Consider the following 43504-nt stretch of genomic DNA (forward strand, 5'->3'; position numbering starts at 1 on the left):
GTTGTGGAAGGAGAAGTCTTCTCCATTCATGTTTGTACTTTTTTGGCCTTTATACGCCAGAAACCCGGCTTATGCCTGACGCATAGGCCGGGTTTCTCGACAGACTGAGGCTTGGAACTCTGGTTCCAAGCCTTTTTTCTGTTTATTTATGTTCTTTTCCGCCGCATACTGCCCGCAAACAGCGCAATGCCTGCACAGAGCGCCGTCAATGCCAGCAGCGTAATCAGCCCGCCCAGCTGGATGGTGATATCTTCTACCGCGTACGGTTGCAGCGCAAATTCCTCGTAGCCGATATCCAGCCATAGTGCATTGGTCGGCAGCCAAATAACCGCATACACCGCCAGCATGACTGCACTGACGAACGGCACACGGCCGTGCGTCACACGCCACAGCACCAGCACCGCTGCGGCCAGAACCACTATTGCAAGGATGACACCGAGCAAGGTGCTTCGCCCTGCCGCATCGATTGCCCGCCCCATTGCCTCTCCCTCGACGATGGTCGGCTGCGGTTCTCCAAATTGAGGCATTTGTGAGAGTGCAGTCTGTGCGCGATTCCAGCCAATTACGCCCGCACCAATCAGGTAGGGCAGCAGCGGCAGCGCCACCGCAAGCGGACGGAAGCGCGTTTCCGACTTCATACGCCGGTAGGCTAACGAGAATACTCCGACCAATGCGAAGAACAGCGGCACGGATGCCATCGCGTAGAACAGCAGCCAAGGTTGATGGCTGTTGATGTTTACATCCCCTGCACTGAATACAATATAATAGCGACCGATTTTGGCAGCCTCATAGTCAAGTAACAGCCAGCTGAGCCGTTTGACCAGCCACCACACCAGCAATTCAAACACCCACACGATGCCGAACAGCCGGTCAGCCATGCGCACACGACGGCAACTGACGGCTGTATCCATGCCGAGCGCGGCAAAGCGGTCGCACTGTTTGCTGTGCCACACGCGAAACGCCACATAGACGATTAGCACAATCACCAGATTGCGCAGCACTGCCGCCTGCCCGAACAGGCTGCCGCAGTACATCGCCGCGAGGATGCACACCACCGCCGCGAGCAGCATTTTATCATCCGTGCTGCCCTGTCGGTCGGCAAGGTACTGCTGCGGCGTGAGAAAGTCCTCGAGCGGCGGCGCGCCGGGTTTTTCCTGCGGGCTGCCGCCGTCCTCCGGCGTGTCGGCTGCATCTGTTTGTTCTGACTCCTGCTTCTGCTCCCCGTGTACTTCTCCCGCCAGCAGTTCGTCGACCGTCAGCCCCAAAATCTGCACCAGCGGCGGCAGCAGCGTCACCTCCGGATAGCTCGCGCCGTTCTCCCATTTACTGACCGCCTTATCCGAAATCAGCAGCCGTTCCGCCAGCTGCTTCTGGGTCATCCCCAGCGCCTTGCGGCGCGCGGCGATGAGTGCCCCTGTATTCCTTGCATCCATATGCTCCACCTCCCTTTTCCTGCTTTCAGCATAGCAGAATGCGCCCCGCGCGGCAACCGACAGACGGAAGAAGGGCGCTCTACCAGCGGTAGAATGCCCTTCCAAAATGCGTCAATCAATGCAAATCCGCTTGAACATGCAATAATGCAATCCGTTTTCGTCCCGATATTCGCCGCGCTGCTCAAACGCGAATTTATGATAAAAGCCCTGTGCGCGCGCGTTCTCCGACGCAACATGCGCACATAAGTAATCCTTGCCGAGCGCGCGGTACACGCTGATGGCCTGCCCGAGAATCTGCCCGCTCAGGCCGCAGCCGCGATATGCTTTGTCGATGCAGAAGCCGCCGACCAGTCCCACGTCCGGCTCGTCATCATACCACGTTTTGAGGTAGACAAGCGACACGGGCGTGCCGTCCTCCAGACAGCCGAAGCAGCACGAGCGCGGCGACACGCGCTGCGCGCGCGTCACATCTGCAAGCAAGACGGCGGGGTCCAGCCCCGCGTCCGTGCCGTAGGCGTTTTGATGCAGCTCACGCATGAACGCGACGATTTTTGCCGCGTCCCCTTCATCCATCGGGTCGGCACGGCGAAACCAAATTTGCGGCGTGCTCGGCACGCCCTTGTTATCCGTCCAGCCGATGGAGGCAAAGGTGGACAGCTCCTGCGGCAGATGGGAAGCATCATTTTCATACACCACGTCAATATTCCCTTCCCCATCAAACTCGAATTTTGCAACGCAGGTGTTGTCGCCCCAGCCGATTTCTCCCATCTGCTCGGGCGCGAAGCCGTGCGCAATCGTGAGCGCGCCGCGAATCGCCGAGCCATGCGTCACAACCGCAAAGGATTTGCCGTCATTTTCGGCCACCAGTCGACGCACGCCATCCAGCATGCGCCGGCCGGCCTGCATGACGCTCTCGCCGTGCGGCGGCACCGCGTCCCACGGGCGCGCGCGCCAGACTGCATATTCTTCCGGCCAGATGCGCGGCAGCTCGGCCCACGGGATATCCTCCCAGTCGCCCATATCGATTTCGCGCAGCACCGGACGGATTTCCACATTCAAGTGATGCGGCGCGGCGACCGCTTTGGCAGTCGTGCGCGCGCGGAACAGGTCGGACGCATAGACCGCGTCGAGCGGTACTTTCTCAAACCGCTTCGCCAGATACGGCAGCTGCTGATACGCGCGGGGCGTGAGCAGACTGTCGTACTGCCCGTGGCAGCGGCGATAGACGTTGCCCTCAGCCTCGGCGTGACGGATGAGGTAAACCGTGGTCATGCTTTAGACCTCCACCGCGCCGGACAGCTCGGAAACCGACTTCACGCCGTGCGCGTCCATCCATTCTTCCAACTTGCGCAGCGCTTTGACGGGTGCCATTGGGTCGGCGAACATAACCGTACCCATTGCAATTGCATCCGCGCCCGCGAGCAGCATTTCCACGATATCCTTGCCCGTGCGGATGCCGCCCATACCGAGAATCGGCACGGAAACCGCCTTGCGCACCTGATAGACCATGCGCACCGCAACCGGGAACACCGCCGGGCCGGACAGTCCGCCCATGATATTGGACAGAATCGGCTTGCGCGTCTCAATATTGATGCGCATACCCAGCAGCGTGTTGATAAGGCTCAGCGCGTCCGCACCTGCGGCTTCGGCCGCGCGCGCAATCTCGGTGATATCGGTCACGTTGGGGCTGAGCTTGACAATCAGCGGCTTTTTTGCCTTTTTCTTGGCCGCCGACACAACTTCCTCGACCATATCCGGCCGCGTGCCGAACGCCATGCCGCCGCACTTCACGTTCGGGCAGGAGATATTCATTTCGATGAGGTCCACGTCCGCATCCGAAATCTTCTCGACCATGCCCTCGTATTCTTCGACCGTGTTGCCCGACACATTCGCAATAATTGCGGTGTCGTACTGTCGCAAAAACGGGATTTGTTCCTCAATGAAGCGGTCGATGCCCGGATTTTGCAGGCCCACGCAGTTCAAAATGCCCGCCGGAGTTTCCGCGATGCGGGGCGCGGGGTTGCCGAGGCGCTCGGTCGGCGTCAGACCCTTGACGCCCACGCCGCCAAGCAAGGACAAATCAAAAAACTCGCCGTACTCGTGACCGAAGCCGAACGTGCCGGACGCGGTCGTGATGGGGTTTTTCAGCTCTACGCCGCAGAAATTGACTCTCAAATCCGCCATTACCACTCGACCTCCTTTGCGTCAAACACCGGCCCGTCCTTGCAGACGTGACCGTATCGGGTTTCACCGTTCTCCGCCTTGAGCGCACACGCGCACACCAGACACGCGCCGATGCCGCAACCCATGCGCTCCTCCATCGAGACCTGACAGGGCAGGCCCGCCTCGTCCGCGATGGCGGCGATGGCTTTGAGCATCGGCTTGGGGCCGCAGGCGGCCACACCGGTCGCATCCCCCACCAGCTCCTTCAGTACGTCGGTGACAAAGCCATGCCGCGCATACGAGCCGTCATCGGTCGTGACAAACGCTTCGCAGACGGCCTTAAAATCGTCCTCGAGAATCACCGCGTCCTTGTTCCGGAAGCCGAGAACTGCGCGCGGCTGCGCACCTTCTCCCGCCGCTTTTTTCACGCATGCGAGCATAGGCGGCACGCCAATGCCGCCACCGATGAAGATGGGCTTTGCGCCGAGTGCAGCGGTGTCGAACCCATGGCCGAGCGGCCCAAGCACGTCCAGCTCGTCCCCCGCTTTACGGGCGGCGAGCCACTTGGTGCCCTCACCCTTGACCTGAAACACGATGCGCAAATTGCCATCCTGCCAGTCGCAAATCGAAATCGGACGGCGCAGCAGATTGCCCTCGCCGCACGCGATATGCACAAACTGGCCTACCTGCGTCTGTTCACAGATGGCGGACGCGTGCATGGTGATGGAATATAAGCCTTCGCCCAGCCGCGCACATTCCACGACCCGGCAGATTTCCTGAATCGACATACCTCTTTCCCCTTTCAGTCATTACTGCTTCTATTGTACAGGAATTTTGCGCAAAAGGGAACAAAAAAAGGACAGGCAAGCCTGTCCTTTTTCTTACATTACTTTTGCTTGACTGCGCCATCCTTGATGATATCCCAATTCTTGCGCAGGTAGTCCCAGCCGGAGTAAATTGTCACCAACGTAACCACCCAGCCGATAACGGCAATCAGACTAATGGTCTGCATGGATTCGGGTATCTGCTGTGTATACTGCGGCGGCATAAGCCAAATGGGGTTACGCAACCCAATGCTGGGAAGCGCGATGTAATACAGGTAAATTAGAATAACACCGCCGATCTGGACGCAGGTTTTGACCTTGCCCGTCCACGTTGCGGCAAGCACGCGGCCCTTGTTCGCCGCGACCACGCGCAGCGAGGTAATAATCAGTTCGCGTGCAAGGATAACGCACACCATCCAGCCCGCGATTGCGCCCTGCTCGGCGAACAGGATGAGCGCCGAGGATACGAGCAGCTTGTCTGCCAGCGGGTCGACAAACTTGCCGAAGTCGGTCACCTGATTATACTTGCGGGCGACATAGCCGTCCAGAAAATCCGTAAAACTCGCCACGCAGAACAGAACCAGCGCCACCACCGTCGCCGTCGGGAATATAAAGGTCGGCACATAGGTCTGTGAGGTTGTCACTTCATCATAGATAAACATCGGCTGCGACGCGAAATACAGGAAAAACGGAATCATCGCGATGCGCGTGAGCGTAATTTTATTGGCTGTTGTCATTTTTATTCCCCCTTCTGCCGGACACCGAGCAGGTCAGGCCCAAGGCTTTCGGTGATGCGCACCGGAACAAACATGCCCGCTTCGGGCGCGTCGTCGCTTTCAAAATACACATGCCCGTCGACCTCAACCGAGTCGGCATAGGTGCGGCCGTACCAGAGCTGCTGCTCGTCATCCCAGCCCTCGCACAAAACGTCCATCACTTCACCGTGACGCGCGGTGTTGTAGTCGTCGAGCACACCCGACTGCAATTCCTCCACAATCAGGCGGCGGTTGGCCTTGGTCTCTGCGTCAATCTGGTCGGGCAGCTCGGCGGCTTCCGTTCCCTCTTCGGGCGAAAACTCAAACACGCCGACGCGCTCAATCTGCGTCTCCTGCAAAAAGCTGCACAGCTCGGCAAACTCTTCCTCGGTTTCTCCCGGCAGGCCGACAATCAGGCTGGTGCGCAGCACCAGACCCGGAATACGCGCACGCAGCTTTTTAATAAGCGCGGCGAACTCTTCGCCGTCGCCCGGACGGTGCATTGCGCGCAGAATGCGCTTTGCTACATGCTGCAGTGGGATGTCCAGATAGTTGACGATTTTCGGCTCGGACGCAATCACGTCAATCAGCTCGTCGGTAATCTGGTCGGGGTACAGGTAATGCAGACGTATCCAAGTGAAATTCAGCTCACAAAGCTGCCGCAGCAGTTCGGGCAGCAAACGCTTATGCTCGGGCAGGTCCATACCATACTTGGTGATGTCCTGGGCAATAACAATAAGCTCCTTCACCCCGGCATCCGACAATTCCCGTGCTTCTTCCAGCAAAGCCCCCATTTCACGCGAACGATACGGCCCGCGCAGCTTGGGGATGATGCAGTAGCCACAGCGATTGGAGCAGCCTTCCGCAATCTTGAAGTAAGCGGTATAGGATGGGGTCAGACGGCTGCGATCGCCCTCAAGCGCCGCCGACGCCATATCCGCCATGTACGCGGCCTTTTGGCCGCCGAGCGCAGCATTTGCCGCGTCCACAATGTTTTCATAGCTGCCTGTACCACAGATGGCGTCAATTTCCGGCAGCTCCTTCTGCATTTCCTGCGCATAGCGCTGCACCAGACAGCCCGTGACAACCAGACCTTTCATGTTGCCGGTCTGCTTATACTGCGCGGTTTCGAGAATCGTCTCGATGGCCTCGCTCTTGGCCGCTTCGATAAAACCGCAGGTGTTGACCACACCCACGTCGGCCTCAGCCATATCCTCGGTAATTTCCCAGCCCGCTGCGCGCAGCAGGGCCAGCATATGCTCGCTGTCCACCAGATTTTTGGCGCAGCCGAGCGAGACCAATCCGATTTTCGGCATTGAATCTCTCCTCTCTGATAATTCACCTTATTATACAGGATATTTGTATATTTGTCACGCGAGAAGCACTTCCATCTCGCCGATAAGCGTATCAAACAGTTTGGTTGCGTCCTCAATCGGGGCGGGGCTTGCCATATCGACGCCCGCGCCGCGCAGGAGTGTAATCGGGTCGGCCGAGCAGCCGCCCGACAGGAATCCCAGATAGTCGCGCACCGCGCTTTCGCCCTCGCGCAGAATGCGGCGCGACAGCGCAATCGCCGCGGCGTAGCCCGTGGCGTACTGGTAGACATAGTAATCATAGTAAAAGTGCGGAATGCGCGCCCACTCGAGCGCAATCTCGTCATCGACCACCATGTCCGGCCCGAAATACTGCACATTCAAATCCTTGTACAGCGCGCACAACGCCTCGGCCGTCGTTCCTTCACCGCGCTGCGTCATTTCGTTGACGCGCAGCTCAAACTCCGCGAACATGGTCTGACGGTACAGCGTGCCGCGGAACTGCTCGAGGAAATGGTTGATAAGATAGGCGCGCTGCTTTTTATCTTCGGTGACCGACAGCAGATACTCCATCAGCAGCGCTTCGTTGCAGGTCGAGGCGACCTCGGCGACGAAAATCACATAATCCTGATAAGCGGTCGGCTGATGCTTGTTAGACAGATAGGAGTGAATCGCGTGACCCATCTCATGCACCAGTGTGAACACGTCGTCGAGCGTACCCTTGAAGTTCAAAAGCACATAGGGATGCACGCGCGCACCCGCGGAATACGCGCCCGAGCGCTTGCCTTCATTTTCGTATACGTCAATCCAGCCATTACTGAAACCCTCGCGCAGCAGGTTCAGATAGTCCTCGCCGAGCGGCGCAAGCGCTTTGAGCGCAATTTCCTTTGCCTGCTCAAAGGTGAATTTCATCTCCACGCCCTCGACCACCGGCACATACAGGTCGTACATGTGCAGTGCGTCCACGCCGAGCGCACGACGGCGCAGTGCAACATAGCGGTACATCGGCGCAAACGAACGATGCACTGCGTCGATGAGGTTATGGTAAATCTGCGGGTCGACCTCGGTGCCGTCCAGCGCGGCAGCAAGCGTTGAGGGGTATTTGCGGGCGTTCGAGAAGAACAGCAGCTGCTTCATCTGCGCGGACAGAATGGCGGCTGCCGTGTTGCGGAACTGACCATAAACCGAGTAAAGCGAGTCAAACGCCGATTTGCGCAGCATGCGGTCATAGGACTGCATCAGCGGGATATAGGTGCCGTGCGTGACAGGATGCTTCTTTCCGTCCTTATCCACAGCATCCGGAAACTTGAGGTCGGCATCGTTCAGCATGGAGAATACATCGTCAGGCGCGGCGGCCATTTCGCCCGCGGCGGCGAGCAGCGCCTCTTCCTTATCCGACAGCACATGCTCCTTGCGGCGGCGCACGCGGTCAATATTCTTGCGGTACAGCTCCAGCTCCGGAGCGGTTTGGTAGAAGCCCTCGAGCGTCTCGTCCGGAATGGCGAGCAGCTCGGGCGTCTGGAACGCCGCCGCCGACTGCAATTCAACTGCCAGCCGCGTCACCTGGCTGACCATCTCTTGATAGGCCGCAACGCGGGTGTCCTCATCGCTTTTGCGCTGCGCATAATGCACCAGCGCATCGAACGCAAGACTGATTTCATCGTCCAGCCGCAGATAATCCAGCAGCGTCTCGGCGCTCTCACCCAGTCGGCCGCAGAACGCACTGACACGGGGAATAAATTCCTTGGCCGCAGCAAGCGCCGCACGCCAATCATCATCGGTTGCAAACAAATCGTGAATCGCCCATTTGTCCTGCGCGGCCACGTCCGCGCGGGCGGGAATCTGCATGGTTTCCATGGAAATACTTCCTTTCCAATGTGAATTTCAATACTCTATTATGATACCCCAACTGCATGACGTATGCAAGCAAAGCGCGGTAAAATCGGCGGTTTTTCCGAAAAATACAAAAGAAGCGTGCTTTGCACGCTTCTTTTTATTCAAACGTATCCGGAATGCTCTGACCGTATTCCGCGAGGGCGTCGCGGATGTCCTGCCACGAAAAGCCGCGCCGCTGCAAAAAAGCAACTGCTTTGTCAATCTCCTTGCGGTCGGACACGTCGCCGCGCAGGCGCTTATCCAGCAACGCAACCAACTGCGCGCGGTCGGGCGAAAAGCCTGCGAGCGCGTTTTCCGCCGTCTCGCGTTCGACCCCGCGGCGCGTCAGCTCCTGCCGGATGCGCATTTCACCATATCCCTTGCGGGCACAGCTGCGCACGACGCTTTCCGCATAGGCCGTATCATCCAGCAAATGCCGCTCGGTCAGCCACGCGAGCGCATAGTCTGCGGCTTCTTCGTCGTGGCCCTTGTCCAGCAGCTTATCGCGCAAGCCTTTGGCGCTCAGCGCGCGGTAGGACAGCTGCTTGGCAGCGGCATCCAGCGCCGCGCGGTACTTATCCTCACTCATTCTTCGTCGAGGTCGTCAAAATCATCCGCGTCGATCGAAACCGCCTTGGACGAGCTGGCTTTGGATGCTGCGGGCTTGGCTGCCGGTGCGGCGACCGGCGTACCCGGCTTAGCTGTCATTGCCTGATGCGCACTGCGGCGCTCCTCCTCCACTTTTTCCATGATCTGCTTCTGCACATCGTCCGCAATATCCGGATGATCCTTAAAATACTGCTTGGCTGCGTCGCGGCCCTGACCCAGACGGGTTTCGCCCATCGAGAACCATGCGCCCGACTTGTTAACGATGCCATATTTGACACCCAAATCGACCAGTTCACTGGTACGCGAAATACCCTCGCCATACATAATGTCAAACTCGGCCTCCTTGAACGGGGGCGCGACCTTGTTTTTAACCACCTTAACGCGCGTATGGCTGCCAATCATCTCGGTGCCGTTCTTCAGGTGCTCCATGCGGCGCACATCCAGACGCACGGATGCATAGAACTTGAGCGCGCGGCCGCCGGTTGTAACTTCCGGACTGCCGTAAATTACGCCGACCTTTTCACGCAGCTGGTTGATAAAAATAGCAACGCAGTTGGACTTGGAAATCGAACCGGCCAGCTTGCGCATCGCCTGACTCATCATGCGGGCGTGCAGGCCGACAAACGAGTCGCCCATTTCGCCCTCAATTTCGGCGCGCGGGGTGAGCGCGGCAACCGAGTCGATGACCACAATATCAATTGCGCCCGAACGCACGAGCGCTTCCGCAATGTCCAGACCCTGCTCACCGGTATCCGGCTGAGAAACCAGCAGACTGTCAATATCCACGCCCAACGCCTGTGCATAGACCGGGTCGAGCGCATGCTCCGCGTCGATAAACGCGGCGGTACCGCCCATCTTCTGTGCCTCAGCCACGCAATGCAGTGCAACCGTGGTTTTACCGGAGGATTCCGGCCCGTAAATCTCCACAATACGGCCGCGCGGCAGGCCGCCGATACCCAGCGCGAGATCCAGTCCGATTGAGCCGGTCGGGATATGGTCAATATTCATACCGGCGTTTTCACCCAGGCGCATAACCGAGCCTTTGCCGAACTGCTTTTCGATCTGCCCGAGCGCGGCCTCCAGCGCCTTCTTTTTATCGGCCGCTGGCGCGACCGGTTCCAACTGTTTCTTGGTAGCCATGAAAAGCCTCCTGCACGTTTCAAAAATTCCTGCTCTTATTATAGCAGTGCCAAAAAACAAAAGCAAGAAAAATCGAATATTTGTTCGTTTTATTTTTGCAGAAAAAATGCCCACCAATAGGATGGGCATAGCATTCGTTTATTCCAATGGATCATTGATTTCCGTATTGTAGCCATAGACAATGCGCGGCACACCAGCCAAATCCTCCGTGATGCCGATGCCGGCAAAATGGTTTTCCTCCAGAATGGCCGCAACGTCAGTCGCCTGCTGCCAGCCGCACTCAAACAGGATTATGCCGCCGGGGACCAGCAGCGAACCCCATTTGGAACAGATCGATCGATAAAAATCCAGACCGTCCACACCGCCGTATAATGCCTCGTGCGGCTCGTAGTGATATACGCTTCTGTCCAGCTCACGCATTTCCGCACGGGTCACATAGGGCGGGTTGGACACGATAATATCATATTGTCCCATGTTGACCGGTGGACGGAACCGCACATCTGCATTGAGCGCGATAAATCTGTTTTGTACTCCCAGCCGCCGCGCGTTTTCCCGCGTAATGCGCAGCGCGCCTTCGGAATTATCCACAGCCGCAACATGCGCATCCTTTACCGTGTGCGCAGCGGCGATGCCGATGCAGCCCGAACCGCAGCATAGATCGAGAATGCGGGGCGAAACTTTTTTCTTTGCCTGCTCGATCACCATCTCGCACAGCGGCTCTGTATCCGCGCGCGGAATGAGGACGTTTTTATCCACCAGAAAGGTCAGACCGTAAAAATCCCATTCGCCGAGGATATAGGCCAGCGGTTCGCCGTCCAGACACTTATCACACAGTAAATGCGCGTAATCCACTGTCGCATCATCCAGGTAAAGGTGTCCCCATTCGCCCGTTTTATTCTTGTCAGCCTTACAGGCATAAGCGGTCAACTCGCGCGCAGACAGCGACGGCTGCGGGTCATCCGCCTCTTTGAGACGATGAAACAACTCCATATAGACATCGTTTATCGTTTTGGTCAATCAGATTCACCTCTTTTTGTGAAATGACGCGCAGGATAAAATTGCACCCCTCCCCTCTGGGGTGGCAACCGTGCAGGTTGTTCTGATCCTGCGAAATGGGGGGCCAGCCGAAAATAGGAATTCTGCTTTGCGCGCAGCGCGCCCTTGAGAAAAAAGGGGTGATTCACAAGAGGGGAGAAACCTTTGGTGTCTCCCCTCTTGTGTGCCTGCGGCGCACAGCCGCATCGTTTCTATCGTTTGGGTAACGCATCTTTACCAGTTATCCGACCCGTCATCCGGAATCACCGCTTTCATGCCGGTGATGGCAACCTCAATCATGGAGTCATCCGGCTCAAACACGGTCAGATGCTGAATCATCAGGCCGGGCCAGCGCAATGCGCGCGATACCAGACTCTCCGACCGCCCTGCATAGCGGTTAAACTCATAGCTGATGCCAACCACCAACGGCAGCAGAATCAGATGCGCCAGCATACGCAGAAACGGATTGGTGATGTCAATAATGGAAAACACGATAGACGAAACAATGGTCGCAATAATAATCAGCACAAACATAAAGCTCGTGCCGCAGCGGGGATGGTACTTTTTCTGACGGCGCACGTTCTCCACCGTCAGCTCCTCGCCCGCCTCGTAGCAAAAAATCGTTTTATGTTCCGCGCCGTGGTACTCAAAGGTGCGGCGAATATCCTTCATGTGCGATACCGACCACATGAAAATCAAAAAGATAATGACGCGCACAATGCCTTCCAGCACATTGCGGGCAAGTACCCCCCAGCTTTCCGGCACAAAGCCGCCGAGAAAGCTGGGCAGCAGCAGGAAAAGCGCAACCGGCAGCGCGATGCCGATGATGGTTGAGATACCGAGAATAAATTTATCCAACCCTTCCGAGCCGAACTTGCTTTCCACCCACAGTTCAAACTTGGAAGGCGGTACATCAACCTCCTCATCCTCAAAAAAGGATGCGGAATAGTTGATGGCCTGAATGCCGTCCTTCATGGCCATGAACAGGCCGTAAGCGCCGCGAAAGACCGGCTTTTTCCACAGTGCGGACGGCTGATGCGCGTCCTCTTCTTTTGTCACCAGTTCACCGTTGGCGCGGCGCACAACCGTACAGGTCTTTTTCGGGCCTTTCATGACGATGCCCTCAATGATGGCCTGACCGCCGATGGTGGTTTTCTTTTGCGTTGTCATGGGTTATCTCCTTCGGGGGTGTAGGGATTATCCGGAACTTTCGGAATTGCACCCGTAATACCGAGCGCTTCTTCGGCCTCGGCGGCGGGCAGCGTGACGGTCACAGTCGTGCCTGCGCCCAGCGTAGACGCGATATCCAGCGTACCGCCGTGCAGCGATACAATTTCATCCGTCACGGCAAGGCCGATGCCGCTGCCGCGCTGCTTGGACGAACCTTTATAGAATTTCTCCTTGACGAACGGCAGCTCGGCTTCCGGAATGCCCTGACCGTAATCGCGCACGCTTGTGACCACCTTGCCGCCGTCTCGCTGCAGGGTGATATCGATTTTCTTGCCGTCGCCACCGTACTTCGCGGCGTTATCCAGAATGTTGAGAAATACCTGCTTCATACGGTGACGGTCGCCGTTGATATAATAGTTGGCGTCTACGTCCTCATCATAATTGAGTTTGATTCCGCTCTTGTGCAGCAGATTTTCATACATGTAAACCGCTTCGTACAGCTCAATCGACAGGTCAAACAGCTCAACCTCCAGCTTCATACGACCGGACTCGATGCGTGCAAAGTCCAGCAGCTCTTCGACCATGCGTGTCAGACGGTTGGACTCCTTCTGAATGATGGTCAGGCCCTGCATGACCTCTTCCGGGTCCTCACCGCCGCCGGCGAGCAGCGTTTCGCTCCAGCCGCCAATCGCGGTCAGGGGCGTGCGCAGTTCGTGCGACACTGAGGAAATAAAATCGTTTTTCATGCGCTCGGCACGGCTGATTTCGTCCGACATATAGTTAATTGTATCGCATAACTCGCCAATTTCATCATCATAGGTTTTTTGCAATCGCACGCCATATCGGCCGGCTGCAATTTCCTTGGCAATGGTGTTGATTTTGAGCACCGGATCGACAATTGATTTGACAAAATAGGTGTTGGACGCAACCACCAGCATCAGGAAAATAAAGCAGGCCAGCAGCGCAATACCGATGATAATCCAGATCTGTCGCTCGACGATGCGCAGCGAGGTGATAAAGCGCACCCCGCCGATCAGATCGCCTCGCGCAGACAGCAGCGGCGCGGTCACGCTCATCACCCGTTCGTCCGAAAGCGGGTCACGGCCGGTGTAAATTGCAACCTTTTGTGTCGCAAGCGCCTGCGTAGCATCCTCCGTCGAGGCCATGCCGCCGCCCGACAGACCTGAGGTGGAAAGCAGAATGCGGCCGGTCGAGTCCAGAAACTGCTGCTCCAGCTTATCCTGCTCCTGAAAGGTCGTCACGGTCGATTCCGCCTGCGTATAAAACTGGTCGTACGTATCGGTGAAGTATTTGCGGAAGGTATCCGCTGCGGTGGTCGCGCGGGATACCAGATTATCCCGCACAGTCGCATAATAATAGCCCGATATGCCGACGGATATCAGGATCATCACGACCGCGAGGATAACAAGCACGAACGACAGTGAGTTCATCATCCATCGTCCCTTGATGCCGCCCGGAGAGTGCAGCACCTTGGGCACGGCCGGCTGCGGCGGCACTTCAGGCTTTTTCTTTTGTTTGTGATAATTCATAACAGGGGGCCTTTCTGCAAAATGCCGGTTTTCAGGCGGCAAAACGCCGCGGGAAGGCTAAATCAGCCTTCCCACATATAGCCGTAACCGCGCACAGTGACAATGTGCGTCGGTTCGGCCGGATCATCCTCAATTTTGATGCGCAGACGGCGGATATTCACGTCCACAATTTTCAGCTCGCCCACGTAGTGATGGCCCCACACCATCTCAAGCAATTCGTCACGCGAGAGCGCTTTGCCGATGTTCTCCATAAATGCCTTCAAAAGGCCGTACTCAATCTGCGTCAGCTCAATCTTGATGCCGTTCTTGAGTACCTCGCGCGCACGCAGGTTGAGCTTGAACGGACCGGACTTAATCACATCCTCCTCCGAGAAGGGCGAACCCGACACGCGGCGATACAGTGCGTCCACACGCGCGGCCAGCTCAATGACCGAAAACGGTTTGGTGACATAATCATCCGCGCCGTTCATCAGGCCGGTGACCTTGTCGGCCTCCTGTGTGCGGGCGGTCAGCATGATAACACCTGCTGCGTAGCCCGCCGCACGCATCGCGCGGCAGACCTCATAACCGTCAATGCCGGGCAGCATGACGTCCAACACTGCAACTGCGATATCCTGATTGGCATGGTATTTCTCCAGCGCCTGCTCACCGGTTTCCGCCTCTATCACTTCGTAACCGCTGCGCTTGAGGTTGAGCACCAAAAACGAGCGGATATTTTCTTCATCTTCCAATACCAGTATCTTACGCTTCATGGATAATCCTCCTTTTATTACAAACCATCAGTTATTCCAATCCTGTTTGACGAGCGAGAAACGATTTTTTATCTCCTCTGCACTGATTTGCAGTGAACTTTGCTCGTTCTCGTCCGCGATACGCGCGAAATACACCGCCTGCGTTGTCTGTCCAAGCTGCAGCAAATCGGTGCGGCCGGCATAATAATCCCGGTTAGAACCGGTGGCGCAGTAGATGGTAAAGAGCGGAATATGCCCGCCTCTGCCGACATATTCTGAAAATGACACAGCGCTCAAGCCGCTGTCGGTTGTTTTGGCTGCTGTAATACGGTCATGCCAGTCGGGGTCTATCACCAGACTCCATGCATCCGAAATATTCTGATAAGTGGTCATCACCAGAACGGGCGGCTCTTCTACGCTGTAAGCATACCAGTCAAGCATGAACACCGCGTCGGACGCTGCCGCATCCGTATAACCCGCCATAAGCACCGCGCGCGGAAGCTCGGTTACGCCGTCGTTGTTGACATCGGAGGCATAGACCGACACCGGTCGATAAGTGCTGCGGGTGATGGAATCCTCGCCGTCGAGCGCCAGATTGAGCAGCGTCTGGTCGGCAAACACAAAGATATCGGTTGTAAGACCCACACCGCTTGCCATCTTTTCTTCGGCAAACACCGCTGTATTATCGCCCAGCACATGACCGGTTCCCATTCGCTCCACAGAAACTGTTTCCGCACTGGTGGACGCTTCGCCGACCATCCACAGGCTACCGGCGTCGTACTGATACAGCCGTGCCACGCGCTTGCCTTCTGGTGCGGTGGTCAGCAGCAGCAGATCCTTCGCGCCATCGCCGTCCATATCGGTCAGCTCCATGGCAGAGTACTCAGTCTCGAGCAGCACAGCCGGTGCGCAGTCGGTGCCAAAGTTGCACATGGTCAGCGCGCCGGTGCCGTCTGCGGAAAGCCGCCAGGTAATAACCATGCCGCGGCGGCCGTCCGGCGTAATGACCGGATAATCCACCGACTGAATCGATGTGCCCGTCCCCTCAATCGATCCGGTGCAGACATAGCGCTCGTCCTGTTTCCGATAAACATATACCTTAAAATCATTGCTGGTTGCCGAGGAGGAGCCGCGGAAAAAAGAGATAGCCTCCTCTACGCCGTCGTTATCCAAATCAATCAGCTGAATGGAGGAGCGGTTTTCCCCCTCCACCGGCGCGGTGTAGGAGATGCCGGAGGCAATCTGTTTCTCCAGCTCAGCCTGCAATGTTTGATAATTTGTCGACGGTTTGGGCGCTGCCAGAAGGTCATCGCCCGAAGGAAACGTACAGCCGCTGAGCACCAGCAAAGACAGCAGTACGGATAGCATTCGAATCGGTTTCATGGATTTCTCCCATTCATAATACTGCAACAGATATACAAATTCAGTATAGCACAAACCGGCTTGCTTTGGTACTGGAAATTGTATAATTTTTATGCGTATTACTCAGATTTTCTGCATCAAAATGCTGCACCGCTTATTTCTTTTTTACCGTATTTTTAATTGACAAAACCGGGTGAAATGAGTATACTGTTGTTACGTCTTTTGACTAACCTATGCGGGTATGGCGGAATTGGCAGACGTGCAGGATTTAGGTTCCTGTGCCGCAAGGCGTGTGGGTTCGACCCCCACTACCCGTACCAATATGAAAAATCCGGATATCTCTCATATTGAGATATCCGGATTTACTTTTATTCTATTTATGCGCTGCCGTTTTGGAACATCAGCTGTCGTATTTTTCTGCTGCAATTTCCCACAGGTATAGGCCTGCTACGGTTGCATAAGGGGAGTACCTCGCGTGGTACTCCTCGAATTGCGCACGGCTCAATTCTTGTAATCCGTACAGGCGGCACATCCCCTTTCGGATGCCGAAATCGTCATACGCCAGTACATTCGGGCGCTCAAGCGAAAAGATGAGCAGCATTTCCGCAGTCCAGCGGCCTACGCCCGGCAACGCGGTCAGCGTTTTTATCACTTCTTCATCCGATTTATCCACAAGGCTGTGGATGGGCAGCGTTCCATCTTGTACAGCGCGCGCCGCCGCAAGCATATAGTTCGCTTTACGACCGGACATTCCACACGCGCGCAGCCCGCTCTCCCCTGCGGTCAGCACTGTTTCCGGTGTAATTTCTCCCAAACTGTCGCATAGTCTGCCCCATACCGTTGCCAGTGCTTTACCCGAAATTTGCTGTCCCGCTATCGAGTTGACCAAAGCTGTAAACAGGTTGGGGATAACTGCGCGCTCGATATGGCCGATACGAGCAATCGCTGCTCCTAAAATCGGGTCTTGCTCGGATAAATATGCGATTTCAGTTTTCCCATATTGAAAGATTCTCTGTTCCATATGTTACTCCCTATCAAAAAAGGGCGAGGTTTTCCCCGCCCTTTTTCTTATGCGTTTTTCTTGGCCTGCGCCTTTTGCTCAAAGCGCTCCTTGGCAACGATGGCGCGCTGATGCGTTCCCTCACCAATGAGGCCCGCCTCGTCATAAGCCGCCACCTTAAAGGTCAGCATCTTGCCGTTCGGCGCGATTTCTACCAACTCGGTCTCAACGCGCACTTCCATCCCTTCCGGCGTGGCCGCAACATGGCTGACATTCACCAGCGTGCCGACCGTGGTCTTTCCCTCTTCCAGATAGGGCGCAACGCTGCCCGCTGCGGTGTTCTCAATCGCCGCAATCATCATCGGCGTGGCAAAAACTGCGACCAAACCGCTGCCGACATTGCATGCGAGCTTGTCAGCCGTGACAACCAGCTTCTGCCCACCTTTGATTCCAATTTCCATATTCTTACTCTCCCTTTTTGCGGATTTCGGTCATGCCGCCCATATACGGCTGAAGCGGCTTCGGAATGGCAACCGATCCGTCTGCACGCAGGTTGTTTTCAAGGAAGGCAATCAGCATACGCGGAGGCGCAACTACAGTATTGTTCAGAGTATGCGCAAAGTACAACTCCTTGGAGTCCTTGCCACGCACGCGGATGCCCAGACGGCGCGCCTGTGCATCGCCAAGGTTAGAGCAGGAGCCGACCTCGAAATATTTCTTCTGACGCGGCGACCATGCTTCTACGTCGCAGGACTTGACCTTCAGGTCAGCCAAGTCGCCCGAGCAGCACTCAAGCGTGCGCACCGGAATATCCAACGTACGGAAGAAGTCGACCGTGTTCTGCCAGAGCTTATCATACCACATCGGGGATTCCTCCGGCTTGCAGACAACGACCATTTCCTGCTTCTCAAACTGATGAATGCGGTATACGCCGCGCTCTTCAATGCCGTGCGCACCGACTTCCTTACGGAAGCAGGGCGAGTAGCTGGTCAGCGTCTGCGGCAGGGTGGATTCATCGTTGATGGTGTCGATGAACTTGCCGATCATCGAGTGCTCGGATGTACCGATAAGATACAGGTCCTCGCCCTCAATCTTGTACATCATATTCTCCATTTCCTTAAAGGACATAACGCCCTTTACCACGTCACCGTGAATCATGAACGGCGGGATATAGTAGGTAAAGCCGCGGTCGATCATGAAATCACGTGCATAAGACAGAATGGAGGAATGCAGACGTGCGATGTCACCCTTGAGGTAGTAGAAGCCATTGCCCGAGGTGCGGCGGGCCGCATCCAGATCAATGCCGTCGAACGACTCCATGATATCCACATGATAGGGAATTTCGTAATCCGGCACAACCGGATCGCCGAACTTCTCGATTTCAACGTTTTCGGAATCGTCCTTGCCAATCGGAACCGACGGGTCAATGATGTTCGGGATAACCATCATGCGGTTTTTAACTTCCTCCGCATAGGTCTTTTCATCCTCTTCGAGCTTTGCCATCTCGTCGGCCATCGCCTTAACCTCGGCCTTGACCTTTTCCGCCTCGTCCTTCTGCCCCTTCGCCATCAGGCCGCCGATCTCCTTGGACTTCTTGTTGCGCTGTGCGCGCAGCTCATCACAGCGGGTTTTGGCTGCGCGGAACTTGGCGTCATACTCGATGACCTCGTCCACAAGCGGCAGCTTTTCGTCCTGGAACTTCTTTTTGATGTTTTCCTTGACTGCGTCCGGGTTCTGACGGACAAATTTGATATCCAGCATGATTTTGTTCTCCTTCTATTCTATTAATTTTTATTCTTCGCTTTTTTGGCTGTCGATTTGCTGCTGCACGGCTTCGAACAGCTTGTTGATATCCGCATCAAAGCCATCCTCTGTATTACCCAGCAGTCTATCCTTGCTGTATTTCTGCACCAACTCGTCATATGCCTGCTTGGCATCTGTCTGGTTATCTGCCAGCAGCTGTGCATTGATGCGAGCTAGAAGCGCATAAACCTCACGCTCGGCCATGCGCTGCTCGGTGGCACCCACCACATCGGTTTTTGCCAGTTCAGTGTCCAGCACCTGGCGCACCTTATCCAATGCTGCGCTTTGCACATCATATTGCGCCTGCAATTCTTCCATTTTTTGGGCTGCTCCTTGTGCAACCGTCTGCTGCTCATTCAGCTGATTGGTCAGCGTATCCAGTTGTCGGTCGGCACGCGCCTGTGCGACGTAACTGATGAGTATTAGTGCAATCGCCACAGAAAACAGACCAACAATATAAAAGGTCAATGTTGTGCGGCTGAGCTTTTTTTCGGGTTTTACCTGCTCAGGCTTTTTGTTTTCGTCCATAGCAGTGCCTCCTTACACGCGAAAACCGCGCAGCGCTTCAATCAGGCGTTCCAGATCGTCTGCGCCGTAGTATTCCAGCGATAGTGTGCCGCTGTTTTTGCCTTGTTCAATACTGATTTTGCGGCCAAGCACGCTTTCCAATTCCTTTTCAACCTCTGCGACATAGTCAACGGAAAAGTCTTTATGCTGCGGCTTAGGCGCCGGCTTTTTGTTCATACGCTTTGCCAACGCTTCTGCCTGCCGTACGCTCATGCCGACCATCTGCTTTGCCGCTTCTACACGCTTGTCCTCTTCTGCAACAGCCAGTACAGCACGCGCATGACCGCCGGACAGCTTCCCCTCCGACACCATGGTACGCACCTCATCCGGCAAAGCAAGCAGTCGCAGTGCGTTGGCTACCGCTGGACGGGATTTGACCACGCGATGAGCAACCTCCTCCTGCGTCATGCCAAACTGCTGCATGAGCAGGTCGTATCCTTCGGCTTCTTCAATCGGATTCAGGTCTTGTCGCTGTAAGTTCTCGATCAGCGCAAGCTCCATCACTTCGCTTTCATGTGCTTCAAGTACCATCGCGGGAAGCTCTTTCAGTCCTGCCAGACGCGCTGCGCGCCATCGACGCTCGCCGGCAATGATCTGATAGTACCCTTCTTTATCTCCCGGCCGCACGGTAATCGGTGTGATGATTCCATGCAGTCGAATGCTTTCGGCCAACTCTTCCAGCGCCTGTTGATCGAATTTTTTACGCGGCTGGTTGGGGTTCGGTTCAATTTTGGAAAGTGCAATCTGTGAAACGCTGTCGGTTGCGCCGGCAGCGCTCAAATCAGTCGCATCCGCACCGAACAGGTTGGACAGGCCGCCTCCCAATCCTTTTTTGGTTGACGCCATGCTCAGCCTCTCCCCTTCCTTTCTGTCTTTTTCAGTATTTCATCCGCTAGGGATAAATATGCTTCCGCACCTCGGCACATCCGATCATAATCAGTGATCGGCTTACCATGACTGGGGGCTTCGCTCAGACGTACATTACGCGGGACAACCGACGAAAACACCTGGCCTGGAAAGTGCTTTTTAACCTCTTCAACCACTTGAATGGACAGGTTGGTACGACCATCAAACATGGTCAGCAGCACGCCCTCCAATTCAAGCGACGGATTCATGGATTTTTTCACCATACGTACAGTTGTCATCAGCTGGCTCAAACCTTCCAGCGCATAATATTCACACTGAAGCGGCACCAAAAAGCTGTCCGCTGCACACAGACAATTGAGTGTCAGCAGACCGAGCGACGGCGGACAGTCGATAAAAATATAATCGTAGTCGTCTCGAACGCGGTCAAGCACGCTTTTGAGACGGTTTTCTCGGTTTTCCATCGCAATTAAGTCCAGTTCTGCGCCTGCCAGATTGACATTGGCACCAATCAAATCCACCCATTTTGTGGATACGATGGCGCTTTTCACATCCGGATCGTCTGCTACAATCAAATCATAGACCGAGGTTTCGAGTGATCGCGGGTCCACGCCGAAGCCTGAGGTCGCGTTACCCTGTGGATCGAAATCGCACAGCAGCATACGTTTGCCACGCTCATACAGCGCAGCCGCCAGATTGATGGCCGTGGTGGTTTTCCCTACGCCGCCTTTTTGATTGGCGAACGCGATATTTTTCCCCATATCTGGTTCCCTCTTATCTTTGGTAATTTTCCTACGCGTTTCATTATATCACACCCTTGTTGGAATGCAAAGCAATTCCCTCAAAATTTCTTCTTTGTTTCACGTGAAACAAAAAAAAGAGCTGCCAAATGGCAGCTCTGCAAGGGAGGTTTAAATGTTTCACGTGAAACATGCCCACTATATGCTATAAGCAACTATACGCGCGCATGCGGAATATTAATGGTCAAAGTTAAACTATCATCATTTTCAGACTGGTCGACCGTAGCGCCGATGCCTGCATCCACCATTACGCCAACCGCGCGATTGAGCGTGTTGAGGAAAAACCGGACATCCTTAATCAGACGGACCACCTTACGCTCCCCTCCTGTCGCAGGCGGGGTGTCCTTCTCCTTTAACAACGTATCAATATACTGCTCTGACCGACTGACATTCAAATCATGCTCGATGATATACTTGGTCGCATTGATGCGATCGGTCTCATCATCCAGCCGCAGCAGACAACGTGCATGTCGCTCGGTCAAATTTGCGCTGCGAATCAATTCCATGTTTTGCTGAGACAAGCGCAGCAGCCGCAGCTTGTTAGCTACCGCCGACTGTGTTTTTCCAACCTTGCGCGCGGCCTCCTCCTGCGTCAGACCATATTGGTCAATCAAACGCTTAAAGCCCTCAGCTTCCTCAAAGAAATCCAAATCACGACGCTGCAAATTCTCTACCAATGCAATTGCAGATGAATCCTCGTTATCGGCTGCAATCACTAAACAGGGTACATCATTGAGTCCGGCCACACGCGCCGCGCGCAGCCTTCTCTCCCCTGCCACCAGCTCGTAGCCGCCGCCCGGCGCGCGGCGAACCGTCAACGGATTAAGTACACCGTACTGACGAATACTCTCCGCCAGCTGTGCAATTGCCTCCGGGTCAAAATACTTGCGCGGCTGATTGGGATTACGTACAATATCGCTCACCCGCACGCGCCGCAATGTCCGGTCCTCTTTTCCTGTCACCAATGTTAAAACCGACATCATGTCATCTCCTCCTTGTGCTGTCGACCGGCCAAAACACCACGCCGGTTTGTCCTTCGGTAATAGATTACCATATTATTACATTTTGGCAAGTAAAATCGACCGCAAAACCTGCCTACTTCGACAAGTATTTGTCATTTCCTTCCAGATATCACACATTTCCATGCATTTTCGGACAAAAAATAACCCTCTGTAATTTCCATACAGAGGGTAAATAAATTGTAATGACTGCAACTCAAAGTGGGTTGGTCTGAATTTTTTTGAACCGGCGTGGATACTGCGCCGGCGTTTCTACAGTCTTTTGCAGCCGCACCAGCACACGTTCGACACCATCATGTGGAACGGTATACCGCAGCAGCTCGGCCGCGGGCGCACCCAAAACAGAAAAAGCCTGTGATGCCGAACCAACTTCGTCCATACAGTCCGCCGCCTTCATAGCATAAAATGCGCCGCCCACCTTAACCATCGGCAGCGCCAGCTCACACAGCACGCGCAGCTCCGCTACCGCTCGGGAAACTGCAAGGTCAAACGATGCACGATGCTGCAAAGCAAACTCTTCGGCGCGCGCATGCACCGGCAGCACATTGGTTAATTCCAGCGCGTCTGCAACCTCAGAAAGAAAATCAATACGCTTGCGCTGCGCGTCCAAAAGCGTAAACTGCACGCCTGGGCACAGGATGGCAAGCGGCAGACCGGGAAAACCTGCTCCCGTGCCGACATCCAGCACCGTCTGTCCTTCCTTTATATAAGGAACAAGCGAAGCGCAGTCGAGAAAGTGGCGCGTAACAACCTCACAAGGGTCGGACACGGCGGTCAGGTTCATCACCTTGTTCTTTTCCAATAGCAAATCGGAAAAACGCAATAATTTATCCACAGCTTGTGGAGAAACCTCCGGGATAAACTGCCGTAAACCAGAAACCAAAAGCTCATAAGCGGTCACGACTTACCCTCCTTCCATCGCGTTTCGATATAAATCATCAAAGCAGTGATATCCGCAGGAGAAACACCGGAGATGCGTGCGGCCTGTCCAAAGTTGAGCGGCCGCACCGCATTGAGCTTTTGCCGTGCTTCAAGCCGCAGGGATTCAACTTGCTCATAATCCAAATCCACAGGGAGCGGCCGCGACTGCAATTTGCGGTACTGTTCGACGTCCTTCTGCTGACGGTCGATATAGCCTGCATATTTGACACGGATTTCCACCTGCTCCCGGATGACCGCGGGCAGCAAAGGCCGCTCCGGGTCAAAACGGGCAAGGTCGGCGTAGCTCAGCTCCGGACGACGAAGCAAATCAATCAGCTTACAGCCTGCCTTGACCGGCGCGCTGTTTTTTCCCGCAAGAAAACCGTTGAGCGCGTCCGACGGCGCAATACCCACTGCCGCAATGCGGTCAATCTCCTCCTGCACCATCTGATACTTACGATGGACCTTTTCGCCGCGCTCAGGCGGATTCAGTCCGATGCGCACGCCAATCGGAACCAGACGTTCATCCGCGTTGTCCTGCCGCAGCAGCAGACGGTACTCCGAACGCGAAGTCATCATGCGATACGGCTCGTTGGTGCCGCGCGTCACCAAATCATCAATCAGAGTTCCAATATAGCCATCCGCACGGTCGAGGATGAGCGGTTCCTCTCCCTTAAGAGCAAGCGCAGCATTCACGCCCGCAACCAGTCCCTGCGCCGCGGCTTCTTCATAACCGGACGAGCCGCAGAACTGTCCCGCACCGTACAGGCCCTTGACCTTTTTTGTCTCAAGCGTCGGACGAAGCTCCAGCGGGTCGATACAGTCATATTCAATCGCATAGGCCGGCCGCATAATCTCCGCGTGCTCCACCCCCTTGACCGTATGCAGCATATCACGCTGCACGTCAAACGGCATGGAGGACGAAAAGCCCTGCACATAAATTTCTTCCGTGTCCAATCCCATCGGCTCCAAAAAAAGCTGATGACGCGGCTTATCCGCAAAACGCACCACCTTATCCTCAATAGAGGGACAGTAGCGCGGACCGACGCCTTCAATCTGACCGCCATAAAGCGGAGAACGGTCCAAATTGGCACGAATGAGTTCATGCGTACGGTCGGTGGTGTAGGTCAAGTAACAAACCGCGCGGTTTTCCGGCGGCTGCTCAGTTTCAAACGAAAACGGGATGATTTCATCCTCACCCGCCTGCAGTTCCAGACCGGTAAAATCGATAGAACGGCGATGGATACGCGGCGGCGTACCGGTCTTGAAACGCTGAAGACGCAGACCGAGTGCGCGCAGCGATTCGGTCAGCGGCTTTGCCGCCGCCATACCGTCCGGGCCACTTTCGCGCGCATATTCCCCAATGATAATACGCCCGCCAAGAAAAGTACCGGATGCAATAATCACCGCTTTTGCCGGATGACGCGCACCAATTGCAGTTACAACCGCAGACACCGCGCCGTTTTCCGTCTCAATAGAAACGATTTCATCCTGCATCAGCTGCAAGCCGTCTTGCTGCTCCAGCGCATGCTTCATATACGTTCGGTATTTGACGCGGTCGGCCTGCGCACGCAGCGAGTGTACCGCCGGTCCTTTGCCGCGGTTGAGCATGCGGTACTGAATGCAGGCCGCATCCGCCGCACGCGCCATTTCGCCGCCCAATGCATCAATCTCTCGTACCAGATGCCCTTTGGCCGTGCCGCCAATGGCCGGATTACACGGCATGTTGCCGACAGCGTCCAGATTGATGGTAAAACAAGCGGTTTTCATTCCAAGACGCGCGGCGGCAAGCGCTGCTTCAATGCCTGCATGTCCCGCGCCGACAACAACGACGTCAAATGCTTCGGCCGGAAAAACCGTCATGAATCCTCCTCCTTTACATTGCTTCACAGATTTCTGCAAGGTGCAACATAACAAGCCTGCCCTTGTGCACACCTGTTGATAACTCTGTGTAAACTTTGGATAACTTGCACTTTTGGTCAAAATTTTGATTACGATTTTGAAATAATATAAATGTATATTACAATCTGTAATCATTCTTTTCCACAGAAAAGGCCGCTGCGCGCGGCAGGCGGCCCTTCACACTGTGGCATACATCATTATTTTCCCACACAGAAATCACTGAAGATGCGCGAAACAACCGCTTCTGTCACGGTCTCGCCAGTGATTTCTCCAAGCGCAGCAATCGCGCCTTCCGCGTCCATGACGACCGCATCCGGTGTCATGCCGGACTGCGCGGCATACAGCGCGGCTTCACAGCGCTCAGCGGCACGGGCCAGAGCGGCAGCCTGACGGGCATTGGTAATCAGTGCGCCGTCAAACACGCCGTCACCCAAACCAATCGTGCGCGGGATGAGTGAAAGCAGCTTGTCCATGCCGGCGCCGGTTTTGGCGGACAGCGGGACAATATGCAGAAAATGCTTTTTGAGCAGCTTTTCATCCAGCTGCTGCGGCAAATCAACCTTGTTCACCACGGCAATGGCGCGATGTCCTGCCGCACGGGCAAGCACCAGCATATCTTCGTCTCCAATCGGCTGAGAGCCGTCGAAAACCGCAAGAATTAATGCGGAAGCGGATGCCTCTGCCATCGCGCGGTCAATGCCTGCCTGTTCAATCGGGTCGGTCGTGTCGCGCAAGCCTGCCGTATCGGTCACGCGCAGCAGAAGCTGGCCGACCTTAACGTTTTCCTCAATCAAATCGCGGGTTGTGCCCGGAATATCGGTCACGATAGCGCGCTCGCGCCCCAGCAAGGTATTGAGCAGCGTGCTCTTACCCGCGTTCGGACGACCTAAAATCACACACGGAACGCCCTCACGCAGAATACGTCCGCGCTCATAGCTTTCAGCCATGGCATACAGGCGGCTGGTGGTGCGATGCAGCAGCGCGGCTGCATCATCAAACAGAATCGGGTCGATATCCTCGTCCGGAAAATCCACCACTGCATGGAAATGCGCCACCATGCCTATCAAATCCTCACGCATCTGCTGCACGGGAGAACCGACCGCGCCCATCATCTGGGCGGCTGCATTCTGCGCAGCCTCGGCGGTACGGGCGGTAATCAGGTCGTGCACAGCCTCGGCCTCGGATAATCCGAGCTTGCCGTTTAAAAATGCCCGACGAGTGAATTCGCCCGCCTCAGCCTGACGCACGCCCTGCGCAAACAGCGCATCCATCGCCTGCTGCAACACAGCGGTCGAGCCATGGCACTGCAATTCCGCCATCGACTCGCCGGTATAGGTATGCGGCGCATGGAAAACCACCGCATAGCAGCAATCAATCATTTTACCGTCTATGTTATGCAGCGTGCCATAAACCAGTTTTTGTCCCGGTGCATCCAGCATGCGTTTGCCGTTTTTGGCACGAAAAATCGCATCCACTGCCTGTATCGCCTGCTCACCCGACACCCGAATCAGTCCGATCGGCCCGCCGGCGGAAGAAATGGCGGCAATCGTATCGTTCATAAGCAGTACCCCGCGTTAAGAACGGGCGTGGAAGTTGTTATCCGGTGCAATAACAACGCGACGGCCAGGCTCAGTGCCGGTCGAGTATGTGGTGACGCCGTTAAAATCCTGCAGCGCGGCATGAATAATGCGGCGCTCATAGGGATTCATCGGCTCAAGCGTCATCGAGCGGTGGGATTTGACCACCTTCATCGCCATCTTGCGGGCGAGGCGCTCCAGACTTTCCGCGCGCTTCTCGCGGTAATTTTCGGTATTAACCGACAGGCGCACATGCTCATCCAGCGCATTATTGAGCACCAGCGAACCGAGGTACTGAATCGCGTCCAGCGTATCGCCGCGGCGACCGATAATCGGACCCATATCCGGACCGAAAATCTCCAGACGCAGCTGGTCACACTCAACCTGCTGCAGCGTAGTCACGGTACCCTCAACGCCCATTTTTTCGAGCAGGCCGGTGACGAAATCGGTCGCCAGCTGCTCTGCTTTCTTCATGCATTCCTCGGAAACCGGAATCAGCTCGCGCTCCTTGGGAACGGAAGGCGTAATCGGGCGCTCCTCACGCGGACGACGCTCGCGGCGGCCGTTTCGCTCCCGACGCGGACGCTCCCGGCGCGGCAGACACTCCACTTCCAGCTTTTCCGGTACAAAATCCGCAGGTGCAGCCTTGACCAGACGCGGCGTATCATCCTCATCCGTAATGGACAGCTTTTGCGGCTTTGCAGCGGGTTTCTCTTCCTTTGCCGGTTTTTCCGCATGATGCGGCTTTGCCGGTTTTTCCACAGGGGTGTGGACAGGCTCCGCCTTTTTGACCGGCTCATCCGGCACTTCATAGGTCACGCGCACGCGCGCAGGAGTTGCGCCGATGCCGAGAAAACCTTTTTTACCGTTATCCAGAACCTCTACCGATACATCGTCCCGGTCCATGCCGAGCTGCTTGAGCGCTGCTTCAATCGCAGCGTCACGGGTTTCGCCCGTGGTTTCGATAAATTTCTCCATAGCTTATTTGTCCCCCTTCTTTTTCTTCGCATTCTGGGACTGTTCCAGCTGAGCAGCTTTATGCGCCGCACGCTTGGCTTCCTTTTCCGCCTCGACGCGCGCAAACTCCTCCGCGTCCTTCTTTTCCTTCTTGCCGCGCAGATAAGTTGTCAGCACAATTTCCTGCACGCAGGCGAAAATGTTGTTAAAAATCCAGTAAATACCGATTGTACCCGGCAGAATAAAGCCAAAATACAGAGACATGAGCGGCATAATCACATTCATCATCTTCATCTGGCTGGCCGCAGCGCTGTTCTGCATGCTCTGCATTCTCTGCATGACAAAGCTGGACAAAAATGCGGTTGCGCCCGACAGAATCGGGATAATCCACAAAATGCTCGGATTTGTAATGGACGGCGTCTGCGCCAGATTCAAACCGAGGAAGTGAAAATCAATGTTGAGCAGCTCACCCGCGCCGTTGGTAATGTTGGTAACGGCTTCCGGCCACACGCCGCCATTGTCCGTGAACATCTGGCCGAGCTTTTCTGCAATCGTAATCTGGCCGTAAAAGCCCGCCGTTGCAGTATCGACATTTACCAGCGCCGCCAGCTTGTCGATAATCGTCTGGTCAAAGCCCATCATGAACTTGAGCGGCTGCTGTACCGCATAGTAAAGGCCCATCATGATCGGCAGCGGGATAAACTGCGGCAGACAGCCTGACATCGGATTGACGCCATGCTTATCATACAGCTTCTGCATTTCCTCGTTGAGCTTGACGCGGTTGTTCGCGTACTTTTTCTGAAGCTGCTGCATCTCCTTATTGAGGGCGTTCATAGCGAGCATGCTCTTTTTGCCCTTAATGGCCAGCGGAATACAAATCAGCTTGACCAGCAGCGCGAACAAAATAACCGCAAGACCGTAGGACCCTACCGTCTTAAAAATTCCCAGCAGGATCAGACCAAGCGGTCTGACGATGACAAGTCCGAAAATTTCTCCCATATAAACCTCCGTAGGGTTGTTTTTCATTCGTGAAACGAAGTTTGTCCGATGCCGTTTCTTGTTTTCTCCACCTGTTACGGCACGGGGTCATATGGCCCGCGTTTGGAGAAAGGATGGCACCGGCAGATGCGTTTGAACGCCAGCCAGCCGCCCTTGAGCGCGCCGTATTTCTCGATAGCCTCTATCGCATACTGCGAACAGGTCGGGATATAACGGCAGCAGGGAGGTCTGGCCGGTGAAATATGCCGGCGGTAAAACCGGATTGCCGCCAGCAAAAAACGCTTCATGACCGAGCTGCCGCGACTTTATTCTCCTGCAAAGCACGCAGCAGCGATTTTTCAATTTCCAAATAGGTTGCGCCCACCGCGCGGCTGCGCGCGACAAGCACTAAATCCACGCCCACCGCAAATTCGTCCTCATGCAGACGATACGCCTCGCGGAACAGGCGTTTGACGCGGTTTCTCTGCACCGCGCCGGCCAGCTTTGCGCTGACCGTCAGTCCCAACCGGTTATATCCCAGCCGGTTTTTCCGGCAATACAGGACCAGATGCCTGCCCGCCGAAGAAACGCCCCGGTGATACAGCCGTCGGAACTCATGGTTTTCCTTCAAGGATATCGTGTTTTTCATCTTTTTCTCCTCGTTTTTTCGATGCCCGAGAAAAAACGGAAGGTAACGCCCGTTTCGAACGTTATCTCAATTTCTTTGCAGCTAAGTATGTTTGCAAAGCCAGCCGTATCGCTTTTATTCCGGCGGATACGACCCAAAACCTTTTCGCCGGTTTCTCTTATCAAAAAAGAAGCTTTGGCCTGTCCTCTTTCTGACAAAAGAAAAAAGCGAACCGCAGGATAAAGCGGCTCGCTTCGTTTTTCCTCCGCGCCGCCGGCGCGTATTGAAAATCGGTCTTCGCTTAGTGCGTCAGGCGTGCGCGGCCCTTGGCACGGCGACGGGCCAGTACCTTGCGGCCGTTCGACGTACGCATACGCTTGCGGAAACCATGCTCCTTGGAGCGCTGACGCTTCTTGGGCTGATACGTTCTCTTCATTTCTTCGTGCACCTCCCTATTTTTGGATTTACGGATGGGCACCGGCATAGGTCCGGCGCGAGACGCGGGCATATGCCGCTGCCTGTCCGCAGAATATGAGACAATAATTATTATCCTATAGAAACCCCAAAATGTCAAGGTTTTTTTGCGTTTTCAACATCTTGGGGAAAAGTTTCAAAATGATACTACAAATTGGGCCGGCATTTAAAAAAATGCAAAAAATTATACACAAATTTCCGTTTGCCTGTGTAAAACCCTTGCTGTTGAAACCAAGGAAAACTTGTGCTATTATATTATTATCTATGTACTTATATCGACAGGAGGCGCCCCATGGCTAATAATATATTGGAAATGGCGCTCGAACGCCTTGAACGCGATTTCCCGCCGTCCAGCCTTTCCGCCTGGTTCGACGATGCAACGGTTGTTTCTTTTACGGACAACCGTTTGATTTTGCATTCTCCGGTCCAGTTCAAAAAGGAGTTTATCGACCAGAAATTCATCGAGCCGCTGCAAAACGCGCTGTATGAGCTGACCGGCGACCCGACAACCGTCGTGGTGGTCACCGGCGAATACACTGCGCCGACCACCAGCTCCTCTCCCTACGATGATTACACGTTTGAACGATTCATCGTCGGCTCGAGCAACAAATTTGCACATGCGGCAGCGCTCGCGGTCGCGCAGCGTCCGGCGGCGGAAAATAACCCGTTGTTCATTTACGGTAACTCCGGACTGGGCAAAACCCACCTGATGTACGCGATTGCGAACGTTTTACGCCGCACGCATCCGGAATTCCGCATCATCTATGTCAAGGGCGAGGATTTCACCAACGAGCTGATTACCGCCATTCAGGAAGGCAACGTACAGACCTTCCGCAACAAATACCGCATGGTCGATCTGCTTCTGCTGGACGACGTACAGTTTATCGCGGGCAAAGAGCGTACGCAGGAAGAATTTTTCCATACCTTCAACGCGCTGTATGAAGCGAAAAAACAGATTGTACTGACCTCCGACCGGCCGCCCAAGGAAATCAACACCTTGGAGGACCGCATGAAAACCCGTTTCGAATGGGGTTTGCTGGCCGATATTCAGCCGCCGGACTTTGAAACCCGTATTGCCATCATCCGTGATAAGGCAATTAAGATGGGAGTGGACCTGCCCGATGATGTTTCCACCTACATCGCGGAGAATATCCAAGCTAACATCCGACAGCTGGAAGGCGCGGTCAAAAAAATCAAAGCCATGCATGAGCTGATGGGCGAACGCATTACGGTTGCGCTGGCGGAAAATGCAATCGACGCCTTGCGTATCGAAAATCCCGGCCTCAATCCCACCCCCGAACGTATTATGGAGGCTGTCGCCAACTATTTCTATATTCCTGTCGAGCAGATGATCTCACAAAACCGCTCCAAGGACGTCGCCTATCCGCGCCAAATGGCCATGTATATGATTCGTCAGGAGCTGGAATATTCCTTCCCCGATATCGCCAAAATCTTTAAGCGCGACCATACGACGGTAATGCACGCCTGCAACAAAATCGAGGAGGAACGAAAGAACTCCAGAGAGACCGAAGAGGTCATCAAAAAGCTGCACAACAACATCCGCGGGGAATAAAAATCTATCCACATATCCCTGTGGATTCCACAAGACTTGTCCTGTGGATAAAAAAGCCGGCTGTGGAAGCTGTGGAGCGCACAAAATTCATCCACATCCTCCTGTGTACGACATTTCCCGCACCACGTCTAGCTTTACACCGTTTTTCCCCAATTTCCCCAGCCTCTACTACTACGATAAAAACCTATCCTGTTTTTTCTTACGATTTCCAAAGAAAGAGGAACGTCCGATGAAATTCTCCTGTGAAAAAGAAACACTGCTCAGTCTGATCGGTACTGCCTCCCGTGCTGTGACAGGCAAAAGCTCCATGCCGCTGCTTGAAGGACTTCTCGTTACCGCAGAAACCGATTCACTAACTCTAACCGGTTATGACCTTTCCATGGGCATTCGAACCACTGCCCAAGCCGATATTGTCGAACCCGGCAGCATTGTGCTCAACGCCAAGCTGTTTTATGACATTGTTCGCAAACTGCCGCAGGATATTGTCTATCTGGAAACCGACGACAAACTGCTGACCACCATCAAATGCGGCCGCGCCGTATTTAATCTGGTCGCCACCGAAGCCGACGAATATCCGGCTTTAGCGGAAGTTTCCGCCGATACCGGCTTTTCCTTGCCGCAGTCTATGCTGAAAAGCATGATTGCCCAGACGATTTTCTCGGTATCCGACAACGAATCCAAACCTATCCACACGGGTTGTTTATTTGAACTCGAAGGAAACCGTCTGAACGTCGTTGCAGTCGACGGCTATCGACTGTCCGTGCGCCGCGAAACCGTGGAAGGCATTTCCGGGGACATGAAATTCGTTGTGCCCGGTCCGTCGCTGCGCGAAATTGAGCGCATTTTAACCGAAGAGGACGGCAATGTCGAAATTTTTCCCGACCGAAAGAACATTTTGTTCCGCATCGGCGGCACGACACTAATCACCCGTCTGATTGACGGCGAATTTCTCAATTACCGCGCGGCTATCCCGTCGGAATTTGAATATGTCGTCAAGGCCGACCGGCATGAACTGATTACCTGCATCGAGCGCGTCTCGCTGATTGTTTCCGAAAAGCTGAAAAATCCGGTCAGGTTCCATTTCGACGGCTCGTATGTGCAGATGTCGTGCATCACGGCCGTCGGCAAAAGCTACGACGAATGCGCGTTTGAGGGCACAATTGACGATTTGGAAATCGGCTTTAACAATCGTTATATTCTGGACGCGCTGCGCGCCGCCGGCGACGACACCGTAAAAATTCAGCTCAAGGGCGCGCTCAATCCGATTGTCATTTCACCGCTGGAAGGCGATAAATACACCTATCTGGTGCTGCCGGTGAGGTTAAAAGCCAATGACTGAAATCAAAATCGAAACGGAATTCATTAAACTGGATGCACTGTTAAAATTTGCTAATTTAGTCAGCTCGGGCGGAGAAGCTAAAATCCGCATCGCGGAGGGTGAAGTGCTGGTAAACGGCGAAAGCTGCACGATGCGCGGCAAAAAACTGCGTCCGGGCGACTCTGTGACGCTCGACGGGGAAACCGTCAAAATCGTATGAATATCCGTTCGCTGGAGCTGGAACAGTTCCGCAATTATGAGCATGCGCGGTTTGTATTTGACCCCGCGGTCAACCTGATTTGCGGCGAAAACGGACAGGGAAAAACCAATCTGCTTGAAGCTGCCGCCGCGTGCTCCACCATGCGTTTATTCCGCACCGCGCAGAAAAAAGAGGGCCTGCGATTTGGCGAGGACCACGCGCGGATTATAGCCGATTTTCAAGCGCAGAGGCGTGATTTCACGCTGGAATTGCGTCTTTCGCGCATGAAATCCATGGAAATCTACAAAAACGGCGTGCGGCAGAAGCGTCAATCGGATGCGCAGGGCATTTTGAAAACCGTTCTGTTTTGTCCGGAGGATTTGATGCTGGTGCGGCAGGGCGCGGGCGCAAGGCGGCGCTTTCTGGATACCGCACTGTGCCAGCTGCGTCCATACTATGCGCGCTATCTGGAAGAATATAACCGCCTGCATGAGCACAAAACGCGCATCCTGCGCGACAGCGAGGAAAAACCCTCGCTTTTGTCCATGTGGGAGGATTTTTCGCTGCGCATGACGCATATCGGCGCGCAGATTATCCGCTATCGCGCATATTACTGCAAAAAACTGCTCGAAGCGGCGGCGGCTGTCTATGCCGATATCGCGCCGCAGGAGGTGCTCTCGGGTGAATATCAGACCGTTTCGTCGGTCACCGACCCCTTTGCATCCGCAAAGCAAATCGAGCAGGAACTAATTGACCACGTTCTGCGCCATAAACAGGCCGAAATTGCAGCGCGGAGCTGCCTGTCCGGTCCACATAAGGATGATTTGGTGCTGCTGCTCGACGGACGCAGTGCGGCCTCTTACGGTTCGCAGGGACAGGTGCGCACCTGTACGCTGTCTTTAAAACTTGCCGAGCGCGAGCTGTTTTTCGGAGAGGATGGCGAGTATCCGGTATTGCTGCTGGATGACGTGCTTTCCGAGCTGGACCGCCGGCGGCAGGACTTCGTTTTGAACCGCATTTCCGCCGGTCAAGTGATGATTACCTGCTGTGAGGACGGTATTTCGGATAAGCTGCGCGCAGGCGCGGTTTTCCAAATACAAAATGGTAAAATCATTTAAGTTTTTCCGTCTGTTCGGTACACAAAACCTGAAAAAAGTGGTATAATTAGAATAGAATACAGCCCGAGGGACAGACCGGCGGACGACATTTCGCGCGGTGGCTGCATATTTCTGCGCGCGGCCGTTCCACGGTCTGTTATTTTGTCCATTTTGTGGGAAAACAGGAGGATTTTCCATGTATCTGCATCTGGGACAGGACTATATTGTGCCGCTGCAAAGCGTGGTTGCCGTGTTCGATATGGACACCGCCACCGCCTCCAAACGAACCGTTCGATTGGTGGAGCGATTACAGGACGAGGGGAGCATCATCGAGCTGTATGAGGACCTGCCGCGCGCAGGGGTGCTATGCGAAAATGCGCTGGGTGAAACGCTGTATTTGACCAGCCTGTCGCCACAGGCATTGCAGCGCCGCGCGGAAAAGGCATACGCAATATAAGCGCATAAAATTATCGTTACCGCAATTTCTGGAAAGGAAATTAAATCATATGAGTGAAGAAATGGAAATTAAGGACGAAGTGCTCGACCTGAAGGTCACCGACACCTATGACGAAAGCCAGATTCAGGTGCTCGAAGGACTGGAAGCCGTGCGCAAGCGTCCGGGCATGTATATCGGCTCGACCTCGGCGCGCGGCCTGCACCATCTGGTGTATGAGATTGTCGACAACTCAATCGACGAGGCGCTGGCGGGCTACTGCACCCATATTGAGGTGACGATTGAAAAGGGCAACGTCATCCGCGTCACGGACAACGGCCGCGGTATCCCCTGCGGCATCCATCCGCAGATGGGGATTCCATCGCTGGAGGTCGTACTGACCGTGCTGCATGCGGGCGGCAAGTTCGACGGCACGGGCTATAAGGTGTCCGGCGGTCTGCACGGCGTAGGTTCGTCGGTCGTTAACGCCCTGTCCGACTGGCTGGAAGCCGAGGTGCGTGACGGGCATACCAAGCACTACATGCGCTTTGAACGTGGTGTGACGCAGGTTAAAATGCGTGACACGCCCTGCGAAAGCGAGACGGGTACAACCATCCGTTTTCATGCCGACCCGGAAATCTTTGAGACGACGGTTTATGAGTTCGACGTGCTGGAAAAGCGGCTGCGTGAGCAGGCGTTTTTGAACGCGGGTCTTAAAATCACGCTGCGTGACGAGCGCGACGATGAGCCGGTCAAGGAGGTCATGCACTACGAGGGCGGTATCCGTCAGTTTGTGCAGCATCTCAATCGAACCAAGACCCCGCTGCACGAGCAGGTCATTTACATGGAAGGCAGCCGCGATACCTCAATGGCTGAAGTTGCCATGCAGTATACCGACAGCTACAGTGAGCTGCTGCTGTCCTTTGCCAACAACATCAACACGACCGAAGGCGGTACGCATGAAACCGGCTTCAAGTCGGCGCTCACCCGTGTGCTCAACGAATACGGCCGCAAATACAAGCTGCTCAAGGAGGACGAATCCTTCAAGGGCGAGGACGCGCGCGAGGGACTGACCGCAATTATTTCGGTCAAGTTGCAGGAAGCACAGTTTGAGGGCCAGACCAAGACCAAGCTGGGCAACAGCGATATGCGCACGCTGGTCGACGCGATGGTGTCCGAAAAGCTGATGACCTTCTTTGAAGAGAATCCGCAGGTCGCGCGCACGATTATCGACAAGGCGCAGACCGCCGCCCGCGCACGCGAAGCGGCAAAGAAGGCGCGCGAGATGACGCGGCGCAAGTCCGCGCTGGACTCGGCTTCCCTGCCCGGCAAGCTGGCTGACTGCATTGAAAAGGACCCGACCTATACCGAAATCTACATCGTCGAGGGTGATTCCGCAGGCGGTTCGGCCAAGGAAGGCCGCGACCGGCGGCATCAGGCGATTCTGCCGCTCTGGGGCAAGATGCTCAACGTCGAAAAGGCGCGTCTCGACCGCGTCTACGGCAACGATAAGCTCACCCCGATGATTACCGCGTTTGGCGCAGGCTTTGGCGATGACTTTGATTTGTCCAAACTGCGTTACGGTAAGATTATTCTGATGGCCGATGCCGACGTCGACGGCAGCCATATCCGCACCCTGTTGCTGACCTTCTTCTTCCGCTTCATGCGGCCGCTCATCGAGCATGGGCATGTGTTTATCGCGCAGCCGCCGCTGTTTAAGAATGAAAAGGGCAAGGATGTGCGCTATACCTATACCGACGAGCAGCAGCGCGCCTGCATCGCTGAAATGGGCGAGGGCGTGCGCGTGCAGCGATACAAAGGTCTGGGCGAGATGGACCCGCAGCAGCTGTGGGAGACCACGATGGACCCGGCAAACCGCACGCTGCTGCAGGTGACGATGGACGACGCGGCGGCGGCGGACGAAACGTTTGCGCTGCTGATGGGTGAAAAGGTCGAGCCGCGGCGCGAGTTTATCGAGAAAAACGCCAAGTATGTTATGAATCTGGACGTCTGATGCGCGGACGGTATGCATAATAACGCCAACAATTCCGGAGGCAAAGAATGAGTCAAGAATACGAACAGCAAAAAATATTGCAGGTCGATCTCGAAAAAGAGATGAAAAAGAGCTACATCGACTATGCGATGAGTGTCATTGTCGGCCGCGCACTGCCCGATGTGCGCGACGGCTTAAAGCCCGTACACCGCCGTATCCTGTACGCGATGTATGAGGACGGCCTGACCTCGGATAAGCCCTACCGTAAGTCGGCTACGACCGTCGGTAATGTGCTCGGCCGTTATCATCCGCACGGCGATGCATCGGTTTACGATGCTTTGGTGCGCATGGCGCAGCCGTTTTCGCTGCACTATCCGCTGATTGACGGTCACGGCAACTTCGGTTCGGTCGACGGCGACCCCCCGGCAGCTTACCGTTACACCGAGGCCCGCATGGCTAAGATTGCCAACTATATGCTGGCCGATATCAAGAAAAATACGGTCGACTTCGGCCCGAACTTTGACGAAGAGCTGAAAGAGCCGGTTGTGCTGCCCTCCCGATTCCCCAACCTGCTGGTCAACGGCTCGTCGGGTATTGCGGTCGGCATGGCGACCAACATCCCGCCGCACAACCTGACCGAGGTGATTGACGGCATTTGCTATGTCATCGACCACCCGGAAGCCGAGATGGACGAAATCTGTCAGTTCATTAAGGGACCGGACTTCCCGACCGGCGGCGTTATCATGGGCCGCAGCGGTATCCGTGCAGCGTATGCAACCGGCCGCGGCAAAATCAAGGTGCGCGCCAAGACCGAGATTGTCGACCTGCCGAACGGCAAGAGCCAGATTCTGATTACCGAAATCCCCTACATGGTCAACAAGGCGCGCCTGGTTGAGTCTATGGCGAACCTCGTCAAGGACAAGCGCGTCGACGGCATCACCAACATTCAGGACCATTCCTCGCGCGAGGGCATGCAGATTGTGGTGGATATCCGCCGCGACGCGAACGCACAGGTTATTCTCAACCAGCTGTTTACCTATACCCAGCTGGAAGATACCATTTCGATGATTCACATTGCGCTCGTGCCGTCGGGCGCAGCGGGCAAATTACAGCCACGCGTATTGACGCTGCGGCAGATTATCGACCAATATGTCGGCTTCCAGAAGGACGTTGTCGAGCGCCGCACGCGCTTTGATTTGAAAAAAGCGCAGGATCGTGCGCATATCCTGGAAGGTCTCAAGGTTGCAACCGATAATATCGACCGCATCATCGCTATCATCCGCGCTTCTAAAAACGAGGCGGAAGCCAAGGTCAACCTGATGGCTGAGCCGTTCTGGATTGACCAGATTGCATTGCTCGGCATCGTGGACGGCTCGGAACACTTCGAGTTTCATCTCGATGAGCCGCAGGCGCAGGCGATTGTTGATATGCGTCTGGGCCGTCTGTCCGGTCTGGAGCAGGAGAAAATCAACGACGAATACAAGGAACTGGAAGGCAAAATTGCTTCCTTCGAGGAAATCCTGTCGTGCGACGCAAATATTCTCGCGGTCGTTAAGGCGGAATTGCAGGAAATCAAGCAGAAGTACGGCGATGAGCGCCACACCGAGATTGCAAATGTCGCGGACGAAATCGATATCGAGGATTTGATTGAGGAGCAGACTTGCGCTTATACGCTGACCCATTTCGGCTATATCAAGCGTCAGCCGACTTCGGTTTACCGCGCGCAGCGGCGCGGCGGCCGTGGCGTGTCCGCGATGAGCACGCGCGAAGAGGACTTCGCCAAGGATATCTTTACCGCGTCGACGCATGATACCATTCTGTTCTTCTCCAACCGCGGTAAGGTGTATAAGCTCAAGGGTTATCAGATTCCCGAAACCGGCCGCTCGGCAAAGGGCATGAACATCGTCAACCTCTTAGAGCTGGAAAGCGACGAGAAAATCACCGCGATGTTCGCCATCAAGGAATTTGCAGACGATAAATTCCTGTTCTTCGTCACCCGTCAGGGCGTTGCCAAGCGCGTGGTGCTGTCCGACTTGCAGAACATCCGTCGCGCAGGTCTGCGCGCGCTGAATCTCAATGAGGATGATGCGCTGGTCGATGTGCGCCTGACCGACGGTGAGCAGAATATCCTGATTGCAACGCATGAAGGCCGCGCGATTTGCTTTGACGAGAACGAAGTGCGCGCGATGGGCCGCACGGCGACCGGTGTACGCGGCATTCGTCTGAGCGAAGGTGATTATGTTGTCGGCGCGGCGCGGGCGCGTAAGGGCGCTTATGTGCTGTCAATTACCGAGAACGGCTACGGCAAGCGCACGCCTGTTGAGGAGTTTACCATTCATCACCGTGGCGGCAGCGGCATGACACTGCATAATCTGACCGCCAAGACCGGCTTGGTAGCCGGCATCGCGGTTGTGGACAGCGACAACGATGTGATGATTATCACGGATGACGGCGTTATCATCCGCACGGGCTGTGAAGAAATCCGCGAATGCGGCAGAGGCAGCCAGGGTGTTATCGTAATGCGCACAAGCGAGGACGTGAAGGTTATCTCGATTGCCCGCACCGATAAGCAGGAAGAGGATGAGACCGCCGAGGACGGCGAATCGACTGAATCCACCGAGGCTACAGAAGAATAAGAAAAAAGGACGCACTTTTGTGCGTCCTTTTTCTGTCTCCCCTGCCCGGTGCAAAAAAATATCCACAATATTGTGGATAAAGAAATGTATCTTGACAGCATGTATAAGAAGTGATATATTTATCACACAAAGATACAAATATATCATATGTGGGAGGGATATATTATGACACTAACCCGTGCAAAGCTGCTCCATGCCGGTGCTTGGGGCGTGCTTATCATCTTGCTGCTGTTCGCCAAGCAATATGGCCCAATCGATGCACAGCCATGGAGAGGTATCCTGATTGCAGTGAGTGTGGCGCTTTTGATTGGCCTGATTCTGCTGGAAACCGGTGTTGGGGTGGAAAAAGCAGATGAACGCGCGCATGCTAATGCTTATAAAGCCAATTCCCTGCTGTTCAATGTGCTCAACTTTGCACTTTTGCTGTACATCGCCTTCGGAGATAAGGCTCCGCTGACCATTCCCTATGAGTATGCGCTGTTGCTGATGGCGGCAATCAACGTTTTTCAGGATGTGGCGTTTCTTTATTATGAACGCCGCTCAGCATAACCGCCATGCTGAAAACACGCATCAAGGAGCTGCGCGCCGCGCGCAGTATGGATCAGGCGCAGCTGGCAGAGCTGGTCGGTGTGCGCCGAGAAACCATCGGCAGACTGGAAAATGGACAGTACAATCCGTCTCTCAAACTCGCGATGGATATTGCAAAGGTGTTTGGTTTGACAGTCGAGGAGATTTTTTCCTTTACCGAGGAATAAACAGCAGAATAGATATTAAAAAAATACCGCTTTTCTCATGAAAAGCGGTATTTGTGTATCCTTAATAATAGAAACAGTAATTACTCCGCAGTGTAGGGCAGCAGAGCAATGTGACGGGCACGCTTGATCGCCTCGGTCAGCTGACGCTGATGGCGAGCGCAGGTACCGGTCATACGGCGGGGCAGAATCTTGCCGCGCTCAGACATATACTTGCGAAGCTTGCCAGCATCCTTATAATCAACGTGCTCGACTTTATCAACACAGAAAGCGCAAACCTTGCGGCGGCGACGGCCGCGCTGCGGGCGCTCTGCACGCTCCGGACGGGGCGTGAATTCCTTCTTGGTTTCTTCCATTGTCGCGTAACCTCCTTCAGTTTAGAATGGGACATCGCCGTCGTCATCGGCCAGCTCCTGAAAATCCGAATCGCCCGCGGGCAAATCGAATGCCGGAGTTACCTGAGACGCGGCAGGCTCGGGCCGCATCTGCGATCCGTTATCATAGCCGCCGTAACCGCCGCCGGCATAACCGGCGTTTGCTTCGCGGGACTTTTTGGTCTCGCCAAAGGAAACTTCATCACAGTTTACTTCAATTGCAATACGGTTGTTGCCGTTCTGGTCCGTCCAGCGACGGGACTGAATGCGGCCGACTACGATCGCCATCGCACCTTTGGTAAACCACTGTGAAACGAACTCTGCCTGACGACCCCATGCGACACAGTCGATGAAGTCGGTCTGGCGTTCGCCGTTCTGATCTTTGCGACCGCGGTCGATCGCAAGGGAGAACGAGCACACAGCCATGTTGGATTGCGTATGGCGCAACTCGGGATCGCGGGTCAAACGACCCATCAGAATAGCCTTGTTGAGCATTGATTGTTCACCGCCTTAGTCGTCCAGGCAGACAATCATGGAACGCATGATGCCGTCCGTAATCTTGTAGATACGGTCCAGCTCAGCCGGGAACTCCGGCTTGGACTCAAAACGGATCAGAGTGTAAACACCCTCGTTCTGGTCCTCGATCGGGTACGCCAGACGGCGCTTGCCCCAATCTTCCACTTCCACGTTCGTGCCGTTCGCCTCGACGAGAGACTTGAACTTGTCCACAACAGCGGTAGCCGCTGCCTCTTCCAGCGTGGGGTTGACAATGAAGATTGTCTCGTACTTGCCAGAAACCTTTGCCATATTCTTAGCACCTCCTTTTGGACTTTTGGCCCATATCCTCTGATATGAGCAAGGATACTTTACTATTATATCGAATAGCCAGAAAAAGTCAAGGAAAAAATAAAAAAAGATTGACGAAAACAAAAAAACATGATATACTATCAAGGCTGACATACGGAAGTATTGTCAGATGATTTTGTTGCTTGCGTGGCTCAGTTGGTAGAGCAGCGCATTCGTAATGCGCAGGTCGCCGGTTCGAGTCCGGCCGCAAGCTCCATAAAAACCCGTTATTTCGAAAGAAATAACGGGTTTTTTGTACTTTTTAGGGCATTACGATTTTTCCAACCGGCGAGTTGGTGTTTATTTGGTGTTTACGTTGGTGTTTATAACTGCTGATAATAGAGGATAACTTGCACTATAATGCCCATATTTGTTGCGGCATTTACAATGGATGATCAATCATTCTTGAAGAGGTGGCAGCATGAAAAACCTCTCACGCGGTAAGAAAATGTTTTTTCTTTTTCTTGCAACGATACTGATTATGGTGCTGATCTGGAAAACTGACCATCCAGTTGCGGAGTATGCAAAAACCGGTGTCCGCCTGTCTGATCTATCCGAACAGGAATGTGTTGACTTTGTGGTGTCAAAGGGTGTCGAGATGCCTCTTTATTATGAGCAATCTCCCTATTTTGCAGGCGTGACCAAAGAAATGATCACTTATTATGAGGAGAACCCCTATTCGTTGAGAAGCGGTACACTGGGAAGTCTGACACAAGCAAATTATTTTGAAGATATCCGCAGAATTGTCAATGAATATTACGGAATTTATAACGTAGAATACTTGCCAAAATATGATGTCTGAGTGGAACACCTGCCCAGGCCAAGCTATTTCATCATAATGACTGACGCAAAAATACCCGGTCTGCATCATGTAGGTACAGACCCGGGTATCTTTTTATGTTACGGCACTCTTTTCCATCATCAGCATATATATACTTTACAAAAGTAAGAGTTAAATCTTTTTATCGGTTATATCTGATAAAATCTTGATAATTCTCCTTCTTTTCAGGTATACTGAGTATAGTGTGAACGAACCGATCACAGGAAGGGGCGACTGCGCTATGATTTTACGAGAACGCTATATGAACCGGATTCGGCCGTTTATTGGCAGCGATCTCATCAAGGTGATGACAGGCATGCGCCGCAGCGGCAAGTCGGTCATGCTGGAACTGATTCGGGAGGAGCTGCTTTCCAACGGAGTTTCCGCCGAGCACTGTATCACGATCAACTTTGAAGATATGCGCAACAGCCATCTGTGTAAGGCGCAGGTACTGCACGACGAGATCCTCCGACGCACTGCCAAAATGGACGGCAAGGTGTATCTGTTCTTTGACGAGATCCAAGAGGTGGACGGCTGGGAAAAATGCGTCAATTCCTTCCGCGTGGAAATGGATTGCGACATCTATATCACCGGCTCCAATGCGAAACTGCTGTCCGGTGAACTGGCCACCTATCTGGGCGGACGATATGTCGAATTTGTCATCTATCCCTTTTCGTTTGAAGAGTTTATCCAGTTGTATCGCACGGTATTTCCGGACGCGACGCCTGCTCAGTGCTTCCAGAAATATCTGACTGCCGGCGGCATGCCCTATCTGTCCAACTTGCACTTTGAAGCAGAACCCTGCAGGCAATATCTGACCGACCTGTTTAACTCGGTGCAGCTCAAGGATATTGTCCGGCGCGGCAAGATACGGGACGTCGATCTGCTGGAACGCATTGTCGCGTATGTGATGTCCAATATCGGCACAACCTTTTCGGCAACCTCGCTGGTCAAATACTTCAAAAGCGAACAGCGCGTGGTATCGGCGGAAACCGTGCTCAATTACATCAAGTACTGCACGGAAGCTTATCTATTCTATCAGGTCAAACGGCAGGATTTACAGGGTAAGCAGATCCTGTCCACCAACGAAAAGTACTACATCGCCGATCACGGCATTCGGGAAGCGGTTTATGGCGGCAACATGCGCGACATTAACCTGATCCTCGAGAACATCGTCTATTTGGAGCTGCTGCGCCGGGGCTATCAGGTGACCGTGGGCAAAGTGGGAGACAAAGAGGTAGACTTTGTTTGCGGCAAGCAGGATCAGAAGCTGTATGTGCAGGTGACTTATCTGCTGGCCTCGGAAGATACCGTGCAGCGTGAATTTGGTGCTTTCGATGGCATCCGGGATAATTTCCCCAAATACGTCGTTTCGATGGATGAGATCGACCGCAGTCGGGACGGGATCAAGCACTGCAATATCCGGGACTTCCTGCTGATGAATGCGTGGTATTGACGGAATTCGTTTCATCGCACGATGCACGGGACAAAGAAGAAAATCGGCACGGTACTCCGTGCCGATTTTTATTTTTCTTGCCTGCTTTGGTTGACCACTTCTCGTCGAGTCAAATCTATTTCTAAACTTCTTGTATAGGGGATTTCATTTGCCGTGGTATACTTGATGCAGATGATCCTTCTTGAGTACTTAGCATAATCATGATAATATACATACAAGGTGATTGATATGAAAATGATCCGACCAGTTTCTGATTTACAAAATAACTTTGCTGAAATCTCGAAGACCGTTCATGAAACCGCTCAGCCTGTTTTTCTTACCAAAAATGGGTATGGCGACATGGTTGTTTTGAGTATGGAAGCTTATGAAAATCTACAATTCGAAAGCGAAGTATACTGTAAGCTACAACAGGCTGGAATAGTCAAGAAAACCGCACACCCAACGAATTCAATTAGGCAACCTGCGCCGGATTTTGCGCCCACCGTGCGCGCTTGCGCAGCGGAGGAAGGTTTTCCTCATTGGCTGTATTGCGTCGGAGGCGGTTATAGTAGATCTCG

At 54.3% G+C, this 43504-nt stretch carries 44 protein-coding genes and 2 tRNA genes; 14 read left to right on the forward strand and 32 right to left on the reverse strand.

Annotated elements, in window-relative coordinates; all coding sequences use genetic code 11:
• Positions 1-146 precede the first annotated feature (146 nt).
• From ACTQ34_RS09925 to ACTQ34_RS09990, 14 genes are all read right to left on the reverse strand, one after another.
• Positions 147-1433 carry a helix-turn-helix domain-containing protein gene (locus ACTQ34_RS09925; protein ID WP_441363672.1) on the reverse strand — a complete coding sequence of 429 codons (1287 nt, stop codon included), beginning with the start codon at positions 1431-1433 and terminating at the stop codon, positions 147-149.
• A 111-nt stretch (positions 1434-1544) separates the two neighbouring features.
• Entirely contained in the window at positions 1545-2705 is a 1161-nt protein-coding gene (locus ACTQ34_RS09930) for a GNAT family N-acetyltransferase (RefSeq protein WP_441363673.1), read from the reverse strand.
• Positions 2706-2708: 3 nt separating this feature from the next.
• The gene (locus tag ACTQ34_RS09935) at positions 2709-3617 is read right to left on the reverse strand and encodes a dihydroorotate dehydrogenase (RefSeq protein ID WP_441363674.1); all 909 of its coding nucleotides are present in this window, start codon (positions 3615-3617) and stop codon (positions 2709-2711) included.
• Positions 3617-4384, reverse strand: coding sequence for a dihydroorotate dehydrogenase electron transfer subunit (locus tag ACTQ34_RS09940; protein WP_441363675.1), 768 nt, complete (start codon positions 4382-4384; stop codon positions 3617-3619). Before ACTQ34_RS09940 ends, ACTQ34_RS09935 begins: the two co-directional genes overlap by 1 nt.
• Before the next feature lie 98 nt (positions 4385-4482).
• Complete coding sequence (gene pgsA, locus ACTQ34_RS09945; RefSeq protein ID WP_441363676.1) at positions 4483-5157, reverse strand: CDP-diacylglycerol--glycerol-3-phosphate 3-phosphatidyltransferase; 675 nt, start codon at positions 5155-5157, stop codon at positions 4483-4485.
• Positions 5158-5159: 2 nt separating this feature from the next.
• Positions 5160-6491, reverse strand: coding sequence for a 30S ribosomal protein S12 methylthiotransferase RimO (gene rimO / locus ACTQ34_RS09950; protein ID WP_441363677.1), 1332 nt, complete (start codon positions 6489-6491; stop codon positions 5160-5162).
• A gap of 54 nt (positions 6492-6545) precedes the next feature.
• Positions 6546-8345 carry an oligoendopeptidase F gene (pepF, locus tag ACTQ34_RS09955; RefSeq protein ID WP_441363678.1) on the reverse strand — a complete coding sequence of 600 codons (1800 nt, stop codon included), beginning with the start codon at positions 8343-8345 and terminating at the stop codon, positions 6546-6548.
• A 136-nt stretch (positions 8346-8481) separates the two neighbouring features.
• A complete protein-coding gene (locus ACTQ34_RS09960) occupies positions 8482-8952 on the reverse strand; it encodes a regulatory protein RecX (protein ID WP_441363679.1) in 471 nt (156 codons plus the stop codon).
• Positions 8949-10112, reverse strand: coding sequence for a recombinase RecA (recA, locus tag ACTQ34_RS09965; RefSeq protein ID WP_441363680.1), 1164 nt, complete (start codon positions 10110-10112; stop codon positions 8949-8951). The genes ACTQ34_RS09960 and recA overlap by 4 nt, the downstream gene beginning before the upstream one ends.
• A 138-nt stretch (positions 10113-10250) precedes the next feature.
• On the reverse strand, positions 10251-11129 hold the full coding sequence (gene prmC / locus ACTQ34_RS09970; RefSeq protein ID WP_441363681.1) for a peptide chain release factor N(5)-glutamine methyltransferase: 879 nt from the start codon (positions 11127-11129) through the stop codon (positions 10251-10253).
• A gap of 252 nt (positions 11130-11381) precedes the next feature.
• Positions 11382-12317 carry a DUF1385 domain-containing protein gene (locus ACTQ34_RS09975; protein WP_441363682.1) on the reverse strand — a complete coding sequence of 312 codons (936 nt, stop codon included), beginning with the start codon at positions 12315-12317 and terminating at the stop codon, positions 11382-11384.
• Entirely contained in the window at positions 12314-13867 is a 1554-nt protein-coding gene (locus tag ACTQ34_RS09980) for a sensor histidine kinase (protein ID WP_441363683.1), read from the reverse strand. Before ACTQ34_RS09980 ends, ACTQ34_RS09975 begins: the two co-directional genes overlap by 4 nt.
• A 62-nt stretch (positions 13868-13929) precedes the next feature.
• Positions 13930-14619, reverse strand: a complete 690-nt coding sequence (locus ACTQ34_RS09985) for a response regulator transcription factor (RefSeq protein ID WP_297274701.1) — start codon at positions 14617-14619, stop codon at positions 13930-13932.
• A 27-nt stretch (positions 14620-14646) separates the two neighbouring features.
• A complete protein-coding gene (locus ACTQ34_RS09990; protein WP_441363684.1) occupies positions 14647-15981 on the reverse strand; it encodes a hypothetical protein in 1335 nt (444 codons plus the stop codon).
• Between the two features lie 214 nt (positions 15982-16195).
• Between ACTQ34_RS09990 and ACTQ34_RS09995 the strand changes: the two genes are divergently transcribed.
• Positions 16196-16280, forward strand: a tRNA-Leu gene (locus ACTQ34_RS09995).
• 80 nt (positions 16281-16360) lie between these two features.
• Here the strand turns inward: ACTQ34_RS09995 and ACTQ34_RS10000 are convergent.
• The 15 genes from ACTQ34_RS10000 to rpmH all read right to left on the reverse strand — a co-directional run bounded on the left by ACTQ34_RS10000 (position 16361) and on the right by rpmH (position 29412).
• Positions 16361-16981 carry a DNA-3-methyladenine glycosylase family protein gene (locus ACTQ34_RS10000; protein ID WP_441363685.1) on the reverse strand — a complete coding sequence of 207 codons (621 nt, stop codon included), beginning with the start codon at positions 16979-16981 and terminating at the stop codon, positions 16361-16363.
• A 47-nt stretch (positions 16982-17028) separates the two neighbouring features.
• Entirely contained in the window at positions 17029-17421 is a 393-nt protein-coding gene (locus ACTQ34_RS10005; protein ID WP_441363686.1) for a thioesterase family protein, read from the reverse strand.
• Between the two features lie 4 nt (positions 17422-17425).
• Positions 17426-18721, reverse strand: coding sequence for a serine--tRNA ligase (gene serS, locus ACTQ34_RS10010; RefSeq protein ID WP_373165434.1), 1296 nt, complete (start codon positions 18719-18721; stop codon positions 17426-17428).
• Positions 18722-18751: 30 nt separating this feature from the next.
• Positions 18752-19291: a hypothetical protein gene (locus ACTQ34_RS10015; RefSeq protein WP_441363687.1), complete on the reverse strand. Its 540-nt coding sequence runs from the start codon at positions 19289-19291 to the stop codon at positions 18752-18754.
• 12 nt (positions 19292-19303) lie between these two features.
• Positions 19304-20176 (reverse strand): ParB/RepB/Spo0J family partition protein, encoded by an 873-nt coding sequence (locus tag ACTQ34_RS10020; RefSeq protein ID WP_441363688.1) that lies wholly within the window; start codon positions 20174-20176, stop codon positions 19304-19306.
• 2 nt (positions 20177-20178) lie between these two features.
• On the reverse strand, positions 20179-20955 hold the full coding sequence (locus tag ACTQ34_RS10025) for a ParA family protein (protein ID WP_441363689.1): 777 nt from the start codon (positions 20953-20955) through the stop codon (positions 20179-20181).
• A 194-nt stretch (positions 20956-21149) separates the two neighbouring features.
• Positions 21150-21977 (reverse strand): ParB/RepB/Spo0J family partition protein, encoded by an 828-nt coding sequence (locus ACTQ34_RS10030; protein WP_441363690.1) that lies wholly within the window; start codon positions 21975-21977, stop codon positions 21150-21152.
• Between the two features lie 232 nt (positions 21978-22209).
• Positions 22210-22914, reverse strand: coding sequence for a 16S rRNA (guanine(527)-N(7))-methyltransferase RsmG (rsmG, locus tag ACTQ34_RS10035; protein ID WP_441363691.1), 705 nt, complete (start codon positions 22912-22914; stop codon positions 22210-22212).
• Complete coding sequence (gene mnmG, locus ACTQ34_RS10040) at positions 22911-24797, reverse strand: tRNA uridine-5-carboxymethylaminomethyl(34) synthesis enzyme MnmG (protein ID WP_441363692.1); 1887 nt, start codon at positions 24795-24797, stop codon at positions 22911-22913. The genes rsmG and mnmG overlap by 4 nt, the downstream gene beginning before the upstream one ends.
• Positions 24798-25033: 236 nt before the next feature.
• A complete protein-coding gene (gene mnmE, locus ACTQ34_RS10045; RefSeq protein WP_441363693.1) occupies positions 25034-26395 on the reverse strand; it encodes a tRNA uridine-5-carboxymethylaminomethyl(34) synthesis GTPase MnmE in 1362 nt (453 codons plus the stop codon).
• 15 nt (positions 26396-26410) lie between these two features.
• Positions 26411-27391: an RNA-binding cell elongation regulator Jag/EloR gene (gene jag, locus ACTQ34_RS10050; RefSeq protein ID WP_441363694.1), complete on the reverse strand. Its 981-nt coding sequence runs from the start codon at positions 27389-27391 to the stop codon at positions 26411-26413.
• 3 nt (positions 27392-27394) lie between these two features.
• Complete coding sequence (locus ACTQ34_RS10055; protein WP_441363695.1) at positions 27395-28369, reverse strand: YidC/Oxa1 family membrane protein insertase; 975 nt, start codon at positions 28367-28369, stop codon at positions 27395-27397.
• Positions 28370-28443: 74 nt separating this feature from the next.
• A complete protein-coding gene (gene yidD / locus ACTQ34_RS10060; RefSeq protein ID WP_302665116.1) occupies positions 28444-28656 on the reverse strand; it encodes a membrane protein insertion efficiency factor YidD in 213 nt (70 codons plus the stop codon).
• Entirely contained in the window at positions 28653-28997 is a 345-nt protein-coding gene (rnpA, locus tag ACTQ34_RS10065) for a ribonuclease P protein component (RefSeq protein ID WP_297274686.1), read from the reverse strand. The genes yidD and rnpA overlap by 4 nt, the downstream gene beginning before the upstream one ends.
• A 280-nt stretch (positions 28998-29277) precedes the next feature.
• Complete coding sequence (rpmH, locus tag ACTQ34_RS10070; RefSeq protein ID WP_125116087.1) at positions 29278-29412, reverse strand: 50S ribosomal protein L34; 135 nt, start codon at positions 29410-29412, stop codon at positions 29278-29280.
• A gap of 330 nt (positions 29413-29742) precedes the next feature.
• Here rpmH and dnaA point away from each other — a divergent pair, with 330 nt between their 5' ends.
• The 9 genes from dnaA to ACTQ34_RS10115 all read left to right on the forward strand — a co-directional run bounded on the left by dnaA (position 29743) and on the right by ACTQ34_RS10115 (position 39454).
• Positions 29743-31023, forward strand: a complete 1281-nt coding sequence (dnaA, locus tag ACTQ34_RS10075) for a chromosomal replication initiator protein DnaA (protein ID WP_373165419.1) — start codon at positions 29743-29745, stop codon at positions 31021-31023.
• A 229-nt stretch (positions 31024-31252) separates the two neighbouring features.
• Entirely contained in the window at positions 31253-32362 is a 1110-nt protein-coding gene (dnaN, locus tag ACTQ34_RS10080) for a DNA polymerase III subunit beta (protein ID WP_441363696.1), read from the forward strand.
• The gene (gene yaaA, locus ACTQ34_RS10085; protein WP_441363697.1) at positions 32355-32561 is read left to right on the forward strand and encodes a S4 domain-containing protein YaaA; all 207 of its coding nucleotides are present in this window, start codon (positions 32355-32357) and stop codon (positions 32559-32561) included. The genes dnaN and yaaA overlap by 8 nt, the downstream gene beginning before the upstream one ends.
• On the forward strand, positions 32558-33658 hold the full coding sequence (gene recF, locus ACTQ34_RS10090; RefSeq protein WP_441363698.1) for a DNA replication/repair protein RecF: 1101 nt from the start codon (positions 32558-32560) through the stop codon (positions 33656-33658). The genes yaaA and recF overlap by 4 nt, the downstream gene beginning before the upstream one ends.
• A 175-nt stretch (positions 33659-33833) precedes the next feature.
• Positions 33834-34094 (forward strand): extracellular matrix regulator RemB, encoded by a 261-nt coding sequence (remB, locus tag ACTQ34_RS10095; protein WP_441363699.1) that lies wholly within the window; start codon positions 33834-33836, stop codon positions 34092-34094.
• 49 nt (positions 34095-34143) lie between these two features.
• Complete coding sequence (gene gyrB / locus ACTQ34_RS10100; protein ID WP_441363700.1) at positions 34144-36084, forward strand: DNA topoisomerase (ATP-hydrolyzing) subunit B; 1941 nt, start codon at positions 34144-34146, stop codon at positions 36082-36084.
• Positions 36085-36131: 47 nt separating this feature from the next.
• Entirely contained in the window at positions 36132-38699 is a 2568-nt protein-coding gene (gene gyrA / locus ACTQ34_RS10105; protein ID WP_441363701.1) for a DNA gyrase subunit A, read from the forward strand.
• 165 nt (positions 38700-38864) lie between these two features.
• A complete protein-coding gene (locus tag ACTQ34_RS10110) occupies positions 38865-39248 on the forward strand; it encodes a hypothetical protein (RefSeq protein WP_441363702.1) in 384 nt (127 codons plus the stop codon).
• A gap of 5 nt (positions 39249-39253) precedes the next feature.
• Positions 39254-39454 (forward strand): helix-turn-helix transcriptional regulator, encoded by a 201-nt coding sequence (locus tag ACTQ34_RS10115; protein ID WP_441363703.1) that lies wholly within the window; start codon positions 39254-39256, stop codon positions 39452-39454.
• A gap of 80 nt (positions 39455-39534) precedes the next feature.
• On the opposite strand, the gene rpsR is transcribed toward ACTQ34_RS10115, so the two are convergent.
• From rpsR to rpsF, 3 genes are read right to left on the reverse strand one after another with little or no spacing between them, the layout of a single operon-like run.
• Positions 39535-39807 (reverse strand): 30S ribosomal protein S18, encoded by a 273-nt coding sequence (gene rpsR / locus ACTQ34_RS10120; protein ID WP_297283420.1) that lies wholly within the window; start codon positions 39805-39807, stop codon positions 39535-39537.
• A 21-nt stretch (positions 39808-39828) separates the two neighbouring features.
• A complete protein-coding gene (locus tag ACTQ34_RS10125) occupies positions 39829-40320 on the reverse strand; it encodes a single-stranded DNA-binding protein (RefSeq protein WP_441363704.1) in 492 nt (163 codons plus the stop codon).
• Between the two features lie 15 nt (positions 40321-40335).
• Positions 40336-40632, reverse strand: coding sequence for a 30S ribosomal protein S6 (gene rpsF, locus ACTQ34_RS10130; protein ID WP_441363705.1), 297 nt, complete (start codon positions 40630-40632; stop codon positions 40336-40338).
• 180 nt (positions 40633-40812) lie between these two features.
• Here rpsF and ACTQ34_RS10135 point away from each other — a divergent pair.
• The 4 genes from ACTQ34_RS10135 to ACTQ34_RS10150 all read left to right on the forward strand — a co-directional run.
• A tRNA-Thr gene (locus ACTQ34_RS10135) sits at positions 40813-40888 on the forward strand.
• A gap of 204 nt (positions 40889-41092) precedes the next feature.
• Positions 41093-41473 (forward strand): hypothetical protein, encoded by a 381-nt coding sequence (locus tag ACTQ34_RS10140; protein WP_441363706.1) that lies wholly within the window; start codon positions 41093-41095, stop codon positions 41471-41473.
• Positions 41474-41732: 259 nt separating this feature from the next.
• Positions 41733-42947, forward strand: a complete 1215-nt coding sequence (locus ACTQ34_RS10145; RefSeq protein ID WP_441363707.1) for an ATP-binding protein — start codon at positions 41733-41735, stop codon at positions 42945-42947.
• Between the two features lie 228 nt (positions 42948-43175).
• On the forward strand, positions 43176-43504 hold a 329-nt coding region (locus tag ACTQ34_RS10150; protein WP_441363708.1), incomplete at its 3' end, for a type II toxin-antitoxin system Phd/YefM family antitoxin.

Origin of the sequence: Agathobaculum sp. LCP25S3_E8, assembly GCF_052117165.1 — a bacterium.
Classification (GTDB): Bacteria; Bacillota; Clostridia; order Oscillospirales; family Butyricicoccaceae; genus Agathobaculum.

What these genes read in the sequence shown, in the direction of transcription:
- ACTQ34_RS09925 (WP_441363672.1), bottom strand. Translation starts at nt 1,433, where the DNA reads ATGGATGCAAGGAATACAGGGGCACTCATCGCCGCGCGCCGCAAGGCG.
- ACTQ34_RS09930 (WP_441363673.1), bottom strand. Translation starts at nt 2,705, where the DNA reads ATGACCACGGTTTACCTCATCCGTCACGCCGAGGCTGAGGGCAACGTC.
- ACTQ34_RS09935 (WP_441363674.1), bottom strand. Translation starts at nt 3,617, where the DNA reads ATGGCGGATTTGAGAGTCAATTTCTGCGGCGTAGAGCTGAAAAACCCC.
- ACTQ34_RS09940 (WP_441363675.1), bottom strand. Translation starts at nt 4,384, where the DNA reads ATGTCGATTCAGGAAATCTGCCGGGTCGTGGAATGTGCGCGGCTGGGC.
- pgsA (WP_441363676.1), bottom strand. Translation starts at nt 5,157, where the DNA reads ATGACAACAGCCAATAAAATTACGCTCACGCGCATCGCGATGATTCCG.
- rimO (WP_441363677.1), bottom strand. Translation starts at nt 6,491, where the DNA reads ATGCCGAAAATCGGATTGGTCTCGCTCGGCTGCGCCAAAAATCTGGTG.
- pepF (WP_441363678.1), bottom strand. Translation starts at nt 8,345, where the DNA reads ATGGAAACCATGCAGATTCCCGCCCGCGCGGACGTGGCCGCGCAGGAC.
- ACTQ34_RS09960 (WP_441363679.1), bottom strand. Translation starts at nt 8,952, where the DNA reads ATGAGTGAGGATAAGTACCGCGCGGCGCTGGATGCCGCTGCCAAGCAG.
- recA (WP_441363680.1), bottom strand. Translation starts at nt 10,112, where the DNA reads ATGGCTACCAAGAAACAGTTGGAACCGGTCGCGCCAGCGGCCGATAAA.
- ACTQ34_RS09975 (WP_441363682.1), bottom strand. Translation starts at nt 12,317, where the DNA reads ATGACAACGCAAAAGAAAACCACCATCGGCGGTCAGGCCATCATTGAG.
- ACTQ34_RS09980 (WP_441363683.1), bottom strand. Translation starts at nt 13,867, where the DNA reads ATGAATTATCACAAACAAAAGAAAAAGCCTGAAGTGCCGCCGCAGCCG.
- ACTQ34_RS09985 (WP_297274701.1), bottom strand. Translation starts at nt 14,619, where the DNA reads ATGAAGCGTAAGATACTGGTATTGGAAGATGAAGAAAATATCCGCTCG.
- ACTQ34_RS09990 (WP_441363684.1), bottom strand. Translation starts at nt 15,981, where the DNA reads ATGAAACCGATTCGAATGCTATCCGTACTGCTGTCTTTGCTGGTGCTC.
- ACTQ34_RS10000 (WP_441363685.1), bottom strand. Translation starts at nt 16,981, where the DNA reads ATGGAACAGAGAATCTTTCAATATGGGAAAACTGAAATCGCATATTTA.
- ACTQ34_RS10005 (WP_441363686.1), bottom strand. Translation starts at nt 17,421, where the DNA reads ATGGAAATTGGAATCAAAGGTGGGCAGAAGCTGGTTGTCACGGCTGAC.
- serS (WP_373165434.1), bottom strand. Translation starts at nt 18,721, where the DNA reads ATGCTGGATATCAAATTTGTCCGTCAGAACCCGGACGCAGTCAAGGAA.
- ACTQ34_RS10015 (WP_441363687.1), bottom strand. Translation starts at nt 19,291, where the DNA reads ATGGACGAAAACAAAAAGCCTGAGCAGGTAAAACCCGAAAAAAAGCTC.
- ACTQ34_RS10020 (WP_441363688.1), bottom strand. Translation starts at nt 20,176, where the DNA reads ATGGCGTCAACCAAAAAAGGATTGGGAGGCGGCCTGTCCAACCTGTTC.
- ACTQ34_RS10025 (WP_441363689.1), bottom strand. Translation starts at nt 20,955, where the DNA reads ATGGGGAAAAATATCGCGTTCGCCAATCAAAAAGGCGGCGTAGGGAAA.
- ACTQ34_RS10030 (WP_441363690.1), bottom strand. Translation starts at nt 21,977, where the DNA reads ATGATGTCGGTTTTAACATTGGTGACAGGAAAAGAGGACCGGACATTG.
- mnmG (WP_441363692.1), bottom strand. Translation starts at nt 24,797, where the DNA reads ATGACGGTTTTTCCGGCCGAAGCATTTGACGTCGTTGTTGTCGGCGCG.
- mnmE (WP_441363693.1), bottom strand. Translation starts at nt 26,395, where the DNA reads ATGAACGATACGATTGCCGCCATTTCTTCCGCCGGCGGGCCGATCGGA.
- jag (WP_441363694.1), bottom strand. Translation starts at nt 27,391, where the DNA reads ATGGAGAAATTTATCGAAACCACGGGCGAAACCCGTGACGCTGCGATT.
- ACTQ34_RS10055 (WP_441363695.1), bottom strand. Translation starts at nt 28,369, where the DNA reads ATGGGAGAAATTTTCGGACTTGTCATCGTCAGACCGCTTGGTCTGATC.
- yidD (WP_302665116.1), bottom strand. Translation starts at nt 28,656, where the DNA reads ATGAAGCGTTTTTTGCTGGCGGCAATCCGGTTTTACCGCCGGCATATT.
- rnpA (WP_297274686.1), bottom strand. Translation starts at nt 28,997, where the DNA reads ATGAAAAACACGATATCCTTGAAGGAAAACCATGAGTTCCGACGGCTG.
- rpmH (WP_125116087.1), bottom strand. Translation starts at nt 29,412, where the DNA reads ATGAAGAGAACGTATCAGCCCAAGAAGCGTCAGCGCTCCAAGGAGCAT.
- dnaA (WP_373165419.1), top strand. Translation starts at nt 29,743, where the DNA reads ATGGCTAATAATATATTGGAAATGGCGCTCGAACGCCTTGAACGCGAT.
- dnaN (WP_441363696.1), top strand. Translation starts at nt 31,253, where the DNA reads ATGAAATTCTCCTGTGAAAAAGAAACACTGCTCAGTCTGATCGGTACT.
- yaaA (WP_441363697.1), top strand. Translation starts at nt 32,355, where the DNA reads ATGACTGAAATCAAAATCGAAACGGAATTCATTAAACTGGATGCACTG.
- recF (WP_441363698.1), top strand. Translation starts at nt 32,558, where the DNA reads ATGAATATCCGTTCGCTGGAGCTGGAACAGTTCCGCAATTATGAGCAT.
- remB (WP_441363699.1), top strand. Translation starts at nt 33,834, where the DNA reads ATGTATCTGCATCTGGGACAGGACTATATTGTGCCGCTGCAAAGCGTG.
- gyrB (WP_441363700.1), top strand. Translation starts at nt 34,144, where the DNA reads ATGAGTGAAGAAATGGAAATTAAGGACGAAGTGCTCGACCTGAAGGTC.
- gyrA (WP_441363701.1), top strand. Translation starts at nt 36,132, where the DNA reads ATGAGTCAAGAATACGAACAGCAAAAAATATTGCAGGTCGATCTCGAA.
- ACTQ34_RS10110 (WP_441363702.1), top strand. Translation starts at nt 38,865, where the DNA reads ATGACACTAACCCGTGCAAAGCTGCTCCATGCCGGTGCTTGGGGCGTG.
- ACTQ34_RS10115 (WP_441363703.1), top strand. Translation starts at nt 39,254, where the DNA reads ATGCTGAAAACACGCATCAAGGAGCTGCGCGCCGCGCGCAGTATGGAT.
- rpsR (WP_297283420.1), bottom strand. Translation starts at nt 39,807, where the DNA reads ATGGAAGAAACCAAGAAGGAATTCACGCCCCGTCCGGAGCGTGCAGAG.
- ACTQ34_RS10125 (WP_441363704.1), bottom strand. Translation starts at nt 40,320, where the DNA reads ATGCTCAACAAGGCTATTCTGATGGGTCGTTTGACCCGCGATCCCGAG.
- rpsF (WP_441363705.1), bottom strand. Translation starts at nt 40,632, where the DNA reads ATGGCAAAGGTTTCTGGCAAGTACGAGACAATCTTCATTGTCAACCCC.
- ACTQ34_RS10140 (WP_441363706.1), top strand. Translation starts at nt 41,093, where the DNA reads ATGAAAAACCTCTCACGCGGTAAGAAAATGTTTTTTCTTTTTCTTGCA.
- ACTQ34_RS10145 (WP_441363707.1), top strand. Translation starts at nt 41,733, where the DNA reads ATGATTTTACGAGAACGCTATATGAACCGGATTCGGCCGTTTATTGGC.